Genomic DNA, 57,671 nt, shown 5'->3' on the forward strand with positions numbered 1-57,671 from the left:
CGGGTTGGTCGGACCGGATGAAATTGGCATCGGTGCCGTCGGCGCGCACCAGGAAATAGGGCTTGCCGTTCTTCGGCGTGATCTTGATCGCGTACAGGAAGCCGTTCTGACGGTACTCCTGAATGGTTTTGTCACCTTCCTGGCGAATGGTTACGTCCGGGTCGGCGGAGGGCGCGTCGTCTGCTGCAATGGCCGCGACAGGAGCGGCAGCGAGCAGGCCGAGCAACAACAGGCGATTTAATGTACCCATGATAACCTTGTCCCTTTGTCGTCAATGTTCCGGACATTCTAGCGCCGGGCCCGTCGAAAAGGTTGATTCCGCTCATGAGCCAAACCCCCCTCGTCCTGGTGGACGGTTCTTCTTACCTCTACCGCGCCTTCCATGCGCTGCCGCCGCTGACCACCTCGAAAGGCATGCCGTCCGGCGCGGTCAAGGGGGTGTTGAACATGCTCAGGAGCCTGCGCAAGCAATACCCCGAAAGCCCGTTCGCGGTGGTGTTCGACGCCAAGGGCGGGACCTTCCGCGACGAGCTGTTCGCCGACTACAAGGCCAACCGCCCCAGCATGCCCGACGACATGCGCGTGCAGATCGAGCCCCTCCACGCCGCAGTGCGCGCCCTGGGTTTCCCGCTGCTGTGCGTGGAAGGCGTCGAGGCTGACGACGTGATCGGCACCCTGGCCCGCAGCAGTGCGGCGGCGTCCCGTCCGGTGGTGGTCTCCACGGGTGACAAGGACATGGCGCAACTGGTCGACGAGCACATTACGCTGGTCAACACCATGACCGGAACCGTGCTCGACATCGAAGGCGTAAAAGGGAAATTCGGTGTCGCGCCGGAGCAGATCATCGACCTGCTGGCGCTGATGGGCGATACCGCCGACAACATTCCCGGGGTCAAGGGCGTGGGCGAGAAAACCGCCGTCGGCCTGCTGGTCGGCGTGAACGGCGGCCTGAAAGAGCTTTATGAAAACCTCGATCAGGTCCCGTCCCTGCCGATCCGCGGCGCCAAGACTCTCCCGGCCAAGCTGCTGGAGCACAAGGAGATGGCCTTCCTCTCCTATCAACTGGCGACCATCAAGTGCGATGTCGAGCTGGACGTGGGCCTGGACGACCTGCACCTGGGCGAGCCGGACCGCGAGAAACTGCGAGAGCTGTACACCCTGCTGGAGTTCAAGGGCTGGATCGACGACCTCGACCGGGAAGTCCGCCGTGCAGCGCAACCGGCGCCAGCGGCTGCGCTGAACCTGACGGCGGCGGCTGCCGCGCCCGAGCCGGCGGTCGCTGCCGAGGCCGTAGCGCCGGCCGCTCCAGAGTACGAAACCATCCTCGACCAGGCGCGCTTCGACGTCTGGCTGCAGAAGCTCAACGATGCCTCGCTGTTCGCCTTCGATACGGAAACCACCGGGATCGACGCCCATCAGGCGCAACTGGTCGGCGTTTCGTTCGCGGTGAAGGCCCATGAAGCGGCGTACATTCCCCTGACCCACAGCTACCCCGACGCGCCAGTGCAACTGGACCGCAGTCAGGTGTTGCGTGCGCTCAAGCCGTTGCTGGAAGATCCGGCCAAGCTCAAGGTCGGCCAGCACGCCAAGTTCGACATGAACATCCTCGCCAACTGCGCCATCGACGGTGATCAGGCCAATGGCATCGAAGTGCGCGGCGTGGCGTTCGACACCATGCTCGAGTCCTACGTGCTCAATTCCACGGCTATCCGTCATGACATGGACAGTCTGGCGAAGAAGTACCTGGAACACACCACCATCACCTTCCAGGACATCGCCGGCAAAGGCGCCAAGCAACTGACCTTCGACCAGATTCCGCTGGAGAAGGCCGGGCCTTATGCCGCCGAGGACGCTGACGTGACCTTGCGCCTGCACCAGGCGCTGTTCCCGCAGTTGCAGGCCATTCCGAGCCTGGCCAGCGTGCTGACCGACATCGAGATGCCGCTGGTACCGGTGCTGGCGCGGATCGAGCGCCAGGGTGCGCTGGTGGATGCTGACCTGCTGAAAATCCAGAGCCAGGAGTTGGGCGACAAGATGGCCGCGCTGGAGCGCGAGGCCATCGAACTGGCCGGCGAGGAGTTCAACCTCGGCTCGCCGCGTCAGCTTGGCGCGATCCTCTATGACAAGTTTGGCCTGCCGGTGCTGAAAAAGACTGCCAAGGGACAGCCGTCCACCGCCGAAGAGGTTCTGGATGAACTGGCCGAGGAAGGCTATCCGCTGCCGAAGGTGCTGATGCAGTACCGCTCGCTGAGCAAGCTCAAGAGCACCTATACCGACCGCCTGCCGGAGCAGATCAACTCGCGCACCGGTCGCATCCATACCTCCTACGGGCAGGCGGTGGCTGCCACTGGTCGGCTGTCATCCAGCGATCCGAACCTGCAGAACATCCCGGTGCGCACCGCCGAAGGCCGGCGCATTCGCCAGGCTTTCGTTGCGCCCAAGGGATACAAGCTGCTGGCGGCGGACTACTCGCAGATCGAACTGCGCATCATGGCGCACCTGTCCCGCGACGACGGCCTGATGAACGCCTTCCGCAACGGTCTGGACGTGCACACCGCCACCGCCGCGGAAGTCTTCAACGTGCCGCTTGAGGCAGTGACTTCCGACCAACGGCGCAGCGCCAAGGCGATCAACTTCGGTCTGATCTATGGCATGGGCGCGAAAAAGCTGGGCAAGGACATCGGCGTCGAGACCAAGCAGGCCAAGGCCTACATCGATGCCTACTTCGCCCGCTACCCGGGTGTGCGCGAGTACATGGAGCGCACCCGCAAGCAGGCTGCGGATCAGGGCTATGTAGAGACCCTGTTCGGTCGCCGGCTGTACCTGCCGACCATCAATTCCAGCCGCCCGCAGGAGCGTGCCGGCGCCGAGCGCACCGCGATCAACGCGCCGATGCAGGGCACCGCGGCCGACATCATCAAGCGCGCCATGGTGGCGGTGGATAACTGGCTGCAAAACTCGGGGCTGGATGCCCGGGTGATCCTCCAGGTACACGACGAACTGGTGCTGGAGGTGCGCGAAGACCTGGTGGATCAGGTGCGTGAAGAAATTCGTCCGCACATGAGCGGCGCTGCGCAACTGGATGTTCCGCTGCTGGTTGACGTCGGAATTGGCGCGAATTGGGACGAAGCGCATTGAAAATGCAGGGAAATGCTGCGGCATAAGGTCGCGGCATTTGTCTCGCTGGCGGGGTCGGTCTTAAGAAATTTCCTACTTATCGCAAATAGTTTTCACGGTTCAGGAACTAAACCGGTGAATCGCTACTCAGAGGTACTGAATGGCTGGTGAAGCCCTTCAATGCTCCTATGTTGTGTTAAGTGTTGGCAGATATCCGGACCCCGCCCTAGCGGTTCGGAACTTGAACCCCGAACTTCCCCCTCCCCATACGAAGTCCGGGGTTTTTTTTGCCCAGCGTTTGCCGGGCAAAAGCCACCGAAGCCTTATTCTGCGGGCTTGTCAGCCAATTCCATCCAGCGTGCCAGCACCGCGTAGGCCTCTTCCAGGCCTTGGCGTTTCGGCGCCGAAAACAGCTGGATCGTGACGCTCTCGCCCCAACCCTTGCGGATTTCCGACTGAACCTTGAGCAGGGTGTTCTTGGCTGCGCCAAAGGTCAGTTTGTCGGCCTTGGTCAGCAGGATGTGCATCGGCATGCCGCTGGCGATCGACCAGTCGAGCATCATCCGGTCGAAGTCCGTCATCGGGTGACGCACATCCATCATCAGGATCAGGCCCTTCAGGGCTTCGCGGCTGCCCAGGTAGGCTTCCAGGTGGCGCTGCCAGTGCTGCTTGAGCGGGATTGGAACCTTTGCATATCCGTAGCCCGGCAGGTCGACCAGACGCCGATCGTCGTCCAGACTGAAGAAGTTCAACAACTGGGTACGCCCCGGTGTTTTCGAGGTGCGGGCCAGGCTGGCGTGGGTCAGGGTGTTGAGGGCGCTGGATTTGCCGGCGTTGGAACGCCCGGCGAAGGCGACTTCGTAACCTGCATCGGGCGGGCATTGATCGACTTTTGCCGCGCTGATGGCGAATTTCGCCGTTTGGCAAAGTCCGAGGATGGGGTTTTTGACTTGCATGGGATGTCCGGTTTGGGTGTTGCCAGAGGCTGGCTCGGCAAGCGGTGTCGTTTCCGTTTCGGTAACGGGAGTATATAATGCCCTAGATTTTGTGTGCGCATTATCCCAGCGTAGGACGATGTGCACGGGGGCCTAGAATTACAGATTGCGCGACAGAACGCAGTGCAACCCCCAACCCTGAAAGGTCGTTCGCATGACGAAATGGCTGCTTGCATTCGGTGTCTTGATACCGTTTTTCAGCGCTCAGGCTACACAGGATCCCGAGGCGTTGTACAACCGCACGTGTGCGGCTTGTCACGCCGGGCAGCTGCCACAGGCACCGAAAGCGGGTGACAGTGCGGCTTGGGAGCCAAGACTGGCGCAGGGTATGGAGATGTTGGTCGGGCATGTAACCCAGGGTTTCAAGGCTATGCCGCCGCGTGGATTGTGCATGGACTGCAGTGCCGAGGACTACCAGGCAATCATCCTCTGGATGAGCCAGTAGGCCCGATACATAACTCTTTCACCCTTAGCCGTAGTTGGATTAGCTGATGAACAAACTACTCGTGAGTCTGCTGTTGACCCTGGGCGTTACAGGCGGCGCCAATGCCGCAGGCACTATCGTTGGCGATGCCGCTGCCGGTCAGAGCAAAACCGCTGTTTGTGGCGCTTGTCACAATCCGGACGGCAACAGCCTGGCACCGAACTTTCCGAAGCTCGCAGGCCAGGGTGACAAATACCTGCTGAAGCAACTCAACGACATCAAGGGAGGCAAGCGCACCGTTCTGGAAATGACCGGCATGCTTACCGCCTTCTCCGATCAGGACCTGGCCGACATCGCCGCCTACTTCTCCAGCCAGAAAGGCAGCGTGGGTGCCGCCGATCCGAAACTGGTCAAGCAGGGCGAAGAGCTGTTCCGCGGCGGTAACCTGGAGAAGGGCCTGCCGGCCTGTACCGGTTGCCACTCGCCGAACGGCGCGGGTATCGCCGCCGCCGGCTTCCCGCACCTGGGCGGCCAGCACGCCAGCTACGTGGCCAAGCAGTTGACCGCGTTCCGCGAAGGCGAACGTACCAACGACGGCGACGCCATGGTCATGCGCTCGATCGCCGCCAAGCTGAGCAACAAGGACATCGAAGCGCTGTCCAGCTACATCCAGGGTCTGCACTGATCCGGGGACGCACCTTAACGCTGGGTTAATGGTGCGTCACGAACATGAAAAGGGCGGCTTCGGCCGCCCTTTTTTCGTTCCACTGCCGTTACACTTACGAACTCGCACCCGCCTTGGCCTGTCAGAAGATAGGTCGTTTCAGGGCGACCCATGACTGCTCAGGAGTAAAGCATGCGTAAACTGATTCTCAGCGCCGCGTTGGTGGCTGCCAGCGCTTTCGGTATGACTGCACAGGCTGCCGAGCCAATCGAGGCGGGCAAGCAATATATCGAGCTGAGCAACCCGGTGCCGGTGTCCGCGCCTGGCAAGATCGAGGTCGTTGAGTTGTTCTGGTATGGCTGCCCGCACTGCTACGCGTTCGAGCCGACCATCAATCCATGGGCTGAAAAACTCCCGGCCGACGTCAACTTCAAACGCATTCCTGCCATGTTCGGTGGCCCGTGGGATGCTCACGGCCAGATGTTCCTGACCCTCGAAGCGATGGGCGTAGAACACAAGGTTCATGCTGCCGTCTTCGATGCCATTCAGAACCAGCATAAGCGCCTGACCAAGCCAGACGAAATGGCTGACTTCCTGGCGACTCAAGGCGTAGACAAGGACAAGTTCCTTGCTACCTTCAACTCCTTCGCGATCCAAGGCCAGATCAAACAAGCCAGGGAACTGGCGAAGAAGTATGAAATCACCGGCGTTCCAAGCCTGGTGGTCAACGGCAAATACCGCTTCGACCTGGGCACTGCCGGCGGTCCTGAAGGCGTTCTGAACGTTGCCGATCAACTGATCGCCAAGGAGCGTGCCGCCAAGTAAGCGGCGATCACCATGAGACGTTGGAGAAGCGAGCGGACTGCCGGCCTGTGTGATCCACGGGTCAACGAAAATCATCTGGTGGAGAACAGTCTCCCGGAAGACGGTCGTCTGCGCTTGCTCAGCTTCAACATCCAGGTCGGCATCAGCACCGAGCGTTACCGGCACTACCTGACCCGCGGCTGGCAACACCTGCTGCCGCACACCGGGCGTGCCGGCAACCTGCAGAAGATCGGCGACCTGCTCAGCGACTTCGACCTGGTGGCCCTGCAGGAAGCCGATGGTGGCAGCCTGCGCTCGGGCTACGTCAATCAGGTCGAACACCTCGCCCACCTCGGTGCGTTCCCCTACTGGTACCAGCAGCTCAACCGCAACCTCGGGCGTTTCGCCCAGCACAGCAACGGCGTGCTCAGCCGGCTGAAGCCGCAGTTGCTGGAAGATCACCCGTTGCCCGGCCCCGCTGGGCGCGGAGCGATCCTGGTGCGCTTTGGCGAAGGTGAAGACGCTCTGGTGGTGGTGATGATGCACCTGGCCCTCGGTTCCAAGACCCGGGCGCGGCAACTGGCCTATATCCGTGAACTGATCAGTGGTTATCGCCATCAGGTGCTGATGGGCGACATGAACACCCACGCCACTGACCTGCTGCAACACTCGCCGCTGCGTGACCTCGGGCTGATTGCCCCCCAGGTCGAGGCGACCTTCCCCAGCTGGCGCCCGCAGCGCTGCCTGGACCATATCCTGCTCAGTCCGACCCTCACCCTGGAGCGGGTCGAAGTGCTATCTCAGCCAATTTCCGATCATTTGCCTGTGGCCGTTGAGATTCGTTTGCCTGATGCACTGACTGTGGATACGCTTCCGGTTTTGCGTTAGTCCCCCCTTTGCGGACCCAGGCATGACCGACGAAGCCCAGCGCTGGAAAGAGAAGTACCTCAAGAGTATCGAGCAGCAGGAAAAGCTGGAGCGCCGTTGGGAGGCCCGTCTCGACTTGCTTCGCCGTGGCCTCGTGCGCAGCACCCTCGCGGCTGAAGGCAGTGACCGCGTGGTGGATGAGTGCATGAAGGAAATGCGCGACGTCATCCGCACCGACAACATGGACGCCGCCCTCTCCGGCCTGATCCCGCGTCTGGAAAAGGCCGTGCTCGATTCCGAGCAGCGCCGTGCCACCCGGGTTTCCCAGGTCAGCACCGCGCTCACCGCGCTGGTCAACCAGTTGCAGTCGCTGTCGCTGCCCAGCGAAGTGCGCCGTCCGCTGAAGAAGTTCGCCAAGCAGGTAGAAGCCCGCGCCAGCCAGTCGCGCGAGGTGCCGTTGCTCCTCGGCGAACTGAGCAAGCTGCAAGGCCAGGCGCTGGAATTGCTGAACAATCCCGAGGAGCACAAGCAGCCGGGCTTGTTGCAGCGCCTGTTTGGTGGCCGCGATGTCGAGGCCGAAGCGGATGTCGCTCCGGCCGTCGCCGATGAGCGCCCTGTCGAAGCTGCGCCGCCACCGGCGCGGAAGGTCGAAGACGCGCCGTTGGCGGATGTCGATGAGCTACGGCCGCTTCCGGTTGCCGCTGAGGTGACGGAGCACCGCGCCCCGACACCCGCGCCGCAACCTGCGCCTGTCGAAGCGCCGCCACCAGCCGCTGAAACCGAGACGCCCGCCGAGCCTGTTGCCGTAGCCGAACCTGCCGAGGTCACTCCAGCCGCCGAAGCGCCGGTCGAGGATCAGCCGCAAGCGCCGGCAGAGCCCGTCGAAAGCCCGGAAGCGGAACGTCCCACGGACGAGACCCCGGAAACGACCGAAGAGCCCGCTCAGGAACTGACCCCGGAAGAGCTTTTGTATTCGCTCCCCGATGGCACCGAGCCGACCTACAGTTCGGTCGCCACGCACATCGAAGAAACCCTGCTCGGCCTGCTCGACGACCTGACGCTGCCCGAACGTCACCAGCCGCAGGCGCAGTCCGTGCGTGATCGTCTCGAACACGGCCTGAACTGGTACGAACTGCTGCCGGTGCTGGACGACCTGGCCGTGTTGATGCTGGCCATCACCGACAGCGGCCAGCACGAATTCGAGGCGTACCTGCAACAGCTCAACGAGCGCCTGGAGTCGTTCCAGAGCCATCTGCAGGAAGCCAGCGAAGGGCACGCCGACAACCAGACCGCCGAACGCGACCTGAACAGCCAGTTGCGCGAACAGGTCGACGGCCTGCAAACCAGCGTGCAGGGTGCGGCGGACGTCGACAGCCTCAAGCACATCCTGGAAAACCGCCTGGAAGGCCTGCTCGGCACCATGGACGAGCACCAGAACGAGCGCGACAAGCGCGAGCAGGAAATGTCCACCCGCCTCAAGGGCCTGGCCGAGCGTGTCGCGCACATGGAGCAGGAAGCCCAGGGCTACCGCGAGCACCTCGAAGAGCAGCGGCAGAAAGCCTTGATCGATCCGCTGACTGGCCTTCCGAACCGCGCGGCGTGGTCCGAGCGGCTGGACCTGGAAGTCGCCGACTGGCAGGAAAAAGGCGGTCACCTGCTGATGGCCATCCTCGACCTCGACCATTTCAAGCGCATCAACGACAACTACGGCCACCTGGCGGGCGACAAGGTGTTGAAGATCGTCGCCAACGAACTGCGCAAGCGTCTGCGCCCCCGCGACTTCATCGCCCGCTTCGGCGGCGAGGAGTTCGTCCTGCTGGTTCCGCAGACCGGCATCGCCGGTGGTCTACAGTTGGCGGAGAGCCTGCGCGCGGCGGTGGAAGCCTGCCCGTTCCACTTCAAGGGCGAGCGGGTCACCATCACCCTGTCGGTGGGCATCACCGCATTCCGCTCCGGTGAGCGCAGCGATGTGGTGCTCAAGCGGGCCGACGAAGCGCTCTACCGGGCCAAACACCAGGGTCGCAACCGCGTCGAACAGGGGTGAGCGGCCTTCAGTGAGGTACGTTATGCTATTGCATTACAGACTTCCCAGGCGTCGCCCCTTTTTCATGAAAGCGTTTTTCTCCCTCCTCCTGCTGGCCGTGCTGGCAGGTTGCAGCAGCGGCCCGCAACTGCGCATTGATCGCAGCCATGTCTCGGCCAATCAGGACGGCCGTATCCAGTTCGTCGTGCTGCATTACACCAACGCCTCCCTCGAACGCTCGCTGGCACTGCTGACCCATGGCGAAGTCAGCAGCCATTACCTGATCGGCGATGATCGCAACGCCACCATCTATCAACTGGTGGATGAAAGCCGCCGTGCCTGGCATGCCGGCGACAGCCAGTGGGAAGGCCGTACCTGGCTCAACTCCACGTCCATCGGTATCGAGATCGTCAATCCGGGCTTCACCGACACGCCAACCGGCCGCGTCTGGCACCCGTACAGCGAGGCGCAGGTCCAGTCGCTGATCGTCCTGCTCAAGGACATCGTCAAGCGCAACAACATTGAGCCGCGGCACATCATCGGCCACAGCGATATCGCTCCGCTGCGCAAGCTCGATCCCGGCCCGCTGTTCCCGTGGAAACGCCTGGCTGACGCCGGTCTGGGCATCTGGCCCGACGCGCGGGCGGTGGCGCAGGTGCAGGCGCGCTTCGCGGTCAATCCGCCCAGCGTGACCTGGTATCAGCAGCAACTGGCACGCTTCGGCTATGCGATCGAGCAGAGCGGCGAGCTGGATGTTGCCACCCGCCATGTGCTGGCTGCCTTCCAGATGCGCTTCCGTGCGCAGCGTTTCGACGGCCAGCCCGATGCGCAGACGGCGGCGATCCTGCAGGTGCTCAACAACGCCCGCTGACAGGGCCCTGAACGCCGCCGCCCAACGGGCGGGCTGAGTCGTCCTCCTGTTGCTATACCTCTAGGTACTCGACGGGATATTTTTGATGTCATCTGCCCTCCTGATGTTGCGCGGCCTGCTCTATCGTCCCTGGCTTCTGGCCGCGCTTGCGGCCTCGGCGAGTGCGATCCTGTTGCTGCTGGCCAGCCTCGGCGTGGCGATGCACCAGTTGCAGGTCAACGAAAGCGAGCAGATGAATGCCCGCGGCGAGCGCTTCCTCGATCGGCTGGAGCAGATCTTCGGGCAGTTGCGCGAAGGCGTCGATGAACTCCAGGCGCAGCCGGCGCGCGGTTGCGACGCCAACATGCTCGCGGCCTTGCAGCAGGTGGCCTTCAATAATCGCTTTGTCTTCGAGGCCGCCTACGTGGACGGCCAGCAGACCTGCTCCAATCGGCTTGGCGATCGCACCTTCGAATCCTTGCCGCCGCCGGATATCCAGGGCCCAACCTACAGCTACTGGCTCAACACCAGCACCGAACCCGATGACAACCGCGCCGCGCTGGTGCTGGGGCGTGGGCCGTTTCGGGTGTCGACCTCCCGCGGTCACCTCACCGATGTGGTCGATCTGCCCGCCGGCGGCAGCCTGCTGGTGGTGCTCGATCGCGGCGCCCGTGCGGTGCCGGTGTTGGGCCCGGTGCAGCCATGGCCGCCGGCTGTCGACGTCTGGCCGCCGGTGTCCAAGGAGGCGCTGGTGGAACTGCCGGACCGCCTGGTTTACCGCATGCCGACCAAGTCGCCGGATTACCAGTTGGTGCTGATCGCCCCGCGCGCCAGCCTGCCCTTGAAGATGAACGGCGTGCTCTGGCTGCTATTCCCCGGCAGCCTGCTGCTGGCCTGGTGCATCGGCTGGGCGGTGCTGCAACTGGTGCGGCAGAGCCGCTCCATGAGTTCGGAGCTGCAAGGCGCTTTGCGCCGGGGTGAATTGCAGGTGCTCTACCAGCCGATCTTCGAACTCACCAGCCGCAACTGCGTGGGCGCCGAGGCGCTGGTGCGCTGGCGCCGCCCCGACGGCTCGCTGACCAGCCCCGACCTGTTCATCCCGCTGGCCGAGAACACCGGCCAGATCCGCCAGATCACCGACTTCGTCCTGCAACGGGTGTTCGACCAGCTGGCCCAGCTCCTGCGCGCCAATCCGAAGCTGTACATCTCGGTGAACCTTGCCGCCTGCGACGTGATGGTGCCGCGCATCGGCCGGGTGGCGGCGCGGCTGCTGGCCACGCACCATGTGGCGGCGAGCCAGATTGCGTTCGAGGTGACCGAGCGTGGCTTGATCGACGTGGTAGTGGCCCGGGACAACCTCCAGGCGCTGCGGGCGGTGGGCCATCAAGTGCTGATCGATGACTTCGGCACCGGCTATTGCAGCCTCGCCTATTTGCAGACCCTGCCGGTGGATTGCCTGAAGATCGACAAGGCGTTCGTCGACGCCCTGGGCCATGACGCCGCCAGCAGTGGCGTCGCCCCGCACATCATCCGCATGGCCCACGCCCTGCAACTGCGGGTGATTGCCGAGGGCATCGAATACGAAGACCAGGCACTGCTGCTCAACAGCGAGGGCGTGAATTATGGCCAGGGCTGGCTGTTCGCCCATCCGCTGAGCGCCCGCCAGTTCGTCGAGCTGATTACCCGGGGGCGGCGCCTGGGGCCACGGCGCATCGACGACGAAGCCTGAAACCTCTCAGACCGGCAGCGCCATGTAGAACTGGGTGCCCTGCTCCGGCCGCGAATAAACCCCCATGCGCCCGCCATGCAACTGAACGATCTCCTTGCACAGCGCCAGGCCGAGGCCGGCGCCGCCCTTCTTGCGTCCGACCTGGACGAACGGTTCGAAGATCCTGCCCTGCTGGCTGTAGGCAATGCCCTCGCCGTTATCTTCGACGCTGACGATCACCCGCTCGCCATGTCGCCGTGCCTGCAGGCGGATGCGTCCGCCCGACGGGGTGTGGCGAATGGCGTTGTCCAGCAGGTTGTCCAGCACCCGGTCGAGTTGGGCGATGTCGGCCTGGATCCGCGGTAGCGGGTTGCCCAGCTCCAGTTGCAGGTCGATCTGCCGGGCGGCCGCCGCACTGGCGTATCGCGCCCGCGCCCGCTCCAGCAACTCATCGAGGGGACAGAGGCTGCGTTCCAGCTTTTGCTGGCCACTCTGGTAGCGGGAGAAATTCAGCAGGTCGTTGATCAGTTGGGTCAGGCGCTGCATTTCCTCGCCAATGGTGTCGAACAGGTCGCTCTCGCGGGACTGCTCGGGAAACTTGACCCGCTCGCGCAGCAGACCGAACGCCATGTGCATACCGGTCACCGGCGTGCGCAGTTCGTGGGAGGCGCGCAGCACGAACTCGCTGCGGACCCGCTCGAACGCGCGCTGCTCCGTCACATCGTGAAGCACCATCACCGCGCCGAGGATCTGCCCGTCCGCGCGACAGACCGGCGTCAGGCTGTAGGTCAGCACGCGGTTTTCCTTGTCGATCTCCAGGTGCAGGTCTTCCGGCACGCGCTCCAGGTTGCCGCCGCGCAGCACCAGGTGCAGTTGCTGGTCCAGCTCGGGGCGCTGCATGGCCTCGCCAAGGCGGCTGCCGGCGCGGGAGTCGTCCCAGCCCAGTTGGCGCTGGGCTACGGGGTTGAGGTGCTCCAGGCGGCCTTGGCGGTCGATGATCAGCAGACCGTCGTCGATGCTGTCGAGCACCGCCTGCAGGCGCTGCTGGCCGGCGAGCAATTCATCGACGTTGGTTGCCTGATGCTGGCGCAACGCCTCGGCCATCAGGCCGAAGCGCCGGGCTAGCTGGTTGATTTCCAGCGCCGAGGTCACCGGCAGGGTCACTTCGAAGTCACCGCGCCCGACCTGATCGGCGGCGGTGGCCAACGCCTCGATCGGCTCGCCGAAGCGCCGGGCGATGCCGTGTGCGGTGAGAAAGCCGAGCCCCAGCACCGCCAGGCCAACAAACCCAAGCACAGCGGACATCAACACGGCTTTTTCCCGCGAGACTTTCTCCGCCCCGCGAATCTGCTCGACGGCCTGTTTGTGGGATTCGATCAGGCTGCTGCGCAAGGCGCTGAAGGCTTGGCCCAGCGGTTGATCGACACTCAGGTTGCGTGCCGGCGTCGAAGTTGCGCGCAGTTCGCGCAGGAACTGCTGGAACTCAGTGTTGGCCCGGGTGAAGTCATCGAAGCCGTCGGCCTGCCGTTCGTGACCCAGGCCCTCATCGAGCAACTGCTGGAACTCGCCCTGCAACTGGCTCAGCACCGCCGCATCGCTATTCTCGTCGAGAATCTGCGTCAGTTGCTCGCTGAGGTTCTGCCGCATCCTCAGGCCCATGTCGAGGACATAGGTGTTGTTGCGGATCATCGCTTCCTGCGAACTGGCCATCTGCTGAACGCTGACCAGACTCAGCAGCAGACCGAGCAGGGACACGGTGATCAGCGCCGAAATGCTGAGAAACAGCCGTGTCCGCAGCTTCATCGTCCATTTCATAAGTTGTACTGCTTGCGCTTGCGGTACAGCGTCGAAGCGTCGATCCCCAGGGTCTTGGCGGCTTGGTCGAGGGTGTCGCTGGTGGCCAGTACCGCACCGATATGCGCGCGTTCAAGCTCATCCAGGCTGAGCGCGGCACCGATACGCGGTGCGTTGCTGGCGGGTTGTTCGGCCATGCCGAGGTGGACGATCTCAACCTTTTCTTGCGGGCAGATGATGCTCGCCCGCTCGATCACGTTACGCAGCTCGCGGATGTTGCCCGGCCAGCGGTAATTGAGCAGCGCAGCGCGGGCTTCTTCGCTGAAGGCTCGCGCCGGCCGCGAGTACTCCTTGACGAAGCGGGCGAGGAAACGGTCGGCCAGGGTCAGCACGTCCTCGCTGCGCTCGCGCAGCGGCGGCAGGTGCAGGGTGATGACGTTGAGGCGATAGAGCAGGTCTTCGCGGAAACGGCCTTCGCGGACCATGTCCTCGAGGTTGAGGTTGGTCGCGGCAAGGATGCGCACATCGGCGCGGCGGGTTACCGGGTCGCCGACCCGCTCGTATTCCTTGTCCTGGATGAAGCGCAACAGCTTGGGCTGCAGGGCCAGGGGGAAGTCGCCGATTTCGTCGAGGAACAGCGTGCCGCCGTCGGCCTGGTTGACCCGGCCCAAGGTGCTTTCGCTGGCACCGGTGAAGGCGCCGCGGCTGTGGCCGAACAGTTCGCTTTCCATCAGTTCGGCCGTCAGGGACGGACAGTTGATGGTGACGCAGGCCTTGCGCGCCCGCTTGCTCCAGCCGTGGATGGCCCGGGCCAGTTCGCCCTTGCCGGTGCCGGACTCGCCGAGGATCAGAATGTTGGCGTCGGTGGTCGCCACCTGCCGGGCAGTCTCCAGCACCACCATCATGGCCGGGCTGTGGGAGTCGAGACCGTCCTTGGGTTTGCGGATCTCGCCTTCGAGGGCCTCAAGACGAGCCGAGAGCTGACGCACTTCCAGTTGCTTGGCGGTGGCCAGGCGCAACTGGTCGGGGCTGCAGGGCTTGACCAGATAATCGGCGGCGCCGGCCTGGATGGCGTCCACGGCGGTATCCACCGCCGAGTGGGCGGTGACGATCACCACGCGCATCCACGGGGCCTGGATGCGCATCTGGGCGAGGACGTCGAGGCCGTTGTCCTCACCCAGGCGCAGGTCGAGGAAGCACAGGTCGAACACCTGACGCTGCAACAGGGTTTCGGCCTGCGCCGCGCTGTTGGCGGTGGCGACGGTATAGCCCTCGTCCTCCAGGCAATAGCGGAAGGTACGCAAAATGGCCGACTCGTCGTCCACCAGCAGAATGCGGCCTTGAGGGTCCGGGGCTGACTCCATTTTCCATGCGCTCCTTAGGAATTATCTTGGTTAGTGTCGGAAAAATCGGGCAAGTTGCATGGTCGATTCTGATTCATTCCTTTCTTTGCATGCTAGCTCTCTGCTTGCCGACCTAAATTTCAGAAAATTCCCACGAAAAAATAGTCTCTGACCATGCAAAACGCACGACCCCGCGAGGGGGCATCGTGCAGGATGCTTTCCCGGCGGTCTTCAGTCTGTTTGTAACTGTCTGATTTATAAAGAAAATATTATTAGATGTGGGCTGGCATGCAGGCTGCAATGACCCTTCCAGGTCATAACAAGATGCAGCAAGAGGAGCCCGGCATGAACCGCACACCCGCCTTGGTGCTTATATCCCCATTACATCTGCGTCAGCTGTTGTTTCTCTCGCTGGCGCTGCTGATGACACTGATTGCCGGCCAGCTCTACAACGCCTGGCAGGTCAAACAGGTCGACAGCCAACTCGCTGCCCAGGTCGTGCGCCTGCATGAAAGCCGTGCCGTGCCCCTGCAAACCGCTCCGCTGATGCGCTCCAAAGCGCTGCCAGCCGCCACCGCCGCCGCCCATGTTCCGCAAGAACGCTGGGTGTTCTGACGGCGAACGGCCAAGGACCCTTTCCAAAACAGAAGGAGAATCACCATGTTGAGTTGGGCCATTACCTTCCTGATCATCGCCATTGTCGCCGCCGTACTGGGCTTCGGTGGTATCGCCGGCGCCGCTACCGGTATCGCGAAGATCCTCTTCATTATCTTCCTGGTGCTGTTCGTGGCTTCCTTCTTCTTCGGACGTCGCGGTCGAGGCTGAACCAATGAAAGGCGTGATACGCAACGCCCTGGCCGCCGCCCTGCTACTGGGCGGCTGCACGGCGGCAATGGCGGCCAATGACGGCCAGGTCCGGGCGACCGATATCCTCGGTTCGGACCCCGAGTATCGGGAAACCTGGCAGGACATGGTCAAAAAAGAGGAGCGGTTGCCCGAGTGGGTGCTCAACCTCAGCGGCGTTTCCGAGCAGCAGATGTCAGCGGTCGAGGAAGACGGCGACAAATACCTGGTCGGGCCGTTGTGTGAAAGTGCAGGCAAATGCCTGAACAAGCGCCTGATCGTGGCCTTCCGTTGGGATAAGGAAAAAGCCTACGCAATGCTGGTCGAGGTGCCGGAGGGTCTGCCGGGTGACAAGTCGCCCACCCGCCACGCCGATTATCGTTGGCTGGGCGACCCTGATCCGGGCATGCAGGCCATGCTCAAGGAACAACTCAAGCGTGATCCGAACTGGTACTGAAGCGCCGCCGGGTGCTTCGGTACAAAGACAGAAGCTGAACCTTTCCACCGTTCAAGCTTCTATGTTGCGCCCACCCGAGGAAGGCAGGCGCATGACCAAGGGGCCGGGCTGCTCTGATTGCTACAGGATCGGAGGGGCCTAGGGGTACAAGGAGTGCCTCCGTCGAGGGCCGGGTCAGGAAGCAACGCCGGGAGTGGTCTGTCAGGGTGTCCAGAAAATCGGGATGCCTTCGACGGGCTCTCCCGGCCGTATTCATTCCGACAGATGGCAAATCTGCCACCCGCTCGTCTGTCCGGCAAAAATAATTTCGGCTTTTCCTCACCTACCCTGATGGGTTTTCTACCCATTCGGATTGTCGAACACGCGCAGTGGGTGATGGCGAATTACCCTGCGAATCTGCCGAAATATGGCGGATTGATCGTATTCGGAATCCCGAACACGCCCTTCGCAACCCTTCCTGACGCCCGTTTTTTTCCGAAAAACTCATGCCGATTCGGCATAGGGTAGTCGTTTCCGGCATTAGACTAGCCCCCTCCACGCCTGAATAGTTGCGCCTTTTTTCGCCAGCCAGCGCTCATTACCGCTCGCTCGCGATGACCTTCTGCGGTGCCTTTGACTGTTGCCGAAGAAGTCTTCCAGACGCTTTAAATCGCTCTGGAACGCCGGTTACAGCGCAATGCCCGTGTCCACTTGAACAAAAAGGTAATGACATGAAGAAGGCAAAACTGAGCCTCGCCTGGCAGATCCTCATCGGTCTGGTACTGGGTATCGCCATCGGGGCACTGCTGAACCATTTCAGTGCAGAAAAGGCATGGTGGATCAGCAACGTACTGCAGCCGGCTGGTGACATCTTCATTCGCCTGATCAAGATGATCGTCATCCCCATCGTGATCTCGTCGCTGATCGTGGGTATCGCCGGGGTTGGCGATGCGAAGAAACTTGGCAGTATCGGCCTCAAGACCATCATCTACTTCGAGGTGGTGACCACCATCGCCATCGTGGTCGGCCTGGTCCTGGCCAACGTGTTCCACCCGGGCGCCGGCATCGACATGAGCACCCTGGGCACCGTCGACATCTCCAAGTACCAGGCCACTGCGGCCGAGGTGCAGCATGAACACGCGTTCATCGAGACCATCCTCAACCTGATTCCGTCGAACATCTTCGCGGCGCTGATGCGCGGTGAAATGCTGCCGATCATCTTCTTCTCGGTGCTGTTCGGCCTGGGTCTGTCCAGCCTCAACGCGGAAATCCGCGACCCGCTGGTGAAGACCTTCCAGGGCGTTTCCGAAGCCATGTTCAAGGTCACTCACATGATCATGAACTACGCCCCGATCGGTGTATTCGCCCTGATCGCCGTGACCGTCGCCAACTTCGGCTTCGCCTCGCTGCTGCCGCTGGCCAAGCTGGTGCTGCTGGTGTACTTCGCCATCGCCTTCTTCGCCTTCATGGTGCTGGGCCTGGTGGCGCGCCTGTTCGGTTTCTCCATCATCAAGCTGATGCGCATCTTCAAGGACGAACTGGTCCTGGCCTACTCCACCGCCAGCTCCGAAACCGTGCTGCCGCGCGTGATCGAGAAGATGGAAGCCTACGGTGCGCCGAAGGCCATCTGCAGCTTCGTGGTACCGACCGGCTACTCGTTCAACCTTGATGGCTCGACCCTGTACCAGAGCATCGCGGCGATCTTCATCGCCCAGCTCTATGGCATCGACCTGTCCATCAGCCAGCAACTGCTGCTGGTCCTGACCCTGATGGTCACCTCCAAGGGTATCGCTGGCGTGCCGGGCGTTTCCTTCGTGGTCCTGCTGGCCACCCTGGGCAGCGTTGGCATTCCGCTGGAAGGCCTGGCGTTCATCGCCGGTGTCGACCGCATCATGGACATGGCGCGTACCGCCCTGAACGTGATCGGCAACGCCCTGGCGGTCTTGGTCATCTCCCGTTGGGAAGGCATGTACGACGATGCCAAGGGCAAGAAGTACTGGGATTCGCTGCCGCATTGGCGCAGCAAGGAAGTGGCGGTGGCTGGCAAGGCCGTCAAATCCTGAGTTGTTGTCCTGCTGAATGAGAAAGCCCCGATTCGTCGGGGCTTTTTGTTTTCTGTGAGTTTCTCGGGGGCCTTATCGCGAGCAAGCTCGCTCCTACAGAGGCATGAGCTGCGCGACTTCTGTAGGAGCGAGCTTGCTCGCGATTGGAACGCCGAAGGGGTCGCAACAGAGGACACTGGTTCTGCCGGCCGCTATCATTCAGCCCATCTTTGGGGGAGTTAACGGATGCTCAACGGCCTTTGGCTTGGTTTTTTCGTGGTGGCGGCCATTTCGGCGCTGGTGCAATGGCTGGTGGGCGGCAACGCCGGGGTCTTCGCGGCGATGGTCGAAAGCATCTTCGCCATGGCCAAGCTCTCGGTCGAGGTCATGGTCCTGCTGTTCGGCACCCTGACCCTCTGGCTGGGCTTTCTGAAGATCGCCGAGCAGGCCGGGATTGTCGAGTGGCTGGCCAAGGTGCTCGGCCCGCTGTTCCGACGGCTGATGCCGGAAGTCCCGCCCGGCCATCCGGCGCTGGGTTTGATCACGCTGAACTTCGCTGCCAACGGCCTGGGCCTGGACAACGCCGCCACGCCCATCGGCCTCAAGGCCATGCGCGCCCTGCAGGAGCTGAACCCCAGCCCGACCACCGCCAGTAACGCGCAGATCCTGTTCCTGGTGCTCAACGCTTCGTCGCTGACCCTGTTGCCGGTGACCATCTTCATGTACCGCGCCCAGCAAGGCGCGATGGACCCGACGCTGGTGTTCCTGCCGATCCTCATCGCCACCACTGGCTCGACCCTGGTCGGCCTGCTCTCGGTGGCGGTGATGCAGCGCCTGCGTCTGTGGGACCCGGTGGTGCTCGCCTATCTGGTGCCCGGCGCCTTGCTGCTGGGCGCGTTCATGGCGCTGCTGGCCGGGCTGTCCGCCACCGCGCTGGCCAACCTGTCGTCGATCCTCGGCAACCTGACCCTGTTCGGCCTGATCATGCTGTTCCTGCTAATCGGCGCCTTGAAGAAGGTGAAGGTGTACGAAACCTTCGTCGAAGGAGCCAAGGAAGGCTTCGACGTGGCCAAGAACCTGCTGCCGTATCTGGTGGCGATGCTGTGCGCGGTCGGCGTGTTGCGCGCTTCCGGGGCGCTGGAGTTTGGTCTGGACGGGATTCGCCACACGGTCGAATGGCTGGGCTGGGACACCCGTTTCGTCGATGCCCTGCCTACCGCACTGGTCAAACCGTTCTCCGGCAGCGCGGCGCGGGCCATGCTCATCGAAACCATGCAGACCCACGGCGTGGACAGCTTCCCGGCGCTGGTAGCGGCGACGGTGCAAGGCAGTACCGAACCCACCTTCTACGTGCTGGCGGTGTACTTCGGCGCCGTCGGTATCCAGCGCACCCGCCACGCGGTGGGCTGTGCGCTGTTGGCTGAACTGGCCGGCGTACTGTCGGCCATTGCGGTCTGCTACTGGTTCTTCGCCTGATAGCGGTTGCCCTGGGCCACGGTCCAGTCGAGCAACTGCGCCATCAACTGGTCAGTGACCTGGCCCAGGCCACTGACCACCGCAGACACTTCCTTGTCGGCCTGTGGCTGGCGGACTTCGAAATGGCGGCTGGCGAGGATGCGCTGGGTGCGCCCCTCCACCAGCCGCGCATCGAGGCGGATCACCACGCTGATCCCCTGGGCGGTGTATTCACTCTGGAATGCCTGTAGCTCGCCAACCAGCTCGTAGTCGGCTTGCAGGTTGCTGTCGTCGGCGCTCAAGCGCGGCACCCGGCCATCCCGTTGGAAAGCATCGAGGATGCGATTGCGCAGCAGGGTCGGCGCAGGATCGGTCCAGCGTGCGCCCTTGTAGCTGCTGATCTGGTTGCCCTGCGGGACCACAGCGATGCGCGGGACATTGAAGATGTCGCTGGCCAGCGGCTTGTTCACCCGCAACGACCAGCTCACCGGCGCGCTGGTCGACGACGCGGCCACCGCCGCCGGCAGACGATAGACCTCGGCGTTCTCGGCCTTGGGCAGGATCGAGCAGGCGCTGCTCAGGCTGATCAGCAGGGCCAGGGTCAGGCGGCTGGCGAGGCTCATGGCTCGAACTCCTTGTTTTGGTCACGGCCGAGCAGGTAGCCGCTGGGGTTGGCTTCAAGGCGGCGGGAGATCCCCTTGAGCGAGTTGAGGGTGTCGCGCAGCTCGCGGATCGCCGGCGACAGTTCGCGGAAGCCCTGGGCACCGCTGTCGATGGCGTCGCGATTGCTTTCCAGCAAGGCATTCAGCGTCGCGGTGCTCTGCGCCAGCGAGCGCATCGCCTGGTCGGCGCTGTTGACGATCTGCGGGCCCTGGTTGCCGAGCATCTTGTTGGCGTTGCGCATCAGCTCGCTGGTCTGCTCAAGGGTGGCGCCGGCCTGCTTGCCGATGGTCGCCAGTTCGCGGATGGCCTGGCTGATGTCCTCGCGCTGCGCGGCAATGGCGCCGGTGGTTTGCTCCAGATGTTCCAGGGTCGAGCCCAGGCGCGTGGCGTTTTCTTCGGAGAACAGGCGGTTGGCGTTGTGCAGCAGCATGTTGATGTTGGTCACCAGGTCGCTGCTGTTGGTCAGCAGGCGGGCGATGGGCGATGGCGAGGCGATGATCACCGGCAGTTTGCCGCCCTTGCCCACCAGCGGCGGGCTTTCCGGGGTGCCGCCGCTGAGCTGGATCAGCGAGGTGCCGGTGACGCCGGTCAGTGTCAGCTTGGCCTGGGTGTCCTGTTTCACCGGGGTTTCGGCGTTCAGGCGGATGCGTGCCAGCACGCGGCGCGGATCGGCGGGGTCCAGGTGCAGGCTGGTGACATCGCCCACCTTGATCCCGCTGTATTGCACGGCGCTGCCCTTGGACAGGCCGGTGACCGGCTCGTTGAACACCACCTCGTAGTCCTTGAAGGTGCTGTCGACGCTGGATTTGGCCAGCCACAGGCCGAACAGCATGGCGCCGGCCACTACCAGGACGGTGACCATACCGATCAGCACATGGTGCGCGCGGGTTTCCATTTCATTTCTCCTTCAGCGCTGTGGCGGCCTGATACGCCGCCCGGCCACGCGGGCCATGGAAATACTCGTGGATCCACGGGTCGTCAGTCTGGGCCACTTCGTCGATGGGCGCGGCCACCAGCACTTTCTTCTGTGCCAGTACCGCGACCCGGTCGCTGATGGTGTAGAGCGTGTCCAGGTCGTGGGTGATGAGAAACACGCTCAAGCCGAGGGCATCGCGCAGGGTCAGGATCAATTGGTCGAAGGCCGCAGCGCCGATGGGATCGAGGCCGGCGGTGGGTTCGTCGAGGAACAGGATGTCCGGGTCCAGCGCCAGCGCGCGGGCCAGGGCGGCGCGCTTGATCATGCCGCCGGACAGCGAGGCGGGAAACTTGTCCGCCGCTGATTGCGGCAGGCCGGCCAGGGCCAGCTTGACCCCGGCCAGGTGCTCGGCGTCGTCGCGGCTCAGGCCGGCGTGCTCGATCAGTGGCAGGGCGACGTTTTCGGTGATGGTCAGCGAGGAGAACAGCGCGCCCTTCTGGAACAGCACGCCGAAGCGCCGTTCGATCAGCGAGCGCTCGTTGGCGTTGGCGTTGGACAAATCCTGGCCGAACACCCGCACCGTGCCTTCGTTGGGCCGGCGCAAGCCGATGATGCTGCGCAGCAGCACCGACTTGCCGCTGCCGGAGCCACCGACCACCGAGAGAATCTCGCCGCGGTACAGGTCCAGGTCGAGCTGCTCGTGCACGCTCTGGCTGCCGAAGCGGTTGCACAGGCCACGGACTTCGATCACCGCCTCGCGGGCGTCGGGCCGGCTCACCAGCCCATCTCCATGAAGAACAGCGCGGCCACGGCGTCGAGGACGATCACCACGAAGATCGACTGGACCACCGCCGAGGTGGTGTGAGCGCCCACCGACTCGGCGCTGCCGCTGACCTTGAAGCCTTCCAGGCAACCGATCGCGGCGATCAGGAAGGCGAAGAACGGCGCCTTGGCCATCCCCACCAGGAAGTGCTGCACACCGATGTCGTCTTCCAGTAGCGAAAGGAACATCGCCGGCGAGATGTCCAGCGACAGCGCGCAGACCACCCCACCGCCAACGATGCCGCAGAGCATCGCCAGGAACGTCAGCAGCGGCAAGGAAATCAGCAGCGCCAGCACGCGCGGGATCACCAGCAACTCCACCGGGTCCAGGCCGAGGGTGCGGATCGCGTCGACCTCCTCGTTGGCCTTCATCGAGCCGATCTGCGCGGTGAAGGCGCTTGCGGTGCGGCCGGCCATGAGGATGGCGGTCAGCAGCACGCCGAATTCGCGCAGGAAGGAGAAGGCGACCAGGTCGACGGTGAAGATACTGGCGCCGAAGCTGGCCAGCACGGTGGCGCCGAGGAAGGCCACCACGGCACCGACCAGGAACGTCAGCAGGGCGACGATGGGCGCGGCGTCGAGGCCGGTCTGCTCGATGTGTGCGACCACCGACGTGATGCGCCAGCGCTTGGGCTGCAGCGCGCGCCGGGCCAGGGTGGTGATGATCAGGCCGATGAAACCGAGCAACTGGCGGCTGTCCTGCCAGAGGGTATCGACCGCCGCGCCGATGCGCGCCATCAGTTGGGTCATCACCGGAAGCTGGGTAACGCGCGGCGGGATGCAGAACTCGGTCAATGAAGCCTGCACGCTGTGCAGCAGGTGGCGGCTGGCGGGCGGCAGCGGGCTGTCGCTTTCCAGTTGCGCCAGGCGCTCGGGCCCGAGCAATTCCACCAGCAGCGAGGCGCCGGCGGTGTCGAGCTTGCCGAGTTGATCCAGGTCCACGGGGGTGTTGCTGTCGTACTGGCCGCTGAGGGCCGCAGTGCTCTGCTTGAGGCTGGCGTAGTTGGCCAGCGTCCAGTCACCACTGAGCCGCAGGCGGGCCGGGCTTTGCTGGGTGTCGAGAATGGCGCTGGCGGGGCTGGGAATGCTGGTCATAGGCTCCGGAGGTCCATGGGCGCTTCGGTGCGCCGCCCCAGAGCATAGCGTCACTGTGTGGCGGACGCTTGACCATCATCAACCACGCGGAAGCGCAGCACGCCGATCACCTGGCCGTCTTCGGTCAGCACCCGGACCTGCCAGCGCCCCACCGGATTGGCCGGGAACACCTGCTTGTGGGTCCAGGCGCGGTAGCCTTCCTTGCGTCCGCCATTGATGTCGAGCGCAATGCGGTCGACCTCTTTGCCGTTGAACTGCCACACATGGTAGATGCGCTCGTTGAGCCCGCGCGGCGCCTTGATCGCAGTGTAGGCGTAGAGCCCGGCGCTGCGGATCTGGCTGGCACTGACCTGTTTGAGGCTGTCGCCGGGGGTGCGGTTCTGCAGTTGGCTGCTGATCGCTACTTCGGTCATCCACAGGGTCGCCGGTGGCACCCAGGAACGCAGCAACCAGCCGGTGCCGCCGATCGAGAGCGTCACCAGCACCAACGCGATCGCCCGGCGCGCATTGTTGATCGGGAAGCTGCTGGCCAGGCTCGGGAAGGACAGCAGCATCGACACCCCCAGTGCGAGCTTGAAGCTCTCGGCGGTGGTCAGGTGGAGGATGATCGGCAGCGCCGTGAGCATCGCGGCGAACAGGGTCAGGGTGTGCAGGGCAAGGAACAGCCAGCGCCGCGGCGCGACCCAGCGGTAGTAGAGCGGGTCGATGATCGACACCAGCCCGGCGGCGCCCAGCAGGCCGGTGAAGATCAGTTGGCCGCTGTTCCAGGTGGTGGTGACGAAGAAGAACGGCAGGACGAAGAACAGGCTTTCCTGGTGGATCATCTGCGTTGCGTAGCGCAGCAGCGGTTGCGGGATTTCGCGCTTGAACAGGCGGGCGAACAACTGGGTGAAGCTGTTTTCCAGCATCAGCCAGACCCAACTCACCAGCATCAGTATCGCGACCCAACTGGCCAGGCTTTCCTGGCGATCGACCAGGATGAAGCTGCCGATACCGGAGATGAAACCACCGAGTGCGATGACCCCGGGATAGCGCTTGATCAGTTCGATGAGGCGCTGGATGTAGATAGGCATGGGGGCATTCGCAGAGGGCTGTAAAAAACGGTTACAAGAATACCTTGGTTTCGGTCGACTTTGGGGCGGCTGTGGGCGGGGCGCTATCGCGACGGTTCGGCGTCCCGACAAGCTCGCTCCCCACAGCTCATCTGTAGGAGCGAGCTCGCTCGCGATGGGGCCTCACGCTATCCAGCGTGCCTGCGCCGATACCAGGCAAACCCGCCACCGACCACCACAACCAACCCCAGCACACCCCACCAGAACAGCTCGTCATACCCCAGCAACGGCTTCTCCACCCGCACATACCCGGTGGTCTTGAACAATTCCCGCATCGCCTGGTTCGCCTCTTCCAGGCTCACCTCGCGCAGGCGCTGTTTCGGGTCGACGAAATGCCCATCGGCATAGGTGTTCAACGCGCCCCAGTAATAGTCAGCCAACGCGCTGTTGCCCTGGGTGGTCCAGGATTCGCGGTCGATGGCCGCCGCCTTGATCCGTTCGAAGGTAGACGGGTCGAGGCCCTCGTCACGCAGGCGCTTGATCAGGTCCTGCATCACCTCCTCCGCTTCTTCGACCTGATCGCGCTCCAGGTCGGCATTCAGGCTGAGCATGCCGCTGTCGCCAAAGGTCTCCCGCTGACTCCACGGCCCGTAGGACAGGCCGTGCTTGAGGCGCAGTTCGCTGTATAGCGCCCAGTCCAGGTAGCGCTGGACCAGATCGAGGGTCTGGTCGTGCTCGTTGTCCAGCACCGGTTCCAGGAACAACCAGCTCAGCCGCGCGCCGTTGCCCAGCAGGCCGCGCACCAGCGTGCGGTTTTCCTCGGCCTGCCGGCTGACGCCATCCAGCGCCCGCCGCTCGGCTGGTTCCACGGGCTCCAGCTCAGCCCAGGAGCGCTCCAGATAAGCCGGCAGCAGACGGTCGAGGCCGCCGACGATGATCAAGGTCATGTTGTTGGCTGCGTACCAGCGCTGGCGAATCTCGTCGACCTGTTCGAGGGTCATGTCGTCCAGATCGGAGCGCTCGGCGCATTTCAGGCCAAGCTCCACCGCCAACTGGTCGCTGGCGCGGTGACCGATGGCCTGGCGGTCGAGCCAGCGTTGCAGGTGGGAATAGTGGCCACCGTCTTCGCGTTCGATGATGCGCTTGGACTGCGCCAGTGCGTCGTCATCGAACTGGGTCTGCTGCAGCAAGGCCAGCAGCAGGTCGAGCACTTTGCGCTGGTTGCGGGCCGGCGCTTCGATGACGAAGGTGGTATCGGCGCTGCTGGTGTAGGCGTTCCATTCCCCACCGAGGGCCTGAATGCGTTGTTCCAGGCCGCCTTCGCCGCTGTCGTCGATGCCGCTGAACAGCAAGTGTTCGAGCAGGTGCGGCAGTTCTTGCCGGTCGCAGGGAAAGTCATCGAAACCGATGCCGACCACCAGGCGGATCGACACATGGTCCCGTTCGTAGCCCGGTTTGAGCAACACTTGCAGGCCGTTGGGCAGCAGATAGCCCTCGACTTGCGTGCGGTCCAGGGCAAAGCCGGGCATGGCGCCCAGCAACAGGCAAACGAACATCAGGCAACGCATGCGGGGCTTCCTTGCAGAGGGTCGACGCAGTAAAGGGTCACGGCGAGTGGATCTCGTCCGGCACGGCGTCGATCAGCAAGCCGCCGGTGTCGTGTCCACCCAGTACCACATAGGCACTGCTGCAGAACAATGAGTTCAGTCGTTTCATGTCGGCGATCAGTTCCAGGTGCAGCGAGCTGGTCTCGATACTCTGCACCACCTTGCGTTGCAGACGGCTGACGTGGGCGTGAGCCAGGCGCCGCTCCTGGGCGCGGAAGCGGCGTTTTTCCCGCAGTAGCTGGCGGGCGCTCTCCGGGTCGGCACTGAGGAACACCGACAGCCCCAGGCGCAGGTTGGCCAGCAACTGGCCTTGCAAGCCGGTCAGTTCTTCCAGGCCCACTTCGGAGAACTCGCGGCGCTGCGAGGTCTTCTGCTGCTGGATCTTGCGCAGCATGCGTTCGATCAGGTCGCTGGCCATCTTCAGGTTGATCGCCAGCTCGATGATCTCGGCCCAGCGCTGGCTGTCCTGCTCGCCGAGGTCTTCTCGCGGCATTTGCGCCAGGTACAGCTTGATGGCGTTGTACAGCGACTCGACATCGTCATGCAGGACGCGGATTTCCTGGGTCACCGCCGTCTGGGTGCCGCGCAGCACACCGTTCATGGCTTCGAGCATGGTGTCCACCAGATCGCCCAGACGCAGGGTTTCGCGCACGGCATTGGCCAAGGCCAGACTGGAGGTGGCGAGGGCGGTCGGGTCGAGGTGGCGCGGCGTGGTGTGGCCGTTGGTTTCCGGGCGTTCGGGCAGCAGCCAGCTGCAGGCCCTGGCCATGAGTTTTACCGTGGGCAGCAGGGTCAGGCAGCGCAGGCTGTTGTAGAGCAGGTGGAAACCGATCACCAGTTCGGCCGGGCTGAACGTCAGGCTGTCCATCCAGGCGACCAGCGGCGTCAGTAGCGGAATGGTCACCAGCAGGCCGATCAGTTTGTACAGCAGGCTGCCCAGCGCCACCTGGCGTCCGGCGCTGTTGCGCATGCTGGTGCTGATAAAGGCCAGCAGGCCGCTGCCGATGTTGGCACCGATGACCAGGCCGATGGCGACCGGCAGGCCGATCACCCCGGCGCCGGCCAGGGTGGCGGTGAGCAGCACGGCGGCGAGGCTGGAGTAGGAAATCATGGCGAACATCGCGCCAATCAGGGCATCGAGGAGGATATCGCCGGTCAGCGAGGCGAACAGGACTTTCACCCCTTGCGCGGTGGTGATGGGCGTCGCCGCCTCGACGATCAATTGCAGCGCCAGGATGATCAGCCCCAGGCCAATGCCCACGCGCCCGAGCTGGCCGGCGCGGGTCTGCTTGCGCGACAGGAAGAAGATCACCCCGAGGAAGATCAGCAGCGGCGACAGCCATGACAGGTCGAGCGTCAGCACCCGCGCCATCAGCGCGGTACCGACGTCGGCGCCGAGCATGATCGCCAGGGCCGGGGTCAGCGCCATCAGGCCCTGGCCGACGAACGAAGTGACCAGCATCGCCGTGGCATTGCTGCTCTGCACCATGGCGGTGACCAGAATGCCGGCGATGAACGCCAGTGGCCGGCGCGACATGTTCTGGCTGATGACCCGGCGCAGGTTTGAACCATAGACCCGCAGGATGCCGGTACGGACGATGTGTGTGCCCCAGATCAGCAGGGCGACGGCTGACAATAGATTGAGCAGGGTCAGCATGAACGGGCCCCCTGTGTGTTTGCCCCAGCGGGGCCAATGAATGTGCGCGGAGCCTGGCCGTTGGCAACGGCGGTTTTTTCCAGTGCTCACTTAAGCTTTAGTTCGCCAGAGGCCTTGGCGCCAGCAGGGTTGGCGGGGTCTGGCAGATAAAGCCGAGAAACCGCCGCTGTTGCCGCCACAATGAAAAAAGGCCCCGGAAGGGGCCTTCATTCAGCAACTGGCCAGTATTACTGACCCGGGATGTCCTTGCGAAGTTTCACCGGTTCGCTCTGTGCTTCTTTGCGTTTCTTCGCCATCGCCGTGCGCATGCGGATATTGACGGCTTCCACGGCCAGCGAGAAGGCCATGGCGAAGTAGACGTAGCCCTTCGGCACATGCACGTCGAAGGCTTCGGCGATCAGCACGGTACCGACCACCATCAGGAAGGACAGCGCGAGCATCTTCAGCGACGGGTGTTTGTCGATGAAATCGCTGATGGTCTTGGCGCAGAGCATCATTACCAGTACGGCGATGACGATTGCCGCGATCATGACCGGTACATGGGACACCATGCCGACCGCGGTGATCACCGAGTCCAGGGAGAACACGATGTCGATGATGGCGATCTGGATGATGGTGTACAGGAACTTGCCGCCGGCGCTCGTCGTAGTCTCGTCGGCGCTTTCGTCTTCGCCCTCGAGGCCGTGGTAGATCTCCTGGGAGCTTTTCCACAGCAGGAACAGGCCGCCGAAGAACAGGATCAGGTCACGGCCGGAAATGCCCTGGCCGAACACCTCGAACAGATCGGCGGTGAGACGCATGACCCAGGTGATCGACAGCAGCAACATGATGCGGGTGACCATCGCCAGCGCCAGGCCGAAGATTCGGGTGCGCTGCTGCATGTGCTTGGGCATGCGGCTGACCAGGATCGAGATCATGATGATGTTGTCGATCCCGAGCACGATTTCGAGTGCAGTCAGGGTGAAGAGGGCAACCCAGATTTCCGGGTTGGTCAGCCATTCCATGTTTGTTCCTTCGAGCGTATGACGTTGCGCGCCGGATCAGGCGCGCAAACAGGTTGGTGGATCTGTTTACTAGAGGCTACTGAACAGCGGGAAAATTCCCATGAGCAGCGCGGCGAGCATTATGCATAGGCAGACTAGCACTGCCCACTTCAGGGTAAAGCGCTGGTGGTCGCCGAACTCGATGCCGGCCAGGGCGACCAGCAGGTAGGTCGATGGCACTAGCGGGCTGAGCAGGTGAACCGGCTGTCCGACGATCGAGGCGCGGGCCATTTCCACCGGCGAGATGCCGTAGTGGCTGGCGGCTTCCGAGAGTACCGGCAGCACGCCGTAGTAGAAGGCGTCGTTGGACATGAAGAAGGTGAACGGCATGCTCACGATCGCGGTGATTACCGCCAGGTACGGGCCCAGCGCGTCCGGGATCACGGCCAGCAGGCTCTTTGACATGGCTTCGACCATGCCGGTGCCGGACAGGATGCCGGTGAAGATACCTGCAGCGAAGATCAGCCCGGTTACCGCCAATACGCTGCCGGCGTGGGCGGATATGCGGTCTTTCTGCTGTTGCAGGCACGGGTAGTTGACGATCATCGCGATACTGAAGGCGATCATGAACAGCACCGGCAGCGGCAGCAGGCCGGCGATCAGCGCGACCATCAGCGCGGCGGTCAGGGCGCCGTTGAACCACAGCAGTTTCGGGCGGCGGGCGTCCGGGTACTGGGAGACGGTGATTTCGCTGTGGTCGATCTCATCGCCCGGCAGGTGCAGCTCACCGAGACGGGCGCGCTCGCGCTTGCCGTACATGTAGGCGATGGCCAGGATCGCGACCACACCGGCGAGCATGGCCGGGATCATCGGCACGAAGATGTCCGAAGGGTCTACGTGCAGCGCGCTGGCGGCACGGGCAGTCGGGCCGCCCCACGGGGTCATGTTCATCACCCCGCCGGCGAGGATGATCAGGCCGGCCATGATCCGCGGGCTCATGCCCAGGCGGCTGTACAGCGGCAGCATCGCGGCGCAGCAGATCATGTAGGTGGTGGCGCCGTCACCGTCGAGCGAGACGACCAGGGCCAGCACCGCAGTGCCGACCGAGACTTTCAGCGGGTCGCCTTTGACCAGCTTGAGGATCTTGCGCACGGCCGGGTCGAACAGGCCGGAGTCGATCATCAGGGCGAAATAGAGAATGGCGAACATCAGCATCACGCCGGTTGGGGCGAGCTTGCTGATGCCTTCCAGCATCATCGGGCCGATCTTGCTGGAAAAGCCGCCGAACAGGGCGAACAGGATCGGTACCAGGATCAGCGCGATCAAGGCCGACAGGCGCTTGGTCATGATCAGGTACATGAAGGTGATGACCATGGCGAAGCCGAGGAAGGTCAGCATGGGGGTACTCCAGGCGTAGTGCGTCGGGACAGGGACGTGACGGACGGATCAGCGGGCGAGGCGCTGTGTCTGGAGTAGCGGGGGGAAATCAGGGCGCAGGAATTTACGGAAGGACATCAGAATCACCATTGTTCTTGTTGATTGGGCCGGGCTCGGTAAATCGGATGCCCTGGCGCGCCGGTCGCTATGCCGGTGGTGAGGCGATGCTAAGGGGCTAAGCTTTCAGCCAGCTTTCGAGGGTTGAAAGGTGACGAGAGGTATTTTTCGGGACTGCCTTCGCGAGCAAGCTCGCGCCTACAAGACAATGGTTACCCTGTAGGAGCGAGCTTGCTCGCGATGAGGCCCCACGAACAACGGCTGAATCTGCACCAACAAGGAGTGCTGAACAAATGACTCAATTCCACGAGGGCGGCTGCCACTGCGGCGCCCTGCGCTACCGGGCCGAAGGCCCGCTCACGGATGTCGCCCACTGCCATTGCTCAATCTGCCGGCGGGTTACCGGCGGTTTGCTGGTCACTTGGGTCACCGTGCCCTGCGGCGGCTTCCAGTGGTTGACCGGAACCCCGCAGCGCTACGATTCGTCCGCCAGTTGCGTGCGTTATTTCTGCAGCCGCTGTGGCGCACATGTGGCCCTGACCACCGACCTGAGCCCGGAAACCATCGATATCACCGTGACCACGCTGGATGATCCGGAATCCGTGCCGCCAAACCGGCATATCTGGACCGAGAGCCGTTTGCCCTGGCTGCACCTGGACGAACAATTGCCCAGCGAGCGCCACGAGTCTCTCTGACGGTTACGGCAGTTCCAGTCCGCCCGCGGCCTTGTGCAAGGCCCGCAGGTGCTCGCCGAGCTGTTTGATATTGGCCTCCACCGCCTTGATCTGCGCCGCGCGCTCCGGCCCGAGCAAGGCGCGCACTTCCGTGTCCAGGTCCACGCTCAACGCCTGCAACTGCTGCTGGCGCTGGCTGCTGCTCTGCTCCAGTTGCTGGCGCTCGGCGGGCTGCGGCAGACCATAGCCGCCCTCCCCCAGCAATTCCGCCGGTTTGCTCAGGAAGCCACTGTTGGCGAGGATCTGCTGCAAGGTGTTGTTGGCCTTGGCCACGCTGCCGTCCTCCAGCGCGCGCCCGGTCAGGTAGCGTTGCTTGACCTCGTCCTGGGCCAGCAGCAACTGCCGGCGCAGTCCGGCCTGTTCCAGCAGCAGCAAGGCGGCGCTGGTGCGCAGGTCGGCGCGGTCGAACCACGGGCGACGCTGTTCGGCGCTCTGTTCCAGCCAGCTTTCGACGCTGTCGGCGGGGACCGGCAACTGCTTCTTGAGAATCTGGAACATCGCCTGGTAGCGATCACGGTAGGAATCGAAGCGATAGCCCAGGCGTAGCGCCTCGCGGGGGTCGTCCAGCACGCTGGTATCGGCCAGACCGCGGCCCTTGAGCACTTCCAGCAGGCCGTTGGGCATGATGTTGTCGAGGCTGGTCAGGCGCGGATTGGCGGTGCCGCTGCGCAGCAGCTTGAGGGTTTCCACCGCGCAGTTGTTGGACAGGAAGAAGTAGTTGCCGTCGTAGCTCCAGTGCATCTCCAGGGCCTGACGCACCAAGGCCTCCAGCTCCTCGCGGGACAGCTTCAGCGGGATCGACGCGAGGCTGCGCAGCTCGGTCTTGGTGTATTCATCGATGACCTGGCCCAGCGGCAGCACGAACAGTCGCGACGGGTAGGCACCGACCAGGCCATCCCAACTGGACAGTTGCACATCGTTGACGAACGCCCGGTACGACAGCACCAGATGCTGGTCCAGATCGAGACGGCAGTCCGGCCCGCGTGGGCGGCCAGGGGCGCAGATCACCAGACGCAGCATGCTGTGGCCCCAGCGGCTGACCCAGTTCTGGTTGGCTTCGGCCAGCAGGTAATCCACCGCATAGACGCGCTCGGGGTCGATTTGCCCCAGCGGTTGCTTGGCGAAATCGTTGCCGGCATTGAGGAACGGCAGCGCCGGCTCGCAGGCCGGATGCGCCGGCGCCCAGCCGAAGTGCTTGCTCAGGTAAGCCTGCAAGGCCGGGCGCCGGCAGGCATAGCTCGGGTCGAGGAGGAAGTACTCCATGTTGACCGCGATGAATTCCTTGGGGCTGCTCAGCTCATAGCTGTCCGGGCTGCGGGCGATCTGGCGATTGTGCTGCTCGCGTTCGCCGCGACGGCCAACGTATTGCGGCCAGCCGGCAAGGTCGAGCAGGCGCGGATCATCGCTGAGGGTGAAGCGGCGTTCGGGTTGGCCGCGGCATTCGTCGCGCAGCCCTACCTTGCCCTGGCTGTCGTTCTGGCGTTTGCACTGGACGATCAGCCGACGCTCGTCGTCCGGCCAAAGCCGGGCACGGTCGTAGATATGGGTGGTTTCGTGGAGGACGGTGGCCAGCAGCTCCTGGCGCACGGTGCCATGGGGGCGACCGGTCTTCTGTGTGGCGGCGCTGCCGTCGGTGAGGCTGGGCAGCAGGCGGCGATTGAGCGCCAGTGTGGACACCAGCGAGGCCTGGCCGTAGGCGTCTTCGGGCATGCGCGCGTCCCAATTGACCGTGATGGTGCGGTCGAGGCGGGTCTTGAAGCTGGGAGGAAGTTTCTCCATCGCTTCATCCAGCAGCGCCTGGGTGGCCTGGCGCTGGGATGAAGTCAGGCTGTCGTCCTGCAACACCAGTTGCAGGTCGGCCAGCGCGGGGACGCTGAACAGTGCCAGTGCACCGCTCAGCAGCCAGTTACGCAGGGATTTCACAGGGCCAGGATGGCTTCGGCCAAGACCTGATCACTGGCTTGGCGTGCTTCCGGGACGCGCTGGCGCAGGGCGTCGAACGCGGCTTCCAGTTGCGCGCCACGGATGTCGCCGTTGCTGGCGACGAAGCTGGCGGCATCGTCGCGGGCTTCGCGGACGACTTTCGAGTCGCGGATCGAGGTGGTGGTGTCAGAGGTGAAATCGATCGAACGGCCAAAGGCGCGGACGATGATGTTGCTGGTGGCGACCACGGTGTGTGCCTGGGCTACGTCGGCCAGCAGCAGGAAGCCGAGGGTGGCGGCAATCAGCGGATTACGCATGGAACATCTCCGGGAAAAACAGGTGTGGTCATTGGACGAGAATTGCCTGCGCCAGTTCAAGGTCGGCAGCATGAAGTTCGGGGTTTTCATGGCGCAATCGCTGGATGACCGCTTCCAGCCGTGCGCCGCGCAACTGGCCGTCACTGGCAATGAAGGCTGCGGCGTCATCGCGAGCGGCCCTGACCCACTTGCGGTCGAAAGGCGCAGTTGTCACCTGGCTGGTGGCGTAGCCGCTGACGACGAGTGTGGCAGTGGTCATATCGAAGGCCAGGGCGGTGCCGGGCCCGAACAGCACAAGCAGCAGTGGCAAATAACGCATGGGGAAACAGTGCCTCCGGAATCGAGGCGGCAAAGGCTATCCCAATGTGCAAGCCCGGGCCAGAGCGGTTGGCCCAGGTGTTTTGCCTGGTGTTTCGCGAGTGGCGGACCCGTGTCGGATCAGATCGCCAGAATCGCCTGGGCCAGTTGTGCGTCGCTGGCCTGCAGCGTTGGCTGTTGCTGGCGGATATGGACGAAGGCGCTTTCCAGCTTCGCGCCACGGATATCGCCGTTGCTGGCAACGAAGCTTGCGGCGTCGTCACGTGCGGCGCGGACGATCTTGTCGTCACGGAACGAGGAGGACACATCCGAGGTGGCATCGGTGGAAGCGGCCACGGCACCTACAACTGCGTCGGTGGTGACAACGAAGCTGGTGGCCTGGGCAGTCGAGGCCAGGGCCAGCAAGACGGCGGCGCCCAGCAAGCGGGTACGGAACATGGTCGATCTCCTGAGTAGGGCTTTGGTCATCTGAATGTCAGACGCGCGCTCAGCTTATTGCGTTACGGGTGAGTCAAGCTGCGTAAAGCAAGCGTAACACGGGGTAAGCGAAACGGCGTCGGATGTAACTGTGATGGTGTTTTTTCGATTTGTGAAAATTGTACTGCTCGTTGAGTTAGGCGCTCTATTTCGCACCTTCCAGAACGAAAAAACCCGTCAGCAGTTACCTGCGACGGGTTTCTCGGAATTCGGTGCCGGCCTTGGCCGGCGCTCCTGGCTTAACGCCAGAAAGGCTTGCTCAGCTCTTCGTAGCGCTGTGCTTCGCTGATACCGGCGTCGGCCAGCAGGCGGGCATCCAGACGAGCCAGTTGATGGCGGCTGGAGATGCGGCGCTGCCACAGCATCAGGTTAGCCAGCAGGCGCAGAGGCAGAGCGGCTTGGGATTGTTGAGCGTTGTTTTCGAAAATCAGATCGGAACTGAGGGTACGTTCCATGATGTCTTCCTTCCGCTTATGGCGGCATTGGCTAGTGGTTTAACTGATGCCAATGATCCTCCTCCACCGTCCATAACAGTAGATACAGTTCACCTTGATTGTGAGGGTCCAGTTAACTGTTTAAGGGTGCTGTTGCACTCAAAATACGCGCAACTGTACTGGTCTGCGCGCTTTTGGTGCGTTTCTGGTCAGGGGGAGAGTCGGGAGGTGGAAAAGCTGGGGGATATTACCGGTACAGTAGAACAGTTTTTGTTGATTTGAGTGGAGCAACTGTACAGCCGGTGCGCATTGCACGTCACCGGCTGCCAACTGTCACGGATCAACCGGCGAGCATGCGACCGGTTTCTTCCAGGTTTTCGTGCCAGGCCAAGGCCTCACGCAGGATGTGCGGGGTATGACCGCCCCGCTCGCACGCGCGGGTGAAGTAGTCGTTCAGCGCCTCGCGGTAATCCGGGTGCACACAGTTGTCGATGATCACCCGGGCGCGCTCGCGTGGCGCCAGGCCGCGCAAGTCGGCCAGACCTTGCTCGGTCACCAGGATGTCGACGTCATGCTCGGTATGGTCGACATGGCTGACCATTGGAACGACGCTGGAAATCGCGCCGCCCTTGGCGATCGACTTGGTGACGAAGATGGCCAGGTGCGCGTTGCGGGCGAAGTCGCCCGAGCCGCCAATGCCGTTCATCATCCGCGTACCGCAGACGTGGGTGGAGTTGACGTTGCCGTACAGGTCGAACTCCAGCGCGGTGTTGATGCCGATGATGCCCAGGCGACGGACCACTTCAGGGTGGTTGGAGATTTCCTGCGGACGCAGTACCAGCTTGTCCTTGTAGCGCTCCAGGTTGCCGAACACATCAGCGTTGCGGCGGCTCGACAGGGTGATCGAACTGCCCGAGGCGAAGCTCAGCTTGCCGGCGTCGATCAGGTCGAAGGTCGAGTCCTGCAGCACTTCGGAGTACATGGTCAGGTCTTCGAACGGCGACTCGATCAGCCCGCACATCACCGCGTTGGCGATGTTGCCGATACCGGCCTGCAGCGGGCCGAGCTTGTTGGTCATGCGGCCAGCATCGACTTCCTGTTTGAGGAAGTTGATCAGGTGGTTGGCGATGCCCTGGGTTTCTTCATCCGGCGGCAGCACGGTGGACGGCGAGTCGGATTGGTTGGTGATGACGATGCCGACGATCTTCGCCGGGTCGATCGGGATCGCGGTGCTGCCGATGCGGTCGTCGACCTTGACCAGCGGGATTGGCGTGCGGGTCGGGCGGTAGGTCGGGATATAGATGTCGTGCAGGCCTTCGAGGTTGGCGTTGTGCGCCATGTTGATCTCGATGATCACTTGCTTGGCGAAGATCGCGAAGCTGGCCGAGTTGCCCACGGAGGTGGTCGGCACGATGTGGCCTTGCTCGGTGATCGCCACGGCTTCGATGACGGCGATATCCGGCAGCTTGAGCTGGGCGTTGCGCAGTTGCTCGACGGTTTCCGACAGGTGCTGGTCGATGAACATCACCTTGCCTTCGTTGATGGCCTTGCGCAGGGTGCTGTCGACCTGGAACGGCATGCGGCGAGCGAGCACACCGGCTTCGGTCAGTTGCTTGTCCAGGTCGTTGCCAAGGCTGGCGCCGGTCATCAGGCTGATTTTCAGCGGCGACTGCTTGGCCCGTTCGGCCAGTGCGTGGGGAACGGCCTTGGCTTCACCGGCACGGGTGAAACCGCTCATGCCGACGGTCATGCCGTCCTGGATCAGGGCGGCGGCGTCTTCCGCGCTCATGACTTTACTGTGCAGCGAGGACAAGCGAATGCGATCACGGTACATGGATTGTTATCTCGGGCTACTGAAGCTAGATGCGCAGTCTAGTGATTTCGCAAATGTTCGTCGCGCGACCAAGGTCGTAGGCGAAGCCCGGAAATAGAGCCTTCCGTCGGCGGGCCGGGGACGAAAAAGCCCCAGGCGTTACCGCGCTGGGGCTTTTTGTCACAGTACCGCGAGGGGCTTATTCCACCGCTTTGACCATGTCCTCGATGACCTTTTTGGCGTCGCCAAAGACCATCATGGTCTTGTCGAGGTAGAACAGTTCGTTGTCCAGGCCGGCATAGCCGCTGGCCATCGAGCGCTTGTTGACGATGATGGTCTTGGCCTTGAAGGCTTCCAGGATCGGCATGCCGGCGATCGGCGACTTCGGATCGTTCTTCGCCGCCGGGTTGACCACGTCGTTGGCGCCGAGCACCAGCACCACGTCGGCCTGGCCGAACTCGGAGTTGATGTCCTCCATCTCGAACACCTGGTCATACGGCACTTCGGCTTCCGCCAGCAGCACGTTCATATGGCCAGGCATACGGCCCGCCACCGGGTGGATCGCGTACTTCACGGTCACGCCGTTGTGGGTCAGCTTCTCGGTCAGTTCCTTCAGTGCGTGCTGGGCACGGGCCACCGCCAGGCCGTAGCCGGGAACGATGATCACGGTGTCGGCATTGCTCAGCAGGAAGGTTGCGTCGTCGGCCGAGCCGGACTTCACCGGACGGGCCTCTTGCGCGCCCGCCGGGCCGCCGGCATCTGCCGCACCACCGAAACCGCCGAGGATTACATTAAAGAAGGAACGGTTCATCGCCTTGCACATGATGTACGAGAGGATCGCACCGGACGAACCCACCAGCGAGCCTGCGATGATCAGCATCGAGTTGTTCAGCGAGAAGCCGATACCGGCCGCCGCCCAGCCCGAATAGCTGTTGAGCATCGAGACCACCACGGGCATGTCCGCGCCGCCGATCGGGATGATGATCAGCACGCCCATGACGAACGCCAGGGCCAGCATGACTGCGAAGGCGGTGAGGTTGCCGGTGAAGGTGAACACCAGGCCCAGGCCGATGGTGGCCAGGCCGAGTACCAGGTTGAGCTTGTGCTGGCCGGCGAACTGTACGGGTGCGCCCTGGAACAGGCGGAACTTGTACTTGCCCGAGAGCTTGCCGAAAGCGATGACCGAACCGGAGAAGGTGACCGCACCGATGGCCGCGCCGAGGAACAGCTCCAGGCGGTTACCGGTGGGGATCGGGTCGCTGATGCTGCTGACGATGCCCAGCGATTGCGGCTCGACCACTGCGGCGATGGCGATGAACACCGCCGCCAGGCCGATCATGCTGTGCATGAACGCCACCAGCTCCGGCATCTTGGTCATTTCAACGCGCTTGGCCATGATCGCGCCAGCGCTGCCGCCGACCAGCAGGCCGACCAGCACGTAGGCGATGCCGTCGGTGGCCAGCTCGGCGCCAAGCTTGTAGATCAGGCCGACGGTGGTGACCACCGCCAGCGCCATGCCGAGCATGCCAAACAGGTTGCCGCGGCGGGAGGTGGTCGGGTGCGACAGGCCTTTCAGGGCCTGGATGAAGCACACCGAAGCGACCAGGTAGAGAAGAGTTACCAGGTTCATGCTCATTTTTACTTCTGCCCCTCAGCCTTTGCGGCCTTCTTCTTGAACATCTCCAGCATGCGCCGGGTGACGAGGAATCCACCGAATACGTTCACCGCTGCCAGCGCGACTGCGAGGGTGCCCATGACCTTGCCCAGCGGGGTGACGGTCAGGGCGGCGGCGAGCATGGCGCCGACGATGACGATGGCGGAGATGGCGTTGGTGACGGCCATCAGCGGGGTGTGCAGCGCGGGCGTGACGTTCCAGACCACGTGGTAACCGACATAGATCGCCAGCACGAAGATGATCAGGTTATAGACGCCGTGAGAGATCAGCATGTCTTCCATTGTCTGGCTCCTTATCCGTTCTTGCGGATGACCTGGCCGTCGCGGCACATCAGGCACGCGGCGACGATGTCGTCTTCGAGGTTGATCGTCAGCGCGCCGTCTTTGTCGAACAGCAGCTTCATGAAGTCCAGCAAGTTGCGCGCGTACAGCGCCGAAGCATCGGCACCGACCTGCGCGGGCAGGTTGGTCGGGCCGACGATGGTGACGCCGTTCACCTGTACCACCTGGTCGGCGACGGTCAGCGGGCAGTTACCGCCCTGGGCCGCGGCGAGGTCGATGACCACCGAACCTGGCTTCATTTGCGCCACGGTCTCGGCGCTGAGCAGCGTCGGTGCCTTGCGGCCCGGGATCAGTGCGGTGGTGATGACGATATCGGCCTGCTTCGCGCGTTCGTGCACGGCTTGCGCCTGACGCTGCATCCAGCTGGCTGGCATTGGTCGGGCATAGCCGCCGACGCCGACGGCGCATTCGCGTTCTTCGTCGGTTTCATACGGCACATCAAGGAACTTCGCACCGAGCGATTCGATTTGCTCCTTCACCGCCGGACGCACGTCCGAGGCTTCGATCACCGCACCCAGGCGCTTGGCCGTGGCAATGGCCTGCAGGCCGGCTACACCGGCACCGAGAATCAGCACACGGGCGGCTTTCACCGTACCGGCTGCGGTCATCAGCATCGGCATGAAGCGTGGATAGTGGTGAGCGGCGAGCAACACAGCCTTGTAACCGGCGATGTTGGCCTGCGAGGACAGCACGTCCAGGCTCTGGGCCCGGGAAGTGCGCGGCGCGGCTTCGAGGGCGAAGGCGGTAATGCCGCATTCGGCCATCTTGGCGATGAGTTCGTTGTTGAACGGGTTGAGCATGCCCGCGAGCACGGTACCGCTCTTGATCTGGCCCAGTTCGCTGTCGTCGGGCGCTACAACTTTCAGGACAAGCTGCGCGCCAAACGCATCGGCGGCGCTTCCCATGACGGCGCCGGCAGCCTCATAGGCACTGTCCGGGATGCTGGCGTTCAGGCCGGCTCCGCGTTGCACAGTGACTTGATGACCCTGTCCCACCAGTTTCTTGATGGTTTCGGGAGTGGCAGCGACCCGTGTTTCGCCCGTCTGCGTTTCGAGAGGAACACCAATGTGCACGTCGTATTCTCCTGCGTGATCTTTTGTAGTTGAACCAGCGCACTACGGTTGGTGCGTCTGGGCGGCCGATCAGCACGATCCCGCCAGAACGAGGCGGGGCGCGGCATTTTGCAAGCGATCCTGAATCGCTTCAATGGGTTCTGAATGGAAACGACAAACAAACTACAAGTCACCCTGTGACCGTATGTCGCAACGATTCGGCTCCAGCCCGTCAAACACGGGGTTTAGCGACATTAAAAGAAAAATTAAAAATTTTCTGACAATTTTCATGTAGGCGATGAAAAACGTCGTTCGAATGGCAGGAAAGCCCCGAAAACAGTGGGGTTTGACTGGGTTTTGAGGGTGACTGAAACAGTTGTCGCCTATGCGACATTTATATACATCTGTAGGGCTTTGAGTTTGTTGACTACTGGGTCAGTAAACCGCTCTCGTCCTTGTGGGTCGCGGCGTAGCGCTGGGCTTCGTTCACCAGCCAGTCGCGAAAAGCACGCAAGGAAGCCGATTCCACCTTCCTTTCCGGGATCATCAGGTAATACGCCTTGATACTGGACAGCGCGTGCGGGTTGGCGATCACCAGGCGGCCCTCCCCCAGTTCGCGCTGGATCAGGAAGGGTGGGATCAGCGCCACACCCATCTCATGCATCGCTGCCTGGGCCAACATCGAGAATAGTTCATAGCGTGGGCCTGTCATGTCCCGGGCGACATTCATGTCCACACTGTCGAACCACTGGCGCCACGCGTAGGGCCGGGTGGTCTGCTGCAGCAAGGGCAGTTGCGCGATGGCCTGGGGCTCCAGATATGGATGCTGGCCCAGCAGCGCAGGGCTGCACACCGGCACCGGGTTTTCTCCCATGAGGCGGTGGGATTGCGTACCGGACCAGTCTGCATCGCCAAAGTAGATCGCGGCATCGAAATGGGTGTCGGCAAACAGGAAGGGTCGTGTCCGGTTGGTGAGGTTGACCGTGACTTCCGGGTGGCGCTGCTGGAAGTCCTTCAGTCGCGGCAACAACCATTGCGTGCCGAAGGTCGGCACGACCGCCAGTTCGATCACGTTGGCGCCCTGCTGGCCCATCACCGACAGGGTGTCGCGCTCCACCGCATCCAGTTGTGTCGCCACTCGCCGGCTGTAGGACAGTCCCGCCTCGGTTAGCTTTACCCCGCGCCGTGAGCGACGGAACAGTTCGACATTGAGGAACTCCTCCAGGCCACCGATCTGTCGGCAGACGGCGCCTTGGGTGAGTGACAGCTCCTGCGCCGCCTTGGTGAAGCTCTCGTGGCGGGCCGCAGCCTCGAAGCAGACGAGGGCCGTAGTGCTGGGGATCTTGCGCCGCATATACGTCAACCTCACTAATCAGCGGTGGAAATGGCCTCTCAGCCTGCCACGGAGTGAGAAATCATCACAAGAGTATGCGCAATCCTCGTTTGTCGCCCTGCCCGTTCCGGCCTAGGATCAATGCACGACAAAAACATCTCCCTTCCCCATTTCGAGGACTCCCTCATGGCCGGCAAAGCAAGCTTCAACTGGATCGATCCGCTGCTGCTCGATCAGCAGCTCACCGAAGAAGAGCGCATGGTGCGTGAAAGCGCTTTCCACTTCGCCCAGGACAAGCTGGCGCCGCGCGTGCTGGAAGCCTTCCGTCATGAGCAGACCGATCCTGCGATCTTCCGCGAAATGGGCGAAGTCGGCCTGTTGGGTGCGACCATCCCCGAGCAGTACGGCGGCAGTGGCCTGAACTACGTGTGCTACGGCCTGATCGCGCGTGAAGTGGAGCGTATCGATTCCGGCTACCGCTCGATGATGAGCGTGCAGTCCTCGCTGGTGATGGTGCCGATCAATGAGTTCGGTACTGAAGCACAGAAACAGAAGTACCTGCCCAAGCTGGCCAGCGGTGAATGGATCGGCTGCTTCGGCCTGACCGAACCGAACCACGGCTCCGACCCAGGCTCGATGATTACCCGGGCGAAGAAAGTCGACGGCGGCTATCGCTTGAGCGGCAGCAAAATGTGGATCACCAACAGCCCGATCGCCGACGTGTTCGTGGTCTGGGGGAAGGACGATGCCGGCGATATCCGTGGATTTGTCCTGGAGAAAGGCTGGCAAGGTCTGAGCGCGCCAGCGATTCACGGCAAGGTCGGCCTGCGGGCGTCGATCACCGGTGAGATCGTCATGGACAACGTGTTCGTGCCGGAAGAGAACATCTTCCCGGACGTGCGCGGCCTGAAAGGCCCGTTCACCTGCCTGAACTCGGCGCGCTACGGCATTTCCTGGGGCGCCCTGGGTGCCGCTGAAGCCTGCTGGCACACGGCTCGCCAATACACCCTGGATCGTCAGCAGTTCGGTCGCCCGCTGGCGGCCAACCAACTGATCCAGAAAAAGCTGGCCGACATGCAGACCGAAATCACGCTGGGCCTGCAGGGCTGCCTGCGTCTGGGCCGCATGAAAGACGAAGGTACCGCTGCGGTGGAGATTACCTCGATCATGAAGCGCAACTCCTGCGGCAAAGCGCTGGAGATTGCCCGTCTGGCGCGGGACATGCTGGGCGGCAACGGCATCTCCGACGAGTTCGGCGTTGCCCGTCACTTGGTCAACCTCGAAGTGGTCAACACCTACGAGGGTACCCATGACGTGCACGCGCTGATCCTCGGTCGCGCACAAACCGGTATCCAGGCCTTCTATTAATAAGGAGCCAGCCCATGGGCGCGCTTTCTCATTTGCGGGTGCTGGATCTGTCGCGGGTGTTGGCCGGGCCATGGGCCGGCCAGATCCTCGCGGACCTGGGGGCGGAGGTAATAAAGGTCGAGCGTCCGGGCGCGGGCGATGACACCCGGGCCTGGGGTCCGCCCTTCCTCAAGGACGTCAACGGCGAGAACACCAGCGAAGCGGCTTACTACCTGTCCGCCAACCGCAACAAGCACTCGGTGACCATCGACTTCACCCAGCCAGAGGGTCAGCGCCTGGTGCGCGAGCTGGCGGCGAAGTCCGATATCGTCATCGAGAACTTCAAGGTGGGCGGGCTGAAAGCCTATGGGCTGGATTATGAAAGCCTGCGTCAGGTGAACCCGCAGCTTATCTATTGCTCGATCACCGGCTTCGGCCAGACCGGACCGTATGCCAAGCGCGCCGGTTACGACTTCATGATTCAGGGCCTGGGCGGGTTGATGAGCCTGACCGGGCGCCCCGAGGGCGAAGATGGCGCCGGGCCGGTGAAGGTAGGCGTAGCGCTGACGGACATCCTCACCGGGCTGTATTCCACGGTCGCCATCCTGGCCGCCCTCGCCCACCGCGATCAGCATGGCGGCGGGCAGCACATCGATATGGCGTTGCTGGATGTGCAGGTGGCTTGTCTGGCCAACCAGGCAATGAACTACCTCACCACGGGCACGCCTCCGCGGCGGCTGGGTAACGCACACCCGAACATCGTGCCTTATCAGGACTTTCCTACCGCAGATGGAGACTTCATCCTGACGGTGGGTAATGACGGCCAATTCCGCAAGTTCGCTGAGGTGGCGGGTCAGCCTCAGTGGGCGGACGATCCACGGTTCGCTACCAACAAGCTGCGGGTAGCCAACCGCGCCGAGCTGATCCCGCTGATTCGCCAGGCCACGGTGTTCAAGACTACGGCCGAGTGGGTCAGTCAGCTGGAGCAGGCAGGTGTGCCCTGTGGTCCGATCAACGATCTGGCGCAGATGTTCGCGGACCCGCAGGTGAAGGCTCGCGGTCTGGCCATCGATATCCCTCATTCGTTGGGGGGCAGCGTTCCGCAGGTGGCCAGCCCTATTCGACTGTCCGAGACGCCGGTGGAGTACCGCAATGCTCCGCCGCTGTTGGGCGAACATACCGAGCAGGTCCTGAGCAGCGTATTGGGGCTGGGAGCGGACGATATCCTGCGTTTGCGCGAGGCCAAGGTTCTTTAAGGCAGCGCTTCTATATATAGAAGCAATAAAACGGGGCCTCAAAAGCTGATTTGGATCAATTTCAAATTAGTTCTTGACGCCCCGTTCAATCTGTCTATAATTCGCCCCACTTCCGGCGCAGTCGGAACGGAAAACTCCTTGAGATTCAACGAGTTAGAAGTTTCAGGTAGCGTAGGAAGTGTTTCGGTCTCCACCGAAAGCGGTGAAAAAAGGCAGTTGACAGCAGGTTGTAACGCTGTAGAATTCGCCTCCCGCTGACGAGAGATCGCAGCGAGTCAAGTGTTTGAAGTTGAAAGAGAAATTCTGAAAAACTTCAAAATAAACCCTTGACAGGCTGAGAGGAAAGCGTAGAATGCGCGCCTCGGTTGAGACGAAAAGCTCTTAACCAACCGCTCTTTAACAATTGAATCAAGCAATTCGTGTGGGTGCTTGTGAATTCGGACTGATAGTCAGCAAGATTATCAGCATCACAAGTGACTATACGAGAAATCGAAATAGTTCATTTTGAGATTGCTGAGCCAAGTTTAGGGTTTTCTCAAAACCCAAGCAGTATTGAACTGAAGAGTTTGATCATGGCTCAGATTGAACGCTGGCGGCAGGCCTAACACATGCAAGTCGAGCGGATGAGAAGAGCTTGCTCTTCGATTCAGCGGCGGACGGGTGAGTAATACCTAGGAATCTGCCTGGTAGTGGGGGACAACGTTTCGAAAGGAACGCTAATACCGCATACGTCCTACGGGAGAAAGCAGGGGACCTTAGGGCCTTGCGCTATCAGATGAGCCTAGGTCGGATTAGCTAGTTGGTGAGGTAATGGCTCACCAAGGCTACGATCCGTAACTGGTCTGAGAGGATGATCAGTCACACTGGAACTGAGACACGGTCCAGACTCCTACGGGAGGCAGCAGTGGGGAATATTGGACAATGGGCGAAAGCCTGATCCAGCCATGCCGCGTGTGTGAAGAAGGTCTTCGGATTGTAAAGCACTTTAAGTTGGGAGGAAGGGCATTAACCTAATACGTTAGTGTTTTGACGTTACCGACAGAATAAGCACCGGCTAACTCTGTGCCAGCAGCCGCGGTAATACAGAGGGTGCAAGCGTTAATCGGAATTACTGGGCGTAAAGCGCGCGTAGGTGGTTCGTTAAGTTGGATGTGAAATCCCCGGGCTCAACCTGGGAACTGCATCCAAAACTGGCGAGCTAGAGTAGGGCAGAGGGTGGTGGAATTTCCTGTGTAGCGGTGAAATGCGTAGATATAGGAAGGAACACCAGTGGCGAAGGCGACCACCTGGGCTCATACTGACACTGAGGTGCGAAAGCGTGGGGAGCAAACAGGATTAGATACCCTGGTAGTCCACGCCGTAAACGATGTCAACTAGCCGTTGGAATCCTTGAGATTTTAGTGGCGCAGCTAACGCATTAAGTTGACCGCCTGGGGAGTACGGCCGCAAGGTTAAAACTCAAATGAATTGACGGGGGCCCGCACAAGCGGTGGAGCATGTGGTTTAATTCGAAGCAACGCGAAGAACCTTACCAGGCCTTGACATGCAGAGAACTTTCCAGAGATGGATTGGTGCCTTCGGGAACTCTGACACAGGTGCTGCATGGCTGTCGTCAGCTCGTGTCGTGAGATGTTGGGTTAAGTCCCGTAACGAGCGCAACCCTTGTCCTTAGTTACCAGCACGTAATGGTGGGCACTCTAAGGAGACTGCCGGTGACAAACCGGAGGAAGGTGGGGATGACGTCAAGTCATCATGGCCCTTACGGCCTGGGCTACACACGTGCTACAATGGTCGGTACAGAGGGTTGCCAAGCCGCGAGGTGGAGCTAATCTCACAAAACCGATCGTAGTCCGGATCGCAGTCTGCAACTCGACTGCGTGAAGTCGGAATCGCTAGTAATCGCGAATCAGAATGTCGCGGTGAATACGTTCCCGGGCCTTGTACACACCGCCCGTCACACCATGGGAGTGGGTTGCACCAGAAGTAGCTAGTCTAACCTTCGGGAGGACGGTTACCACGGTGTGATTCATGACTGGGGTGAAGTCGTAACAAGGTAGCCGTAGGGGAACCTGCGGCTGGATCACCTCCTTAATCGACGACATCAGCCGCTTCATAAGCTCCCACACGAATTGCTTGATTCATTGAAGAAGACGATTAGGTTAGCAACCTTCGATTGGGTCTGTAGCTCAGTTGGTTAGAGCGCACCCCTGATAAGGGTGAGGTCGGCAGTTCGAATCTGCCCAGACCCACCAATTGCTGGGGCCATAGCTCAGCTGGGAGAGCGCCTGCCTTGCACGCAGGAGGTCAGCGGTTCGATCCCGCTTGGCTCCACCACCCCCTCTTGCACCTATGTCAAAGCTTAGAAATGAATATTCGCATCGAATATTGATTTCTGAACTTTATCAGAATCGTTCTTTAAAAATTTGGGTATGTGATAGAAAGATAGACTGGACGGCACTTTCACTGGTGTTTGTTCAGGCTAAGGTAAAATTTGTGAGTTTAATCATGAATTTTCGGCGAATGTCGTCTTCACAGTATAACCAGATTGCTTGGGGTTATATGGTCAAGTGAAGAAGCGCATACGGTGGATGCCTTGGCAGTCAGAGGCGATGAAAGACGTTGTAGCCTGCGATAAGCTCCGGGGAGTCGGCAAACAGACTTTGATCCGGAGATCTCTGAATGGGGGAACCCAGCCATCATAAGATGGTTATCTTACACTGAATACATAGGTGTAAGAGGCGAACCAGGGGAACTGAAACATCTAAGTACCCTGAGGAAAAGAAATCAACCGAGATTCCCTTAGTAGTGGCGAGCGAACGGGGACTAGCCCTTAAGTTGATTTGAGATTAGTGGAAGGCTCTGGAAAGTGCCGCCATAGTGGGTGATAGCCCCGTACACGAAAATCTCTTATCAATGAAATCGAGTAGGACGGAGCACGAGAAACTTTGTCTGAATATGGGGGGACCATCCTCCAAGGCTAAATACTACTGACTGACCGATAGTGAACCAGTACCGTGAGGGAAAGGCGAAAAGAACCCCGGAGAGGGGAGTGAAATAGATCCTGAAACCGTATGCGTACAAGCAGTGGGAGCCTACTTTGTTAGGTGACTGCGTACCTTTTGTATAATGGGTCAGCGACTTATATTCAGTGGCGAGCTTAACCGAATAGGGGAGGCGTAGCGAAAGCGAGTCTTAATAGGGCGTTTAGTCGCTGGGTATAGACCCGAAACCGGGCGATCTATCCATGGGCAGGTTGAAGGTTAGGTAACACTGACTGGAGGACCGAACCGACTACCGTTGAAAAGTTAGCGGATGACCTGTGGATCGGAGTGAAAGGCTAATCAAGCTCGGAGATAGCTGGTTCTCCTCGAAAGCTATTTAGGTAGCGCCTCATGTATCACTGTAGGGGGTAGAGCACTGTTTCGGCTAGGGGGTCATCCCGACTTACCAAACCGATGCAAACTCCGAATACCTACAAGTGCCGAGCATGGGAGACACACGGCGGGTGCTAACGTCCGTCGTGAAAAGGGAAACAACCCAGACCGTCAGCTAAGGTCCCAAAGTTATGGTTAAGTGGGAAACGATGTGGGAAGGCTTAGACAGCTAGGAGGTTGGCTTAGAAGCAGCCACCCTTTAAAGAAAGCGTAATAGCTCACTAGTCGAGTCGGCCTGCGCGGAAGATGTAACGGGGCTCAAACCATACACCGAAGCTACGGGTATCACTTAGGTGATGCGGTAGAGGAGCGTTCTGTAAGCCTGTGAAGGTGAGTTGAGAAGCTTGCTGGAGGTATCAGAAGTGCGAATGCTGACATGAGTAACGACAATGGGAGTGAAAAACTCCCACGCCGAAAGACCAAGGTTTCCTGCGCAACGTTAATCGACGCAGGGTTAGTCGGTCCCTAAGGCGAGGCTGAAAAGCGTAGTCGATGGAAAACAGGTTAATATTCCTGTACTTCTAGTTATTGCGATGGAGGGACGGAGAAGGCTAGGCCAGCTTGGCGTTGGTTGTCCAAGTTTAAGGTGGTAGGCTGAGATCTTAGGTAAATCCGGGATCTTAAGGCCGAGAGCTGATGACGAGCGCTCTTAGAGCGCGAAGTGGTTGATGCCATGCTTCCAAGAAAAGCTTCTAAGCTTCAGATAACTAGGAACCGTACCCCAAACCGACACAGGTGGTTGGGTAGAGAATACCAAGGCGCTTGAGAGAACTCGGGTGAAGGAACTAGGCAAAATGGCACCGTAACTTCGGGAGAAGGTGCGCCGGCGAGGGTCAAGGACTTGCTCCGTAAGCCCATGCCGGTCGAAGATACCAGGCCGCTGCGACTGTTTATTAAAAACACAGCACTCTGCAAACACGAAAGTGGACGTATAGGGTGTGACGCCTGCCCGGTGCCGGAAGGTTAATTGATGGGGTTAGCTAACGCGAAGCTCTTGATCGAAGCCCCGGTAAACGGCGGCCGTAACTATAACGGTCCTAAGGTAGCGAAATTCCTTGTCGGGTAAGTTCCGACCTGCACGAATGGCGTAACGATGGCGGCGCTGTCTCCACCCGAGACTCAGTGAAATTGAAATCGCTGTGAAGATGCAGTGTATCCGCGGCTAGACGGAAAGACCCCGTGAACCTTTACTATAGCTTTGCACTGGACTTTGAATTTGCTTGTGTAGGATAGGTGGGAGGCTTTGAAGCGTGGACGCCAGTTCGCGTGGAGCCATCCTTGAAATACCACCCTGGCAACTTTGAGGTTCTAACTCAGGTCCGTTATCCGGATCGAGGACAGTGTATGGTGGGTAGTTTGACTGGGGCGGTCTCCTCCTAAAGAGTAACGGAGGAGTACGAAGGTGCGCTCAGACCGGTCGGAAATCGGTCGTAGAGTATAAAGGCAAAAGCGCGCTTGACTGCGAGACAGACACGTCGAGCAGGTACGAAAGTAGGTCTTAGTGATCCGGTGGTTCTGTATGGAAGGGCCATCGCTCAACGGATAAAAGGTACTCCGGGGATAACAGGCTGATACCGCCCAAGAGTTCATATCGACGGCGGTGTTTGGCACCTCGATGTCGGCTCATCACATCCTGGGGCTGAAGCCGGTCCCAAGGGTATGGCTGTTCGCCATTTAAAGTGGTACGCGAGCTGGGTTTAGAACGTCGTGAGACAGTTCGGTCCCTATCTGCCGTGGACGTTTGAGATTTGAGAGGGGCTGCTCCTAGTACGAGAGGACCGGAGTGGACGAACCTCTGGTGTTCCGGTTGTCACGCCAGTGGCATTGCCGGGTAGCTATGTTCGGAAGAGATAACCGCTGAAAGCATCTAAGCGGGAAACTTGCCTCAAGATGAGATCTCACTGGAGCCTTGAGCTCCCTGAAGGGCCGTCGAAGACTACGACGTTGATAGGTTGGGTGTGTAAGCGCTGTGAGGCGTTGAGCTAACCAATACTAATTGCCCGTGAGGCTTGACCATATAACACCCAAGCAATTTGACTGCTTCTGGAGACAGGGCACCGAATTGTGGTGGTGAAGACGAAACGCTCGAAAATTCGTGAACCCACAAAACATCACATACCCGATTTGCACGGACGTCGAAAGGCGGACGAGCACACAGAATTTCTTGACGACCATAGAGCATTGGAACCACCTGATCCCATCCCGAACTCAGCAGTGAAACGATGCATCGCCGATGGTAGTGTGGAGCTTCTCCATGTGAGAGTAGGTCATCGTCAAGATTAAATTCCGAAACCCCTATCTGCGTATGCAGGTAGGGGTTTTGTCTTTTAGTAGAAGCATCAAGAATTTCGCTGAACTGTTCTCTACAACAGATTGGCACACAGAATTTCTTGACGACCATAGAGCATTGGAACCACCTGATCCCATCCCGAACTCAGCAGTGAAACGATGCATCGCCGATGGTAGTGTGGAGTTTCTCCATGTGAGAGTAGGTCATCGTCAAGATTCAATTCCAAAACCCCTGTCTGCATTGCAGACAGGGGTTTTGTCTTTCTAGCGGGTCAATTTTCAGTTGAACAGGTTGCGGACGTTATTCATGGCCCCGTCCGCAAACCCCTGCAGAAACGTCTGAAACGCGGGAAGCGCATCAGACCCTCCTTCGCAGGGTTCGCCTTGAATCGTCCAGATTGCGCGGCTTTGGCCGTTGCCCAAATCCCTCACTTCCATGGCTGCCCACAGATTGCCGATATTGAGGCTGGTATGGATCAGGCTCCAGGTCATGGTCATTGCCGGGTCGTCGTGGGAGTTGAGTTGTTCGATAACGAAGTTGTTGTCCTTGAAGAATTTCTTGCGGATCGAGCGCACGCCACTGCCCGTCATCTCGATATGACTCAACGCCGGAATGAACACCGCGAAGCCGGCGAAATTGCCGACGATGTTCCAGACACTTGCGGCATCCGCGGCAATATCGACCTGCGAAACGACCTGGCAGCCTTGTGGATTGCGAATCAGCGTATCGGGTTTCAGTGCTTGCATGGTGTTACTCCTCTGGGTGGGATGGATCAGATGAACTGGATGTCCTGGAGATACCGGCAGCCGCGCGACAGCAGTGCAGGGCTTTTCTCCGGATAGCGTTCGCCCATGCGTTGCACGCCATCACGGGCGTTGGCGTGGGCGATGTGGGAGATGTCGCCGATGTCTTCTTCGAAGCCGTCGAGATAGAAGCCGAGCACGTCGTACAGGGCGTTATTGCGGTCGACCTGCTGCAACTGCTGCTGCCAGTGCTCGACGCTGACGAGCTCGAATTGCCGACCGCACTGACGAAACGCCGCGACATAGCGCTCCCAGCGCAACGGCTCGGGGTTATGCAGGTTGAACACCGCTTGTGCCGCGCGATAACGACTGGCGTGAAAGCCGATAAAGCGGGCAAGGAAATCCACGGGCATCAGGTCGAACTCGAGGTCCAGCGCCGGCCCCGGGCCCAATTGCAGCGAGCCCTTGAGCATCAGCATCAGACGGTTCTTCAGTGGCTGACAGACGCCGCTGTGGCTGTTGAAGCTGATATTCCCGGGGCGGAACAGGTTGACCCACACGCCACTCTGATGAGCCCGTTCCACGAGGCGCTCGCCCACCCACTTGCTCAGGTTGTAGCCATTACGGATGTACAGCGGAGGTGTCGTGGCCGGTGGCTGTTCCAGTACCCGGCCATGTTCATCCCGTGCGCTACAGGCTGAAAGGGTGGAGATGAAGTTGAAGACCTTCTTGCTACGCCCCTCACACAGGCGAAGGCATTCGAACAGCGGCTCCACGTTGTCTGCCACCAGCGCGGGGTAGTCGAGCACGTGGTTGACCTGTGCCGCGTTGTGAACAAGTGCGCCGTAACGGCGATCCAGGTCTTCGTAGTCCGTTTCGCTTAATCCGAGCCGGGGTTTCCGAAGATCCGCCTCCAGAACGCGGATCCGGCGCCAATCCAGACCGTCGATACGGTTGTCGATCACCGCCTGGGCGAAGCGTTCTTCGGCTGAAAGACCATCGCCACGCCGGACCAGGCAAGCCACCTCAGTCACGCCCCAGGACAGCAGCGCCTCGACGATATGCACACCGAGAAAGCTGTTGGCCCCGGTGACGATCACCTTGTGCGGATCGCCCAATCGATCAATTGGCAGCACCTGCAGATCCAGCTCTCGTTCAGCATCAGCCAAGGCCTGCGGGTTGAGCACGCTTGTGGTAATCGCCTCTCCGCTGACCAGTTGGGCCAGTCGTTGCAACGTGGGGGATTCGATAAAGCGGTTGATGGAGATGCCTCGGCCGAAGCGGTCCCGCAGTGCCAGAAGCAGCCGTGAGAGCAGAATCGAATGACCACCCAGATTAAAAAAGCTGTCGTCGGTGGAGATGTCTTCCTGCGGCAGCTCCAGCAGCTCGCTCCACAGCTCCAACAGTTGCTTCTCCAATAGATTGGCAGCGGCTAGTCGTGGTCGCTGCTCGGCAAGTTCCACCCGCGTTGCCAAGAGTGCGCGGCGATCAACTTTGCCGTTAGGCGTGTAGGGCATTTGCGCGAGTGCTTGATAGAGCAGGGGGCGCATGTAGTCGGGCAGGTGCTGCCGGGCATGGGCTCTCAGCGCTTCGACCGCCTCGGCATGCCGGGGCTGCGCGAGAAACGCCAACACCCGGCGCTGCTCATCGATCACGACGGCAACCTGTGCGAACAGCCGACTTGCGCGCAGGCAATGCTCTATCTCTTCCGGCTCGACCCGAAACCCACGGATCTTCACCTGATTGTCGCGGCGCCCGCAGATTTCGATGCCGCTGACGGTCCATCGAGCGAGGTCGCCCGTGCGGTACAGGCGCAGGTGCTCGCCCTCCGGCAGTTCAAGGCTGATGAAGCGTTCCGCGGACAATTGCGGATTGTTCAGATAGCCCAGACCAACGCCGGCGCCACTGATGTACAGCTCGCCGACGACATCCTGCGCGACGGGCTGAAGCGCCTCATCGAGCAGCAACACGCGGGTGTTGGCGATCGGCAGACCGATGTCGCGGTTGTTGTCGCCGACGCTGAACACCCGGGTGGTGGCCAGCACCGTGGTTTCAGTCGGGCCATAGATGTTGTGGACCCGGCACCGCCCGGCCAGGCGCTCGATTACTTCCGGCTCACACACATCGCCGCCGGTGATCAGGTGCTCCAGGCTGGTGTTCTCCAGTTTCAGCAGGCTGAGTAAGGCGGGAGGTAAAAAGGCGTGGCTGATTTCCTGTTGGCGGATCAGTTGTTCCAGGCGGGCGGGGTCCCTCCGCTGGTTTTCGTCGGGCACTACCAACTCGGCCCCGGAGACCCAGGTGGGAAGGATGTCGAGCAACGAGGCATCGAAATTGATCGTGGAAAATTGCAGCACACGGCTCTGCGGGCTCAGTTGCATATGCTCGCCGTGCCAAGCCTGGAAGTGACTGAGGTTGGATTGGCTCAGCAGCACGCCTTTTGGTTGGCCGGTGGTGCCGGAGGTGTAGATGGCGACACAGGGCGCGTCTGTGTCGGGTCGCCGCTGCATAAGCCCGGACAGGGGATGTGATGCCGGCGGGGGGAGTTGGCTCAGGTCCAGTCTGGGAATTGGCTGATCCAACGCCGGGAAGCTTCCGTCATGGATGAGCACCGTCGCGTTGGCGTTCTTCAGAATGAAGCGCACGCGCTCAGCTGGCGTATCAGGATCCAGCGGCAGGTAGACGGCGGCACAGCCGAGCACCGCCAGAAGGCTCGCATACAAGGCCAGGGATTTGGGCAGGCAGATCGCAATCAGCGCCGTGTCGGACGAGGCCGAAGCCTCCAGCAACGGCAGCAGTTGCTGCTGAATCGCCAGTGCCTGTGCATGCAGGTTCGCGTAAGTGATGCGCTGGCCATCGACGTGCAATGCCGGGTGCCTGGCGTTTACCCGCAGGCTGTGTTCGAGGCGTTCGATGAGTGGTGTGTGGCTTTCCCGCAGCAGCGAGGCATTTTCGCGGCGATTGAAGACATGTAGATAAGCCAACTGCTCCAGCCAGCAAAGATTCTGCTCCTGTGGTTGCTGCATGGGCGCGACGACCGGTGCTTCGCGAAAGTACTCCGGGTTGCGCGAGAAATGGCTGACATGCAGCGCCACACGCTCCTGCAGGCTATCGAGAGCGGACAGACGCAGTTGCTGGCCGTTGCCGGAGTGTTCCTTCGCCACCTGCTGTCGGTCGATCAGGCGCTGGGCCTTGGCGGTGCCTGCCCAGTAGAGCAATTCCAGTTCGGGCAATGAATCGACATCCAGACCGCTGCTGGCCACCCGCAAGCTCAGGTACGGACAACTCCCAAGTGCTGGCACGTCCAGGCTGCCGTCCTCGATCAACAGGTGCGGACGGACAAAGGGGCATGCCTCCAGCCGCGCTATGTCGATGGCGTGATGCAGCACATGGCCGTGTTGTTCCAGTTCCGCACGCAGCGGGGCGAGGGCCGGGCTCCTGCCGGCCAGCAGGATATCCAGGCGCCTCATGACGTGCTCCCTGACGGCAGGTATTCGGCCAGGACCTGTTGCACGCAAGTCGCGTCGAGCAGTGAGCTGCTTCTGAAAAAACGCAGGATGTTGCCCAGTAGCGGGTGCTGGTGATTGATCGGCCAGGCCATGGCCGTCACCTCGGCGCGCAGCGCGCAGGCCACGTGATCCGGCACCTCGAGCGCGGCGATCAACTGATGGTCGAACGCCTTCTGGATGTCGTTGGTCAGGTAATGGCGAATGAACACCGGCAGAAGCCGGGCGATGTGTTCTCGGTCCTGTTCGGGCGCCTGGCTCCAGTAGATACGTGTCAGGCGAGCCCAGAAGGTCGAATGGCGACCTTCATCGAGCAGGTGATCGGCCATCAGTCCCTTGATCGAGGGTTTGACGCTGTCATCGCGGGCGAACGCGGCAACATCGTTGGTCAGGGTGTTTTCCGCGATGCCCACGCAAATCAGTTCCACGGCGTCGCGCAGGTGCTCCGGGGCAAGTGCGAGGACGGCGGGAATGGCCCGGCTCAGTTCGATTTCCGCGGGCAGGGCGATGGGCTTGATGCCGGTCAGCTCGACGGTCTGCTGCATGAAGTCCATGGCCACCAGCGCGTGGTAGTCCTCGTCCACCACCACGGTCATTGCGTCGTAGCGGCAGGCGAAGGGGAAGCGCACGGCGAAGCGGTCCTTGGCGATGGCGCGGGCGGTGCGATCGACGATCTCGGTTTCGAAGATCACCACATCGTTGATGAACTTGTAGAGGCTCTGGACCAGGGCGAAATCGCGCAGATGCGGGCATTCGCGAACAAAGGTGTCGCTGAGCACCAGCGGCTGGCGGCTGAGCGGATAGATCAGCCGCTCGTCGCCCTCAACCTGGCGCCGCGGCCGGGTGCGGATGGTGGCGCGGCTCTCCCAGCTCTCGGCGAAGGATTGGTAGTCGAGGCTGTTCATAGGCTGGCCTCGGTGATGTCCGCGTGCATCGACAGCCGCAAGCGATCCCAGAATGCCAGGCGACTCTCCACGGCAGCGATGGCGGCGGTGTAGACCTCGCGTTCGCGCTGAGGGTCGCCGTTGACCAGGCGTGCCAGCAGTTGCTCGGCGGCGGGGCCGTGGTCGTCGGAGTCGACCTCAATGTGCCGTTGCAAGTAATAGCGGAACGTCGGGGCGTGGCTGCCGGTGATGCCCCAGTCGTCAAGGATGCGCTGGAACATGGTCGGGATGACGCTTTCGCGGCCATGCAGGAACGCTGCGGCAACGACATGGGCAGGCGCATTGAGCGCGGTGTCCAGCGTTTGCTCGACAAAATGCCGGGCCGCCTCGCTGGCACCGGCCTCGTGCAGGGCAGCCCGGTGGTGTAGGCCGTCGCGCTGCAGCAGGACAAAGCGTTCGATGCTCTGCGTTCTCGCGCCGACCTCGCGCATGGCGTCCAGGTACAGTTCGAAGTGGCTGTAATGACCCTGCTCCAGGCGGTCATCCGACTCTTCACCCAGCACAATCTCATTGATCAAGCGCGCGGCTTTGGGGTCTTGGGGCGGTAACCAGGGTAGCCGGGTGCAGGTCAGTTCCTGCTGCAGGCGCTTGGTCAGGGACATGAAATCCCAGACGGCGAACACATGGGTTTCCATGAACCGGCGCAGGACCGGCAGCGAGTCGATTTCAGCGAAGACAGGATGACGCGCCAATTCGTTTTTCTTTTCATGCAGTTGGTGTTCGAGCCTGTTCATTGCAAGTTCCTTTTTAAACTTCGCGACGTGGAAGTTGGTGTCCGGGATAGGTTCGATAGTTGCCAAGCAGGTTATTTAAGGTGACAGAAATCCCCTGGACTGAATCGCCAGTGAAAACGAGTTGATGACATGCAAGTTGCCGAATTCAGCGCGGGCCGTGGCGTTGGCCAGGCAATACGGGCGTTCTCCGGTGATCGAAAGCTAAGGCAACTTTTCAATGTTCTGCAAGAGGGAGTGTTGGATATATTTCAAAGAGTGTTTTCAAAGTTGTTAGTTGCTCTTTAAAACAACTTCTATTTGTTTTATTGGGTTGAAAGTGTCCGCCTCGGCTATAAAGGGCCAAAGTTTAAATGCGGCGAGTGAATACCTCACTCCGGGCACTTTTTTTACGTGGGAAGTTGCAGATTCGAATGTGAGGGGCAGCTGATCGTTATCGGCTCCTGCCCGGGGATAAGGCTCCTTTTGCAGGTCAATGAGGAGCACGCAACCGGGCCATGCAAAGGCCGATCAGGGCTGCGTGCTGGACTTAGAGTGTGCAGCAAACGCGCGGGCTGTCATGGAATTGGGTGGCGCGGGGGAAGGTGCCGCCGAGAAGGGAGGTGCATCAGGACCGCTGGCGCGGCCCATGGCGGGCAGGGAGGGTTACGGCTTGGGTTGCTTGTCGAGGTAATTGCGGATGGTTCTGAGGGCATTGCTCAGGTGGCGGTGCAGAATCGCCACGGCGTCTTCGATGGCTTTGTCGCTGGCGGCGTCGACCAGGCCGTTGTGGTCGTCCTGGGTCAGCTTGCCCAGTCCCATCGAGGACAAGTGGAAACGCAGGAAGCGTTCTTCCTGGCACAGCTCGTTGTCGATCAGGCGCAGCAGCTTCTTGCTCCGCGCCTTGCTGTACAGGGTCATGTGGAACAGCCGGTTCAGGCGGCCGATTTCAGAGTGGCGGGTTTCGTTCTCAAGCTGGCGGATGTAGTCGCGGGCCAGGGCGATGTCATTGGCGTCGAGCAGCGGGATGGACTGGCGCAGCGCTTCGGTTTCGAGCATCTCGCGCAGTTCGTAGGTTTCGACGGCGTCTTCGCCGATCAGCGGAGCGACCACGGCACCCTTGTGCGCCACGACTTCGAGCAGCCCCTGTGCTTCGAGCTGGCGCAGGGCCTCGCGCACCGGCATGCGGCTGACGCCAAACAGGGTCGCCAGCTCTTGCTGACGCAATGCCATGCCGGGTGCCAGGCGCCCGTCTAGGATGGCGCCGCGCAGGCGCTCCTCGATCACGCTTCGCGCGAGGTGCGGGGGTACCTGTTCGTCGCCCAGGATGGTGTTGAGGAGTTTGGTTTTTCCGGCCACGCTACTTCTGCCCAATATTGGATCCAATCAAGCTAGTAATGGAGGCGATCCTTGTCAAACCTTCGGTTTGAACTGTTCCGGCCTGTGGATAAGAGGTCTTGGTGGGGAACCGCGGTGCTATCGTGAATGAACTCTCGATTTAAGGGAAGCACCGCTCCGGCAGGGCCTCGAACCCTGCGTCGGGTGCGTTTTGGCTGATATCACGGTGATTGCTCGGTGTCATTGTCTTTTCTCCGCTCAGGCGTCACCATCGGCGCTTTCCAGGGACTTCGCGGACCGTTCGTCTTGGCGATACGTTGGGCTGTTTATCTGACCATGCGCCGGGTGGGGCTGGCTCTGTTGCTTGGCCTGGCGCTGCTGGGCGGATTGCGTGCGGACTGGGATTTTTCCCAGATCAGCCGCAAGGCCCAGGCCCTGTATGGCCCGCTGGGCGCCGGCCAGCAGCGTATCGACGCCTGGCAGCAATTGCTGGCAACGAAAAAGCAGCTCGGCGATGCCGAACGTCTGGAGGTGGTCAACCAGTTCTTCAATCGGCAACTGCGCTACGAGGAGGACATCGACCTGTGGCACGAAGTCGACTACTGGGCAACGCCAATCCAGTCGCTGATCAAGGGCGCGGGGGATTGTGAAGATTACGCCATCGCCAAGTATTTCAGCCTGCGCCGTCTCGGCATCCCTGCGGACAAGCTGCGCATCACCTACGTCAAGGCCCTGCGCCAGAACCGCGCGCACATGGTCCTGACCTACTATTCAAGCCCTGACGCCATGCCCCTGGTACTCGACAGCCTGATCGACGCGATCAAGCCGGCCAGCCAGCGTACCGACCTGTTGCCGGTATACGCCTTCAACGGTGAAGGTTTGTGGCTGACGGGCGCTGCGGGCAACAAGAAAGTGGGCGATACCAAGCGCCTGTCGCGCTGGCAGGATCTGTTAAAGAAGATGCAGGCAGAAGGATTCCCTGCCGAGCCGGTCTACTGAGGAGCTCAGATGTCACTGTTCAAACAATTGTTGCTCGCCATCTGCCTGTTTCTGGTGGTCGCTTTCAGCGGCAGTTTCATGGTGAGTCTGGAAAGCTCGCGCAGCCAGTACGTCAACCAGTTGCGCTCCCACGCCCAGGACGCCGCTACCGCGCTGGCCCTGTCGCTGACGCCCAACCTGGATGACCCGGCGATGGTCGAGCTGCTGGTCAGCTCGATCTTCGACAGCGGTTACTACGCCAGCATCCGCGTGGTGGACCTCGCGTCCAATACGCTGCTGGTCGAGCGCCATGCCGATCCTGATCCGGGCGGCGTGCCGCAGTGGTTCATCAAGCTGATCGGGCTGGAAGCGGCGGGCGGCGATGCGATGGTCATGCGGGGCTGGCAGCAGGCGGCGCGGGTCGAGGTGGTCAGCCACCCGATGTTCGCGTTGTCCAAGCTCTGGCAGAGCGCGCTGGGCAGCCTCGGCTGGCTGCTGCTGTGCGGTGCCCTGAGTGCCGTGGCCGGTGCGCTGCTGCTGCGCCGTCAGCTCAAACCGCTGGATTACATGGTCGAGCAGTCCCACGCCATTGCCCGCCGGGAATTCCTCAGCCTGCCAGACCTGCCGCGCACTCCCGAACTGCGGCGTGTGGTCCAGGCCATGAACCAGATGGTCGAGAAGCTCAAGGCCCTCTACAAGGAGCAGGCCGAGCGCAGCGAGAAGTTGCGGGTCGAGTCCTATCAGGACAGCCTCACCGGCCTGGCCAACCGCCGTTATTTCGAAATGCAGCTCAACGCCCGGGTCAGCAATCTTGATGAGACCAGCGACGGCTACCTGCTGTTATTGCGGGTGCAGGACCTTGCAGGTTTGAACCAGCGCCTTGGCGGCCATCGCACCGACCAGTTGTTGCAAGCGGTCGGTCAGCAGTTGAAGAGCGCGTGCGCCAACTTCCCGGAGACCAACAACCTGATCACCCGCAGCCGCGGTGGCGAGTTCGCGGTGCTGGCGCCGGGCATGAGTCATGACGATGCGATCAAGCTGGCCGAAGCGCTGGAGT

The 57,671-nt window shown here is 61.5% G+C and carries 46 protein-coding genes, 2 tRNA genes and 4 rRNA genes (2 of these 52 only partly in view); 24 read left to right on the forward strand and 28 right to left on the reverse strand.

From position 1 onward, the window contains the following. Nucleotides 1-250: the 5' portion of a DUF2782 domain-containing protein gene (locus HWV67_RS20095; protein ID WP_175652525.1), read on the reverse strand. Its footprint begins 38 nt before the window's first position; only the first 250 of its 288 coding nucleotides appear in the window; it begins with the start codon at nt 248-250; the stop codon falls past the left edge of the window. Between the two features lie 74 nt (nt 251-324). Here HWV67_RS20095 and polA point away from each other — a divergent pair, with 74 nt between their 5' ends. Next, a complete protein-coding gene (polA, locus tag HWV67_RS20100) occupies nt 325-3,138 on the forward strand; it encodes a DNA polymerase I (protein ID WP_175652526.1) in 2,814 nt (937 codons plus the stop codon). Between the two features lie 302 nt (nt 3,139-3,440). Here the strand turns inward: polA and yihA are convergent, their stop codons facing one another. After that, on the reverse strand, nt 3,441-4,073 hold the full coding sequence (yihA, locus tag HWV67_RS20105) for a ribosome biogenesis GTP-binding protein YihA/YsxC (protein ID WP_095159045.1): 633 nt from the start codon (nt 4,071-4,073) through the stop codon (nt 3,441-3,443). A 193-nt stretch (nt 4,074-4,266) separates the two neighbouring features. Here yihA and HWV67_RS20110 point away from each other — a divergent pair, with 193 nt between their 5' ends. The 7 genes from HWV67_RS20110 (at nt 4,267) to HWV67_RS20140 (ending at nt 11,473) form a co-directional block, all read left to right on the forward strand. Beyond that, nucleotides 4,267-4,557: a c-type cytochrome gene (locus HWV67_RS20110; protein WP_110969918.1), complete on the forward strand. Its 291-nt coding sequence runs from the start codon at nt 4,267-4,269 to the stop codon at nt 4,555-4,557. Nucleotides 4,558-4,603: 46 nt separating this feature from the next. Then, complete coding sequence (locus HWV67_RS20115) at nt 4,604-5,221, forward strand: c-type cytochrome (RefSeq protein WP_175652527.1); 618 nt, start codon at nt 4,604-4,606, stop codon at nt 5,219-5,221. A gap of 171 nt (nt 5,222-5,392) precedes the next feature. Then, nucleotides 5,393-6,025, forward strand: a complete 633-nt coding sequence (gene dsbA, locus HWV67_RS20120; protein WP_175652528.1) for a thiol:disulfide interchange protein DsbA — start codon at nt 5,393-5,395, stop codon at nt 6,023-6,025. 12 nt (nt 6,026-6,037) lie between these two features. After that, on the forward strand, nt 6,038-6,892 hold the full coding sequence (locus HWV67_RS20125) for an endonuclease/exonuclease/phosphatase family protein (RefSeq protein ID WP_175652529.1): 855 nt from the start codon (nt 6,038-6,040) through the stop codon (nt 6,890-6,892). A gap of 22 nt (nt 6,893-6,914) precedes the next feature. Beyond that, a complete protein-coding gene (locus tag HWV67_RS20130; protein WP_175652530.1) occupies nt 6,915-8,915 on the forward strand; it encodes a GGDEF domain-containing protein in 2,001 nt (666 codons plus the stop codon). A gap of 64 nt (nt 8,916-8,979) precedes the next feature. Further along, entirely contained in the window at nt 8,980-9,765 is a 786-nt protein-coding gene (locus tag HWV67_RS20135) for an N-acetylmuramoyl-L-alanine amidase (protein WP_175652531.1), read from the forward strand. Nucleotides 9,766-9,850: 85 nt separating this feature from the next. Further along, the gene (locus HWV67_RS20140) at nt 9,851-11,473 is read left to right on the forward strand and encodes an EAL domain-containing protein (protein ID WP_175652532.1); all 1,623 of its coding nucleotides are present in this window, start codon (nt 9,851-9,853) and stop codon (nt 11,471-11,473) included. Nucleotides 11,474-11,479: 6 nt separating this feature from the next. On the opposite strand, the gene HWV67_RS20145 is transcribed toward HWV67_RS20140, so the two are convergent. Continuing rightward, the gene (locus HWV67_RS20145) at nt 11,480-13,267 is read right to left on the reverse strand and encodes an ATP-binding protein (RefSeq protein WP_175652533.1); all 1,788 of its coding nucleotides are present in this window, start codon (nt 13,265-13,267) and stop codon (nt 11,480-11,482) included. Next, complete coding sequence (algB, locus tag HWV67_RS20150; RefSeq protein ID WP_095159036.1) at nt 13,264-14,610, reverse strand: sigma-54-dependent response regulator transcription factor AlgB; 1,347 nt, start codon at nt 14,608-14,610, stop codon at nt 13,264-13,266. The genes HWV67_RS20145 and algB overlap by 4 nt, the downstream gene beginning before the upstream one ends. A gap of 324 nt (nt 14,611-14,934) precedes the next feature. Here algB and HWV67_RS20155 point away from each other — a divergent pair, with 324 nt between their 5' ends. The 5 genes from HWV67_RS20155 to HWV67_RS20175 all read left to right on the forward strand — a co-directional run bounded on the left by HWV67_RS20155 (nt 14,935) and on the right by HWV67_RS20175 (nt 19,386). Further along, on the forward strand, nt 14,935-15,204 hold the full coding sequence (locus HWV67_RS20155) for a hypothetical protein (protein ID WP_175652534.1): 270 nt from the start codon (nt 14,935-14,937) through the stop codon (nt 15,202-15,204). A gap of 45 nt (nt 15,205-15,249) precedes the next feature. Beyond that, nucleotides 15,250-15,414, forward strand: a complete 165-nt coding sequence (locus HWV67_RS20160; protein WP_042127667.1) for a DUF1328 domain-containing protein — start codon at nt 15,250-15,252, stop codon at nt 15,412-15,414. A gap of 4 nt (nt 15,415-15,418) precedes the next feature. After that, nucleotides 15,419-15,889, forward strand: coding sequence for an inhibitor of vertebrate lysozyme family protein (locus HWV67_RS20165; RefSeq protein ID WP_175652535.1), 471 nt, complete (start codon nt 15,419-15,421; stop codon nt 15,887-15,889). A gap of 710 nt (nt 15,890-16,599) precedes the next feature. Then, the gene (gltP, locus tag HWV67_RS20170) at nt 16,600-17,931 is read left to right on the forward strand and encodes a glutamate/aspartate:proton symporter GltP (protein WP_175652536.1); all 1,332 of its coding nucleotides are present in this window, start codon (nt 16,600-16,602) and stop codon (nt 17,929-17,931) included. A gap of 225 nt (nt 17,932-18,156) precedes the next feature. After that, nucleotides 18,157-19,386, forward strand: coding sequence for a nucleoside recognition domain-containing protein (locus HWV67_RS20175; protein WP_175652537.1), 1,230 nt, complete (start codon nt 18,157-18,159; stop codon nt 19,384-19,386). On the opposite strand, the gene HWV67_RS20180 is transcribed toward HWV67_RS20175, so the two are convergent. The 9 genes from HWV67_RS20180 to HWV67_RS20220 form a co-directional block, all read right to left on the reverse strand. Next, the gene (locus HWV67_RS20180) at nt 19,368-19,988 is read right to left on the reverse strand and encodes an ABC-type transport auxiliary lipoprotein family protein (RefSeq protein ID WP_175652538.1); all 621 of its coding nucleotides are present in this window, start codon (nt 19,986-19,988) and stop codon (nt 19,368-19,370) included. The two genes, HWV67_RS20175 and HWV67_RS20180, sit on opposite strands and share 19 nt — an antisense overlap. Beyond that, nucleotides 19,985-20,923, reverse strand: coding sequence for an MlaD family protein (locus HWV67_RS20185; protein WP_175652539.1), 939 nt, complete (start codon nt 20,921-20,923; stop codon nt 19,985-19,987). The genes HWV67_RS20180 and HWV67_RS20185 overlap by 4 nt, the downstream gene beginning before the upstream one ends. Before the next feature lies 1 nt (nt 20,924). Beyond that, the gene (locus HWV67_RS20190) at nt 20,925-21,722 is read right to left on the reverse strand and encodes an ABC transporter ATP-binding protein (RefSeq protein WP_095159029.1); all 798 of its coding nucleotides are present in this window, start codon (nt 21,720-21,722) and stop codon (nt 20,925-20,927) included. Continuing rightward, nucleotides 21,719-22,861, reverse strand: coding sequence for an ABC transporter permease (locus HWV67_RS20195; protein ID WP_175652540.1), 1,143 nt, complete (start codon nt 22,859-22,861; stop codon nt 21,719-21,721). Before HWV67_RS20195 ends, HWV67_RS20190 begins: the two co-directional genes overlap by 4 nt. 50 nt (nt 22,862-22,911) lie before the next feature. Then, nucleotides 22,912-23,934, reverse strand: a complete 1,023-nt coding sequence (locus tag HWV67_RS20200; RefSeq protein WP_175652541.1) for a DUF5924 family protein — start codon at nt 23,932-23,934, stop codon at nt 22,912-22,914. 167 nt (nt 23,935-24,101) lie between these two features. Then, nucleotides 24,102-25,481 (reverse strand): M16 family metallopeptidase, encoded by a 1,380-nt coding sequence (locus tag HWV67_RS20205; protein ID WP_175652542.1) that lies wholly within the window; start codon nt 25,479-25,481, stop codon nt 24,102-24,104. Nucleotides 25,482-25,518: 37 nt separating this feature from the next. Further along, nucleotides 25,519-27,177, reverse strand: a complete 1,659-nt coding sequence (locus HWV67_RS20210) for a Na/Pi cotransporter family protein (protein ID WP_175652543.1) — start codon at nt 27,175-27,177, stop codon at nt 25,519-25,521. Between the two features lie 227 nt (nt 27,178-27,404). Further along, entirely contained in the window at nt 27,405-28,181 is a 777-nt protein-coding gene (locus HWV67_RS20215; RefSeq protein WP_175652544.1) for a TerC family protein, read from the reverse strand. A gap of 69 nt (nt 28,182-28,250) precedes the next feature. After that, nucleotides 28,251-29,558: a CitMHS family transporter gene (locus HWV67_RS20220; RefSeq protein ID WP_175652545.1), complete on the reverse strand. Its 1,308-nt coding sequence runs from the start codon at nt 29,556-29,558 to the stop codon at nt 28,251-28,253. 389 nt (nt 29,559-29,947) lie between these two features. Here HWV67_RS20220 and HWV67_RS20225 point away from each other — a divergent pair, with 389 nt between their 5' ends. Continuing rightward, nucleotides 29,948-30,349: a GFA family protein gene (locus HWV67_RS20225; RefSeq protein ID WP_175652546.1), complete on the forward strand. Its 402-nt coding sequence runs from the start codon at nt 29,948-29,950 to the stop codon at nt 30,347-30,349. Between the two features lie 3 nt (nt 30,350-30,352). On the opposite strand, the gene HWV67_RS20230 is transcribed toward HWV67_RS20225, so the two are convergent. The 10 genes from HWV67_RS20230 to HWV67_RS20275 all read right to left on the reverse strand — a co-directional run bounded on the left by HWV67_RS20230 (nt 30,353) and on the right by HWV67_RS20275 (nt 40,092). Then, entirely contained in the window at nt 30,353-32,311 is a 1,959-nt protein-coding gene (locus HWV67_RS20230; protein WP_175652547.1) for a DUF7844 domain-containing protein, read from the reverse strand. Continuing rightward, nucleotides 32,308-32,628, reverse strand: coding sequence for a DUF2388 domain-containing protein (locus HWV67_RS20235; RefSeq protein WP_175652548.1), 321 nt, complete (start codon nt 32,626-32,628; stop codon nt 32,308-32,310). The genes HWV67_RS20230 and HWV67_RS20235 overlap by 4 nt, the downstream gene beginning before the upstream one ends. A gap of 28 nt (nt 32,629-32,656) precedes the next feature. Further along, entirely contained in the window at nt 32,657-32,947 is a 291-nt protein-coding gene (locus HWV67_RS20240; protein ID WP_110969941.1) for a DUF2388 domain-containing protein, read from the reverse strand. Between the two features lie 119 nt (nt 32,948-33,066). After that, complete coding sequence (locus HWV67_RS20245; protein ID WP_110969942.1) at nt 33,067-33,384, reverse strand: DUF2388 domain-containing protein; 318 nt, start codon at nt 33,382-33,384, stop codon at nt 33,067-33,069. Between the two features lie 278 nt (nt 33,385-33,662). Beyond that, the gene (locus HWV67_RS20250) at nt 33,663-33,878 is read right to left on the reverse strand and encodes a DUF1127 domain-containing protein (protein ID WP_095159017.1); all 216 of its coding nucleotides are present in this window, start codon (nt 33,876-33,878) and stop codon (nt 33,663-33,665) included. A 319-nt stretch (nt 33,879-34,197) separates the two neighbouring features. Beyond that, a complete protein-coding gene (locus HWV67_RS20255) occupies nt 34,198-35,691 on the reverse strand; it encodes an acetyl-CoA hydrolase/transferase family protein (RefSeq protein WP_110969943.1) in 1,494 nt (497 codons plus the stop codon). Between the two features lie 178 nt (nt 35,692-35,869). After that, on the reverse strand, nt 35,870-37,306 hold the full coding sequence (locus HWV67_RS20260) for an NAD(P)(+) transhydrogenase (Re/Si-specific) subunit beta (protein ID WP_175652549.1): 1,437 nt from the start codon (nt 37,304-37,306) through the stop codon (nt 35,870-35,872). 2 nt (nt 37,307-37,308) lie between these two features. Then, nucleotides 37,309-37,626, reverse strand: a complete 318-nt coding sequence (locus tag HWV67_RS20265) for an NAD(P) transhydrogenase subunit alpha (RefSeq protein WP_009403440.1) — start codon at nt 37,624-37,626, stop codon at nt 37,309-37,311. 11 nt (nt 37,627-37,637) lie between these two features. Continuing rightward, a complete protein-coding gene (locus HWV67_RS20270; RefSeq protein WP_095159014.1) occupies nt 37,638-38,759 on the reverse strand; it encodes a Re/Si-specific NAD(P)(+) transhydrogenase subunit alpha in 1,122 nt (373 codons plus the stop codon). Nucleotides 38,760-39,165: 406 nt separating this feature from the next. Beyond that, nucleotides 39,166-40,092: a LysR family transcriptional regulator gene (locus HWV67_RS20275; protein ID WP_175652550.1), complete on the reverse strand. Its 927-nt coding sequence runs from the start codon at nt 40,090-40,092 to the stop codon at nt 39,166-39,168. A 165-nt stretch (nt 40,093-40,257) separates the two neighbouring features. Between HWV67_RS20275 and HWV67_RS20280 the strand changes: the two genes are divergently transcribed. The 8 genes from HWV67_RS20280 to rrf (HWV67_RS20315) all read left to right on the forward strand — a co-directional run bounded on the left by HWV67_RS20280 (nt 40,258) and on the right by rrf (HWV67_RS20315) (nt 48,613). Continuing rightward, nucleotides 40,258-41,439 carry an acyl-CoA dehydrogenase gene (locus tag HWV67_RS20280; protein ID WP_095159134.1) on the forward strand — a complete coding sequence of 394 codons (1,182 nt, stop codon included), beginning with the start codon at nt 40,258-40,260 and terminating at the stop codon, nt 41,437-41,439. A 14-nt stretch (nt 41,440-41,453) separates the two neighbouring features. Then, the gene (locus HWV67_RS20285) at nt 41,454-42,674 is read left to right on the forward strand and encodes a CaiB/BaiF CoA transferase family protein (RefSeq protein ID WP_175652551.1); all 1,221 of its coding nucleotides are present in this window, start codon (nt 41,454-41,456) and stop codon (nt 42,672-42,674) included. 554 nt (nt 42,675-43,228) lie between these two features. Further along, nucleotides 43,229-44,765: ribosomal RNA gene (locus tag HWV67_RS20290) — 16S ribosomal RNA — on the forward strand. An 84-nt stretch (nt 44,766-44,849) separates the two neighbouring features. Then, nucleotides 44,850-44,926 (forward strand) — tRNA-Ile (locus tag HWV67_RS20295). 6 nt (nt 44,927-44,932) lie between these two features. Then, nucleotides 44,933-45,008 (forward strand) — tRNA-Ala (locus HWV67_RS20300). Between the two features lie 227 nt (nt 45,009-45,235). Beyond that, nucleotides 45,236-48,125, forward strand: a 23S ribosomal RNA gene (locus tag HWV67_RS20305). Between the two features lie 146 nt (nt 48,126-48,271). Continuing rightward, nucleotides 48,272-48,387, forward strand: a 5S ribosomal RNA gene (gene rrf / locus HWV67_RS20310). Nucleotides 48,388-48,497: 110 nt separating this feature from the next. After that, nucleotides 48,498-48,613, forward strand: a 5S ribosomal RNA gene (gene rrf, locus HWV67_RS20315). The 16S, 23S and 5S rRNA genes sit together here with 2 tRNA genes alongside, the layout of an rRNA operon. A 63-nt stretch (nt 48,614-48,676) precedes the next feature. Here rrf (HWV67_RS20315) and HWV67_RS20320 read toward each other — a convergent pair. The 5 genes from HWV67_RS20320 to HWV67_RS20340 all read right to left on the reverse strand — a co-directional run bounded on the left by HWV67_RS20320 (nt 48,677) and on the right by HWV67_RS20340 (nt 55,657). Further along, entirely contained in the window at nt 48,677-49,144 is a 468-nt protein-coding gene (locus HWV67_RS20320) for an SRPBCC family protein (protein WP_175652552.1), read from the reverse strand. Between the two features lie 26 nt (nt 49,145-49,170). Next, complete coding sequence (locus HWV67_RS20325; protein WP_175652553.1) at nt 49,171-52,608, reverse strand: amino acid adenylation domain-containing protein; 3,438 nt, start codon at nt 52,606-52,608, stop codon at nt 49,171-49,173. Continuing rightward, complete coding sequence (locus HWV67_RS20330; protein WP_175652554.1) at nt 52,605-53,549, reverse strand: diiron oxygenase; 945 nt, start codon at nt 53,547-53,549, stop codon at nt 52,605-52,607. Before HWV67_RS20330 ends, HWV67_RS20325 begins: the two co-directional genes overlap by 4 nt. Then, nucleotides 53,546-54,322, reverse strand: coding sequence for a DUF3050 domain-containing protein (locus HWV67_RS20335; RefSeq protein WP_175652555.1), 777 nt, complete (start codon nt 54,320-54,322; stop codon nt 53,546-53,548). Before HWV67_RS20335 ends, HWV67_RS20330 begins: the two co-directional genes overlap by 4 nt. Nucleotides 54,323-54,964: 642 nt before the next feature. Next, on the reverse strand, nt 54,965-55,657 hold the full coding sequence (locus HWV67_RS20340) for a GntR family transcriptional regulator (protein WP_175652556.1): 693 nt from the start codon (nt 55,655-55,657) through the stop codon (nt 54,965-54,967). Between the two features lie 216 nt (nt 55,658-55,873). Between HWV67_RS20340 and lapG the strand changes: the two genes are divergently transcribed. Continuing rightward, the gene (gene lapG, locus HWV67_RS20345) at nt 55,874-56,635 is read left to right on the forward strand and encodes a cysteine protease LapG (RefSeq protein ID WP_175652557.1); all 762 of its coding nucleotides are present in this window, start codon (nt 55,874-55,876) and stop codon (nt 56,633-56,635) included. Nucleotides 56,636-56,644: 9 nt separating this feature from the next. Beyond that, on the forward strand, nt 56,645-57,671 hold the 5' portion of the coding sequence (gene lapD / locus HWV67_RS20350; protein WP_175652558.1) for a cyclic di-GMP receptor LapD. 905 nt of this gene lie beyond the right edge of the window; 1,027 of the gene's 1,932 nt are visible here — the first part of the coding sequence; it begins with the start codon at nt 56,645-56,647; its stop codon lies off the right edge, out of view.

This window comes from Pseudomonas sp. Marseille-P9899 (assembly GCF_903166565.1).
GTDB classification, from domain to species: Bacteria; Pseudomonadota; Gammaproteobacteria; order Pseudomonadales; family Pseudomonadaceae; genus Aquipseudomonas; species Aquipseudomonas huaxiensis.

Excerpts from the sequence above, each read along its gene's own strand:
- HWV67_RS20135 (WP_175652531.1), top strand. The coding sequence starts at position 8,980 with ATGAAAGCGTTTTTCTCCCTCCTCCTGCTGGCCGTGCTGGCAGGTTGC.
- HWV67_RS20115 (WP_175652527.1), top strand. The coding sequence starts at position 4,604 with ATGAACAAACTACTCGTGAGTCTGCTGTTGACCCTGGGCGTTACAGGC.
- HWV67_RS20250 (WP_095159017.1), bottom strand. The coding sequence starts at position 33,878 with ATGGAACGTACCCTCAGTTCCGATCTGATTTTCGAAAACAACGCTCAA.
- HWV67_RS20330 (WP_175652554.1), bottom strand. The coding sequence starts at position 53,549 with ATGAACAGCCTCGACTACCAATCCTTCGCCGAGAGCTGGGAGAGCCGC.
- HWV67_RS20245 (WP_110969942.1), bottom strand. The coding sequence starts at position 33,384 with ATGTTCCGTACCCGCTTGCTGGGCGCCGCCGTCTTGCTGGCCCTGGCC.
- HWV67_RS20165 (WP_175652535.1), top strand. The coding sequence starts at position 15,419 with ATGAAAGGCGTGATACGCAACGCCCTGGCCGCCGCCCTGCTACTGGGC.
- HWV67_RS20320 (WP_175652552.1), bottom strand. The coding sequence starts at position 49,144 with ATGCAAGCACTGAAACCCGATACGCTGATTCGCAATCCACAAGGCTGC.
- HWV67_RS20200 (WP_175652541.1), bottom strand. The coding sequence starts at position 23,934 with ATGCCTATCTACATCCAGCGCCTCATCGAACTGATCAAGCGCTATCCC.
- HWV67_RS20140 (WP_175652532.1), top strand. The coding sequence starts at position 9,851 with ATGTCATCTGCCCTCCTGATGTTGCGCGGCCTGCTCTATCGTCCCTGG.
- HWV67_RS20280 (WP_095159134.1), top strand. The coding sequence starts at position 40,258 with ATGGCCGGCAAAGCAAGCTTCAACTGGATCGATCCGCTGCTGCTCGAT.
- HWV67_RS20235 (WP_175652548.1), bottom strand. The coding sequence starts at position 32,628 with ATGCGTAATCCGCTGATTGCCGCCACCCTCGGCTTCCTGCTGCTGGCC.
- HWV67_RS20260 (WP_175652549.1), bottom strand. The coding sequence starts at position 37,306 with ATGAGCATGAACCTGGTAACTCTTCTCTACCTGGTCGCTTCGGTGTGC.
- HWV67_RS20155 (WP_175652534.1), top strand. The coding sequence starts at position 14,935 with ATGAACCGCACACCCGCCTTGGTGCTTATATCCCCATTACATCTGCGT.
- HWV67_RS20335 (WP_175652555.1), bottom strand. The coding sequence starts at position 54,322 with ATGAACAGGCTCGAACACCAACTGCATGAAAAGAAAAACGAATTGGCG.
- HWV67_RS20205 (WP_175652542.1), bottom strand. The coding sequence starts at position 25,481 with ATGCGTTGCCTGATGTTCGTTTGCCTGTTGCTGGGCGCCATGCCCGGC.
- HWV67_RS20185 (WP_175652539.1), bottom strand. The coding sequence starts at position 20,923 with ATGGAAACCCGCGCGCACCATGTGCTGATCGGTATGGTCACCGTCCTG.
- HWV67_RS20225 (WP_175652546.1), top strand. The coding sequence starts at position 29,948 with ATGACTCAATTCCACGAGGGCGGCTGCCACTGCGGCGCCCTGCGCTAC.
- HWV67_RS20180 (WP_175652538.1), bottom strand. The coding sequence starts at position 19,988 with ATGAGCCTCGCCAGCCGCCTGACCCTGGCCCTGCTGATCAGCCTGAGC.
- HWV67_RS20160 (WP_042127667.1), top strand. The coding sequence starts at position 15,250 with ATGTTGAGTTGGGCCATTACCTTCCTGATCATCGCCATTGTCGCCGCC.
- HWV67_RS20195 (WP_175652540.1), bottom strand. The coding sequence starts at position 22,861 with ATGACCAGCATTCCCAGCCCCGCCAGCGCCATTCTCGACACCCAGCAA.
- algB (WP_095159036.1), bottom strand. The coding sequence starts at position 14,610 with ATGGAGTCAGCCCCGGACCCTCAAGGCCGCATTCTGCTGGTGGACGAC.
- HWV67_RS20130 (WP_175652530.1), top strand. The coding sequence starts at position 6,915 with ATGACCGACGAAGCCCAGCGCTGGAAAGAGAAGTACCTCAAGAGTATC.
- HWV67_RS20240 (WP_110969941.1), bottom strand. The coding sequence starts at position 32,947 with ATGCGTTATTTGCCACTGCTGCTTGTGCTGTTCGGGCCCGGCACCGCC.
- HWV67_RS20275 (WP_175652550.1), bottom strand. The coding sequence starts at position 40,092 with ATGCGGCGCAAGATCCCCAGCACTACGGCCCTCGTCTGCTTCGAGGCT.
- HWV67_RS20215 (WP_175652544.1), bottom strand. The coding sequence starts at position 28,181 with ATGGAATGGCTGACCAACCCGGAAATCTGGGTTGCCCTCTTCACCCTG.
- dsbA (WP_175652528.1), top strand. The coding sequence starts at position 5,393 with ATGCGTAAACTGATTCTCAGCGCCGCGTTGGTGGCTGCCAGCGCTTTC.
- HWV67_RS20145 (WP_175652533.1), bottom strand. The coding sequence starts at position 13,267 with ATGAAATGGACGATGAAGCTGCGGACACGGCTGTTTCTCAGCATTTCG.
- HWV67_RS20220 (WP_175652545.1), bottom strand. The coding sequence starts at position 29,558 with ATGCTGACCTTCCTCGGCTTCGCCATGGTCATCACCTTCATGTACCTG.
- yihA (WP_095159045.1), bottom strand. The coding sequence starts at position 4,073 with ATGCAAGTCAAAAACCCCATCCTCGGACTTTGCCAAACGGCGAAATTC.
- HWV67_RS20265 (WP_009403440.1), bottom strand. The coding sequence starts at position 37,626 with ATGGAAGACATGCTGATCTCTCACGGCGTCTATAACCTGATCATCTTC.
- HWV67_RS20175 (WP_175652537.1), top strand. The coding sequence starts at position 18,157 with ATGCTCAACGGCCTTTGGCTTGGTTTTTTCGTGGTGGCGGCCATTTCG.
- HWV67_RS20210 (WP_175652543.1), bottom strand. The coding sequence starts at position 27,177 with ATGCTGACCCTGCTCAATCTATTGTCAGCCGTCGCCCTGCTGATCTGG.
- polA (WP_175652526.1), top strand. The coding sequence starts at position 325 with ATGAGCCAAACCCCCCTCGTCCTGGTGGACGGTTCTTCTTACCTCTAC.
- HWV67_RS20325 (WP_175652553.1), bottom strand. The coding sequence starts at position 52,608 with ATGAGGCGCCTGGATATCCTGCTGGCCGGCAGGAGCCCGGCCCTCGCC.
- HWV67_RS20110 (WP_110969918.1), top strand. The coding sequence starts at position 4,267 with ATGACGAAATGGCTGCTTGCATTCGGTGTCTTGATACCGTTTTTCAGC.
- HWV67_RS20285 (WP_175652551.1), top strand. The coding sequence starts at position 41,454 with ATGGGCGCGCTTTCTCATTTGCGGGTGCTGGATCTGTCGCGGGTGTTG.
- gltP (WP_175652536.1), top strand. The coding sequence starts at position 16,600 with ATGAAGAAGGCAAAACTGAGCCTCGCCTGGCAGATCCTCATCGGTCTG.
- HWV67_RS20125 (WP_175652529.1), top strand. The coding sequence starts at position 6,038 with ATGAGACGTTGGAGAAGCGAGCGGACTGCCGGCCTGTGTGATCCACGG.
- HWV67_RS20255 (WP_110969943.1), bottom strand. The coding sequence starts at position 35,691 with ATGTACCGTGATCGCATTCGCTTGTCCTCGCTGCACAGTAAAGTCATG.